The organism is Gordonia jacobaea, assembly GCF_965344965.1.
GTDB classification, from domain to species: Bacteria; Actinomycetota; Actinomycetes; order Mycobacteriales; family Mycobacteriaceae; genus Gordonia; species Gordonia jacobaea.
In genome coordinates this window covers 517,073-574,743 of the sequence record NZ_CBDRLS010000003.1, presented here as the reverse complement: position 1 = coordinate 574,743, position 57,671 = coordinate 517,073, and the positions used below count along the sequence as shown (strand labels likewise).

At 64.3% G+C, this 57,671-nt stretch carries 50 protein-coding genes (1 of these 50 cut by a window edge); 25 read left to right on the top strand and 25 right to left on the bottom strand.

All coding sequences use genetic code 11. The features are described 5' to 3' along the window. Positions 1 to 34 precede the first annotated feature (34 nt). Positions 35 to 313, top strand: coding sequence for a hypothetical protein (locus ACRVY7_RS13245; protein WP_431817363.1), 279 nt, complete (start codon positions 35 to 37; stop codon positions 311 to 313). 175 nt (positions 314 to 488) lie between these two features. On the opposite strand, the gene ACRVY7_RS13240 is transcribed toward ACRVY7_RS13245, so the two are convergent. From ACRVY7_RS13240 to ACRVY7_RS13210, 7 genes are all read right to left on the bottom strand, one after another. Then, entirely contained in the window at positions 489 to 1,577 is a 1,089-nt protein-coding gene (locus ACRVY7_RS13240) for a hypothetical protein (RefSeq protein WP_431817362.1), read from the bottom strand. 86 nt (positions 1,578 to 1,663) lie between these two features. Next, positions 1,664 to 2,308 (bottom strand): dihydrofolate reductase family protein, encoded by a 645-nt coding sequence (locus tag ACRVY7_RS13235; RefSeq protein ID WP_431817361.1) that lies wholly within the window; start codon positions 2,306 to 2,308, stop codon positions 1,664 to 1,666. A gap of 102 nt (positions 2,309 to 2,410) precedes the next feature. Further along, positions 2,411 to 2,875: an SRPBCC family protein gene (locus tag ACRVY7_RS13230; protein WP_005203059.1), complete on the bottom strand. Its 465-nt coding sequence runs from the start codon at positions 2,873 to 2,875 to the stop codon at positions 2,411 to 2,413. A 117-nt stretch (positions 2,876 to 2,992) separates the two neighbouring features. Beyond that, positions 2,993 to 4,342 (bottom strand): NADP-specific glutamate dehydrogenase, encoded by a 1,350-nt coding sequence (gdhA, locus tag ACRVY7_RS13225; RefSeq protein ID WP_431817360.1) that lies wholly within the window; start codon positions 4,340 to 4,342, stop codon positions 2,993 to 2,995. 116 nt (positions 4,343 to 4,458) lie between these two features. After that, positions 4,459 to 4,887 carry a type II toxin-antitoxin system Rv0910 family toxin gene (locus tag ACRVY7_RS13220; RefSeq protein ID WP_049697430.1) on the bottom strand — a complete coding sequence of 143 codons (429 nt, stop codon included), beginning with the start codon at positions 4,885 to 4,887 and terminating at the stop codon, positions 4,459 to 4,461. Between the two features lie 54 nt (positions 4,888 to 4,941). Continuing rightward, positions 4,942 to 5,826 (bottom strand): enoyl-CoA hydratase-related protein, encoded by an 885-nt coding sequence (locus tag ACRVY7_RS13215; protein ID WP_431817359.1) that lies wholly within the window; start codon positions 5,824 to 5,826, stop codon positions 4,942 to 4,944. Between the two features lie 92 nt (positions 5,827 to 5,918). After that, a complete protein-coding gene (locus ACRVY7_RS13210; protein ID WP_431817358.1) occupies positions 5,919 to 7,694 on the bottom strand; it encodes an oleate hydratase in 1,776 nt (591 codons plus the stop codon). A gap of 592 nt (positions 7,695 to 8,286) precedes the next feature. Between ACRVY7_RS13210 and ACRVY7_RS13205 the strand changes: the two genes are divergently transcribed. From ACRVY7_RS13205 to ACRVY7_RS13165, 9 genes are all read left to right on the top strand, one after another. Continuing rightward, positions 8,287 to 8,913: an LGFP repeat-containing protein gene (locus ACRVY7_RS13205; protein ID WP_431817357.1), complete on the top strand. Its 627-nt coding sequence runs from the start codon at positions 8,287 to 8,289 to the stop codon at positions 8,911 to 8,913. 263 nt (positions 8,914 to 9,176) lie between these two features. Further along, positions 9,177 to 10,193, top strand: a complete 1,017-nt coding sequence (locus tag ACRVY7_RS13200; protein WP_431817522.1) for a YihY/virulence factor BrkB family protein — start codon at positions 9,177 to 9,179, stop codon at positions 10,191 to 10,193. Between the two features lie 118 nt (positions 10,194 to 10,311). Further along, complete coding sequence (locus ACRVY7_RS13195; protein ID WP_431817356.1) at positions 10,312 to 10,839, top strand: methylated-DNA--[protein]-cysteine S-methyltransferase; 528 nt, start codon at positions 10,312 to 10,314, stop codon at positions 10,837 to 10,839. A 58-nt stretch (positions 10,840 to 10,897) separates the two neighbouring features. After that, positions 10,898 to 11,395 carry an RNA polymerase sigma factor gene (locus tag ACRVY7_RS13190; protein ID WP_431817355.1) on the top strand — a complete coding sequence of 166 codons (498 nt, stop codon included), beginning with the start codon at positions 10,898 to 10,900 and terminating at the stop codon, positions 11,393 to 11,395. After that, positions 11,392 to 12,000 carry a methylated-DNA--[protein]-cysteine S-methyltransferase gene (locus ACRVY7_RS13185; RefSeq protein WP_431817354.1) on the top strand — a complete coding sequence of 203 codons (609 nt, stop codon included), beginning with the start codon at positions 11,392 to 11,394 and terminating at the stop codon, positions 11,998 to 12,000. Before ACRVY7_RS13190 ends, ACRVY7_RS13185 begins: the two co-directional genes overlap by 4 nt. A 101-nt stretch (positions 12,001 to 12,101) precedes the next feature. Further along, positions 12,102 to 12,878, top strand: a complete 777-nt coding sequence (locus ACRVY7_RS13180; protein ID WP_431817353.1) for a glycosyltransferase family 2 protein — start codon at positions 12,102 to 12,104, stop codon at positions 12,876 to 12,878. After that, entirely contained in the window at positions 12,875 to 13,855 is a 981-nt protein-coding gene (locus ACRVY7_RS13175) for an acyl-CoA dehydrogenase family protein (protein WP_431817352.1), read from the top strand. The genes ACRVY7_RS13180 and ACRVY7_RS13175 overlap by 4 nt, the downstream gene beginning before the upstream one ends. 105 nt (positions 13,856 to 13,960) lie before the next feature. Continuing rightward, positions 13,961 to 16,327 (top strand): lysylphosphatidylglycerol synthase domain-containing protein, encoded by a 2,367-nt coding sequence (locus tag ACRVY7_RS13170; protein ID WP_431817351.1) that lies wholly within the window; start codon positions 13,961 to 13,963, stop codon positions 16,325 to 16,327. A 119-nt stretch (positions 16,328 to 16,446) separates the two neighbouring features. Then, the gene (locus tag ACRVY7_RS13165) at positions 16,447 to 17,298 is read left to right on the top strand and encodes a 3-hydroxybutyryl-CoA dehydrogenase (protein ID WP_049697421.1); all 852 of its coding nucleotides are present in this window, start codon (positions 16,447 to 16,449) and stop codon (positions 17,296 to 17,298) included. A gap of 80 nt (positions 17,299 to 17,378) precedes the next feature. Here ACRVY7_RS13165 and ACRVY7_RS13160 read toward each other — a convergent pair whose 3' ends face one another. From ACRVY7_RS13160 to ACRVY7_RS13150, 3 genes are read right to left on the bottom strand one after another with little or no spacing between them, the layout of a single operon-like run. Then, positions 17,379 to 20,768, bottom strand: a complete 3,390-nt coding sequence (locus tag ACRVY7_RS13160) for an ATP-binding protein (RefSeq protein WP_431817350.1) — start codon at positions 20,766 to 20,768, stop codon at positions 17,379 to 17,381. Continuing rightward, complete coding sequence (locus ACRVY7_RS13155; protein WP_431817349.1) at positions 20,762 to 21,613, bottom strand: DUF4194 domain-containing protein; 852 nt, start codon at positions 21,611 to 21,613, stop codon at positions 20,762 to 20,764. Before ACRVY7_RS13155 ends, ACRVY7_RS13160 begins: the two co-directional genes overlap by 7 nt. After that, a complete protein-coding gene (locus ACRVY7_RS13150; RefSeq protein WP_431817348.1) occupies positions 21,613 to 23,142 on the bottom strand; it encodes a DUF3375 domain-containing protein in 1,530 nt (509 codons plus the stop codon). The genes ACRVY7_RS13155 and ACRVY7_RS13150 overlap by 1 nt, the downstream gene beginning before the upstream one ends. A 257-nt stretch (positions 23,143 to 23,399) precedes the next feature. On the opposite strand from ACRVY7_RS13150, the gene ACRVY7_RS13145 reads away from it, so the two are divergent. The 4 genes from ACRVY7_RS13145 (at position 23,400) to ACRVY7_RS13130 (ending at position 28,481) form a co-directional block, all read left to right on the top strand. Continuing rightward, positions 23,400 to 25,637 carry an NADP-dependent isocitrate dehydrogenase gene (locus ACRVY7_RS13145; RefSeq protein WP_431817347.1) on the top strand — a complete coding sequence of 746 codons (2,238 nt, stop codon included), beginning with the start codon at positions 23,400 to 23,402 and terminating at the stop codon, positions 25,635 to 25,637. Between the two features lie 216 nt (positions 25,638 to 25,853). Continuing rightward, positions 25,854 to 26,207, top strand: coding sequence for a VOC family protein (locus ACRVY7_RS13140; protein WP_005203020.1), 354 nt, complete (start codon positions 25,854 to 25,856; stop codon positions 26,205 to 26,207). Positions 26,208 to 26,333: 126 nt separating this feature from the next. Next, positions 26,334 to 27,836, top strand: coding sequence for an alkaline phosphatase (phoA, locus tag ACRVY7_RS13135; protein ID WP_431817346.1), 1,503 nt, complete (start codon positions 26,334 to 26,336; stop codon positions 27,834 to 27,836). 111 nt (positions 27,837 to 27,947) lie between these two features. Continuing rightward, positions 27,948 to 28,481: an FKBP-type peptidyl-prolyl cis-trans isomerase gene (locus ACRVY7_RS13130; RefSeq protein WP_431817521.1), complete on the top strand. Its 534-nt coding sequence runs from the start codon at positions 27,948 to 27,950 to the stop codon at positions 28,479 to 28,481. Here ACRVY7_RS13130 and ACRVY7_RS13125 read toward each other — a convergent pair whose 3' ends face one another. Next, positions 28,482 to 29,225: a hypothetical protein gene (locus tag ACRVY7_RS13125; RefSeq protein WP_431817345.1), complete on the bottom strand. Its 744-nt coding sequence runs from the start codon at positions 29,223 to 29,225 to the stop codon at positions 28,482 to 28,484. It abuts the gene before it with no gap. 170 nt (positions 29,226 to 29,395) lie between these two features. Between ACRVY7_RS13125 and ACRVY7_RS13120 the strand changes: the two genes are divergently transcribed. Genes ACRVY7_RS13120 through ACRVY7_RS13110 form a run of 3 tightly spaced genes read left to right on the top strand, consistent with a single transcriptional unit; the run spans position 29,396 to position 35,071 of the window. Then, positions 29,396 to 31,279: a peroxidase family protein gene (locus ACRVY7_RS13120; RefSeq protein ID WP_431817344.1), complete on the top strand. Its 1,884-nt coding sequence runs from the start codon at positions 29,396 to 29,398 to the stop codon at positions 31,277 to 31,279. Between the two features lie 21 nt (positions 31,280 to 31,300). Next, complete coding sequence (locus ACRVY7_RS13115) at positions 31,301 to 32,407, top strand: catalase family protein (protein WP_431817343.1); 1,107 nt, start codon at positions 31,301 to 31,303, stop codon at positions 32,405 to 32,407. Positions 32,408 to 32,467: 60 nt separating this feature from the next. Beyond that, positions 32,468 to 35,071, top strand: a complete 2,604-nt coding sequence (locus tag ACRVY7_RS13110) for a LuxR C-terminal-related transcriptional regulator (RefSeq protein ID WP_049697415.1) — start codon at positions 32,468 to 32,470, stop codon at positions 35,069 to 35,071. Positions 35,072 to 35,101: 30 nt separating this feature from the next. Here the strand turns inward: ACRVY7_RS13110 and ACRVY7_RS13105 are convergent, their stop codons facing one another. Next, the gene (locus tag ACRVY7_RS13105; protein ID WP_431817342.1) at positions 35,102 to 37,471 is read right to left on the bottom strand and encodes an ATP-binding cassette domain-containing protein; all 2,370 of its coding nucleotides are present in this window, start codon (positions 37,469 to 37,471) and stop codon (positions 35,102 to 35,104) included. After that, a complete protein-coding gene (locus ACRVY7_RS13100; RefSeq protein WP_431817341.1) occupies positions 37,468 to 38,103 on the bottom strand; it encodes a TetR/AcrR family transcriptional regulator in 636 nt (211 codons plus the stop codon). Before ACRVY7_RS13100 ends, ACRVY7_RS13105 begins: the two co-directional genes overlap by 4 nt. An 86-nt stretch (positions 38,104 to 38,189) precedes the next feature. Between ACRVY7_RS13100 and ACRVY7_RS13095 the strand changes: the two genes are divergently transcribed. The 4 genes from ACRVY7_RS13095 to ACRVY7_RS13080 all read left to right on the top strand — a co-directional run bounded on the left by ACRVY7_RS13095 (position 38,190) and on the right by ACRVY7_RS13080 (position 42,717). Further along, positions 38,190 to 39,263, top strand: coding sequence for a hypothetical protein (locus tag ACRVY7_RS13095; protein ID WP_431817340.1), 1,074 nt, complete (start codon positions 38,190 to 38,192; stop codon positions 39,261 to 39,263). Positions 39,264 to 39,336: 73 nt separating this feature from the next. After that, positions 39,337 to 40,611, top strand: coding sequence for an esterase/lipase family protein (locus tag ACRVY7_RS13090; protein WP_431817339.1), 1,275 nt, complete (start codon positions 39,337 to 39,339; stop codon positions 40,609 to 40,611). A 13-nt stretch (positions 40,612 to 40,624) separates the two neighbouring features. Continuing rightward, on the top strand, positions 40,625 to 41,542 hold the full coding sequence (locus ACRVY7_RS13085; protein WP_431817338.1) for a DUF1295 domain-containing protein: 918 nt from the start codon (positions 40,625 to 40,627) through the stop codon (positions 41,540 to 41,542). Continuing rightward, on the top strand, positions 41,539 to 42,717 hold the full coding sequence (locus tag ACRVY7_RS13080) for an FAD-dependent oxidoreductase (RefSeq protein ID WP_431817337.1): 1,179 nt from the start codon (positions 41,539 to 41,541) through the stop codon (positions 42,715 to 42,717). Before ACRVY7_RS13085 ends, ACRVY7_RS13080 begins: the two co-directional genes overlap by 4 nt. Here the strand turns inward: ACRVY7_RS13080 and ACRVY7_RS13075 are convergent. From ACRVY7_RS13075 to ACRVY7_RS13060, 4 genes are read right to left on the bottom strand one after another with little or no spacing between them, the layout of a single operon-like run. After that, positions 42,683 to 43,066, bottom strand: a complete 384-nt coding sequence (locus tag ACRVY7_RS13075; protein WP_431817336.1) for a hypothetical protein — start codon at positions 43,064 to 43,066, stop codon at positions 42,683 to 42,685. The two genes, ACRVY7_RS13080 and ACRVY7_RS13075, sit on opposite strands and share 35 nt — an antisense overlap. After that, positions 43,063 to 43,770, bottom strand: coding sequence for a VOC family protein (locus ACRVY7_RS13070; protein ID WP_431817335.1), 708 nt, complete (start codon positions 43,768 to 43,770; stop codon positions 43,063 to 43,065). The genes ACRVY7_RS13075 and ACRVY7_RS13070 overlap by 4 nt, the downstream gene beginning before the upstream one ends. After that, on the bottom strand, positions 43,767 to 44,075 hold the full coding sequence (locus ACRVY7_RS13065; protein ID WP_049697544.1) for a hypothetical protein: 309 nt from the start codon (positions 44,073 to 44,075) through the stop codon (positions 43,767 to 43,769). The genes ACRVY7_RS13070 and ACRVY7_RS13065 overlap by 4 nt, the downstream gene beginning before the upstream one ends. 54 nt (positions 44,076 to 44,129) lie before the next feature. Continuing rightward, on the bottom strand, positions 44,130 to 44,351 hold the full coding sequence (locus tag ACRVY7_RS13060) for a DUF3263 domain-containing protein (protein WP_005202988.1): 222 nt from the start codon (positions 44,349 to 44,351) through the stop codon (positions 44,130 to 44,132). Between the two features lie 268 nt (positions 44,352 to 44,619). Between ACRVY7_RS13060 and ACRVY7_RS13055 the strand changes: the two genes are divergently transcribed. After that, complete coding sequence (locus ACRVY7_RS13055) at positions 44,620 to 45,255, top strand: hypothetical protein (protein WP_431817334.1); 636 nt, start codon at positions 44,620 to 44,622, stop codon at positions 45,253 to 45,255. Here the strand turns inward: ACRVY7_RS13055 and ACRVY7_RS13050 are convergent, their stop codons facing one another. After that, positions 45,256 to 46,341 carry a DUF475 domain-containing protein gene (locus ACRVY7_RS13050; protein WP_431817333.1) on the bottom strand — a complete coding sequence of 362 codons (1,086 nt, stop codon included), beginning with the start codon at positions 46,339 to 46,341 and terminating at the stop codon, positions 45,256 to 45,258. It lies immediately after the preceding gene. Then, complete coding sequence (locus tag ACRVY7_RS13045) at positions 46,338 to 46,697, bottom strand: hypothetical protein (protein ID WP_197494493.1); 360 nt, start codon at positions 46,695 to 46,697, stop codon at positions 46,338 to 46,340. Before ACRVY7_RS13045 ends, ACRVY7_RS13050 begins: the two co-directional genes overlap by 4 nt. Before the next feature lie 143 nt (positions 46,698 to 46,840). Between ACRVY7_RS13045 and ACRVY7_RS13040 the strand changes: the two genes are divergently transcribed. Continuing rightward, positions 46,841 to 47,185 (top strand): RNA polymerase-binding protein RbpA, encoded by a 345-nt coding sequence (locus ACRVY7_RS13040; protein ID WP_005173696.1) that lies wholly within the window; start codon positions 46,841 to 46,843, stop codon positions 47,183 to 47,185. Between the two features lie 100 nt (positions 47,186 to 47,285). Here ACRVY7_RS13040 and ACRVY7_RS13035 read toward each other — a convergent pair whose 3' ends face one another. The 5 genes from ACRVY7_RS13035 to ACRVY7_RS13015 form a co-directional block, all read right to left on the bottom strand. Further along, positions 47,286 to 48,092 carry a polyprenol monophosphomannose synthase gene (locus tag ACRVY7_RS13035; protein WP_431817332.1) on the bottom strand — a complete coding sequence of 269 codons (807 nt, stop codon included), beginning with the start codon at positions 48,090 to 48,092 and terminating at the stop codon, positions 47,286 to 47,288. Continuing rightward, positions 48,076 to 49,773 (bottom strand): apolipoprotein N-acyltransferase, encoded by a 1,698-nt coding sequence (gene lnt / locus ACRVY7_RS13030; protein WP_431817520.1) that lies wholly within the window; start codon positions 49,771 to 49,773, stop codon positions 48,076 to 48,078. Before lnt ends, ACRVY7_RS13035 begins: the two co-directional genes overlap by 17 nt. Positions 49,774 to 49,860: 87 nt before the next feature. Then, on the bottom strand, positions 49,861 to 51,486 hold the full coding sequence (locus ACRVY7_RS13025) for an amidohydrolase (protein WP_431817331.1): 1,626 nt from the start codon (positions 51,484 to 51,486) through the stop codon (positions 49,861 to 49,863). 36 nt (positions 51,487 to 51,522) lie between these two features. Then, positions 51,523 to 52,023 (bottom strand): FxsA family protein, encoded by a 501-nt coding sequence (locus ACRVY7_RS13020; protein ID WP_005202976.1) that lies wholly within the window; start codon positions 52,021 to 52,023, stop codon positions 51,523 to 51,525. A gap of 152 nt (positions 52,024 to 52,175) precedes the next feature. Further along, positions 52,176 to 52,667 carry a MarR family winged helix-turn-helix transcriptional regulator gene (locus ACRVY7_RS13015; RefSeq protein WP_431817330.1) on the bottom strand — a complete coding sequence of 164 codons (492 nt, stop codon included), beginning with the start codon at positions 52,665 to 52,667 and terminating at the stop codon, positions 52,176 to 52,178. Between the two features lie 66 nt (positions 52,668 to 52,733). Here ACRVY7_RS13015 and ACRVY7_RS13010 point away from each other — a divergent pair, with 66 nt between their 5' ends. Next, positions 52,734 to 53,600, top strand: a complete 867-nt coding sequence (locus ACRVY7_RS13010) for an alpha/beta fold hydrolase (protein WP_431817329.1) — start codon at positions 52,734 to 52,736, stop codon at positions 53,598 to 53,600. Positions 53,601 to 53,619: 19 nt separating this feature from the next. Here ACRVY7_RS13010 and cobN read toward each other — a convergent pair whose 3' ends face one another. Then, positions 53,620 to 57,249 (bottom strand): cobaltochelatase subunit CobN, encoded by a 3,630-nt coding sequence (gene cobN / locus ACRVY7_RS13005; protein WP_431817328.1) that lies wholly within the window; start codon positions 57,247 to 57,249, stop codon positions 53,620 to 53,622. Between the two features lie 241 nt (positions 57,250 to 57,490). Between cobN and cobG the strand changes: the two genes are divergently transcribed. Next, on the top strand, positions 57,491 to 57,671 hold the beginning of the coding sequence (gene cobG / locus ACRVY7_RS13000; protein ID WP_431817327.1) for a precorrin-3B synthase. 1,031 nt of this gene lie beyond the right edge of the window; 181 of the gene's 1,212 nt are visible here — the first part of the coding sequence; its start codon is at positions 57,491 to 57,493; its stop codon lies off the right edge, out of view.

The window sequence follows — 57,671 nt, the reverse complement described above, 5'->3', positions numbered from 1 at the left end:
GAGTCAGACCCAGACATACGAGGGGACAGATCCCATGGCACGCACAACCAAGCGCTCGATCTTCTCCGACAAGGCACAACCCACGTTGAGCGCCATTGAGGTCGACCGAGGCCGCCGAGCCGCACGAGCCGCTGCCAGCGCGGCACGAGGATCGCTGTGGCTCACCAAGAAACGGCTCTACCGGCGGTACCGCGACGACGCAGGCGATCGCTTCCTCGACTGGTCGCGCTGGAAAGCCGCGTATGTCGGTGAGTACGGATCGTCGACACCAGGGGTAGGCAACTCAGCCACCGATTTCAGCGGCTACGTCTGACACGGCGTGGGCCAACCCGACCTCTGTCGGCAAAGGTTGCAGAACTCTCCCGTTTTCAGTCAATTTCGGAGCTGCCCGACAGCAAAAGGCCAGGTCGGCTCGCCGGGACTGTTCAGAAATGACTGAAAACGGGAAGGCCGAGGCGTCCTGGTGCGACAACCGAGCGGTGTCGCACCTATTTGGCCAACACCGTCGCGGTGATCTTTGGCTGCCAGTCGTTGGTGAGCAGCGCACCAAAGTTGTCTTCCCGATTATTCGACGACGTTCCCTGGTCCCGAACCGAGTAGATGAACGCGGGGCCGCAATAGCCCGACTGTCCGGCCGCCCGCAGAACGTCGACGATCTGCGTCGCCTGCTCCTGCTGGGTCACCATGTCGGTGGCCCCGAATCCCAGTGAGCCAAGACCGAAGTCGCTGGAGCCCGATGTCCCCGCTGCCGGTCGGGTCGGAGCACCCATCTCCGTCAGCCAGATCTTCTTTCCGGCGTCACCATTCGACGTCATCACCGAGCGGATTTGCTGAGTCTCGCTCCAGCCGTTCGGCTTTGAGTTGATGCCCTTCGGAAACACGTACGCATGCATGGCAGTGGCGTTGAAGTAGTTCTTGGCACCCGCGGCGTACATCTTGGTGACGAAGTCGACCGCCCCGGCGCCAGGGCTCATGCCCGCGGCAACAACAGTCGACGACGGCTGCACCGCTTTGATCGCGGTATATGACGCCTTCAGCAGCGCCGTGTACTCGGTGGGATTCGCCGGATACAAGCCCCAGAAGGCCGGCAGGTTCGGCTCGTTCCAGATCTCGTGACGCGTCACGTCGGGGTAGCGCTTGATGAAAGCTTTCAGGAAAGGGGCAATGCTCGCGGCGTTTGACGGGGGTGCGTACATCCCCGCCAACGCACCCCCGCGTCGCGCCCATGCCGGAGTCGACAACACCAACGACAGCACTTTCAGTTTGTGAGCACGCGCCGCCTTGATCACCCGGTCCGTCACCGCCCAGTTGTACGTGCCCTTCGTACTCTCGATTTCCGACCAGTTGATGAGTACGCGCAACCACTCGCCGCGCGTCTTCGATACAGCGTCGAGTTCGCGATTCAGATCGGCCGCACTCATAGTCAATTGCGGGGCACCTTGAGCGAAGCCGTAGCCGGCGGCGGGTGCGATCACATCGGCACGGGCGGCCGACGACCCGACCAGAACCGACCCAACGAACAAGGCGATCGTCGCGGCGACGACCAACGCCCGCGTTGCTGCACACTTCACTCGCATAGTCTGTACCTCGCAGGTCATCGACGCTGATCGAATGAGTCTAGCCAGCGAGAAGCAGACTGGGCCTTGCTTACGATTCCTGGTCCCTATTTGCGATTCCAGAACTGATGGATCAGCCCGGTTGACGTCGGGACGGACTCGATGTCGAAGCGTGTGTGAATCCCGCCGAGTCCTGACCACAGCGACACTCCCCCGCCGAGCACGATCGGGTTGATGGAGAGGTGCATGAAGTCGACGAGATCGTCGCGGAGGAACTGATTCACGGTCGACGGTCCTCCGCCGATTCGCACGTCGCGCCCCTCGGCGAGGTCGAGGGCGAGTTCGAGCGCTTTCGAAGGAGAGGCGTCGACAAAGTGGAAGACGGTTCCGTTGTCGAACGTGATGGGTTCGCGCTCATGGTGGGTCAACACGATCACCGGAGTCTGAAACGGGGGCTCGTCTTCCCACCATCCGCGCCACCCGTCGTCGGGCCACTCGCCCTGTTGTGGCCCGAACTTGCCGCGGCCCATGATCTCCACGCCGACACCCTGACCCCACACGCTGGAGAAGACGCGGTCAGCACTGATCGGTGCGTCCGCATTCTGGACACCGGCGATCACGCGTCCGTCGAAGTTGCCGAACAGTTCCCCGGCGCCGCCGATCGGTTCGTCCAGCGTGATGTGGTCGCCTGCGGCGTAGCCGTCGAGTGAGACGTTCATCAGGTCGACCCGTACCTGCGCCTTGCGTGCCATCGTCAGACTCCTTGTCCTCGTCGTCAGCGACTGCTGATCGCAGTCACCCTACGACTGACCATGCGCCAGCGCGGAACTCATCGGTGATGGCGCGCCTGAGTCTCAGCCGCTGACCGCCGCGGCCAAACGCCCCAGAGTGTCTTCAAGCTGTTCTTCGGTGACCAGCGGAAAGCTGACCTTCTTGAGGAGATCTTTGTCGGTGACCTTCGACCAGTCGTAGGTGTGACGCACGAGCGTCTTGTCGGGGCCCTGGGCTTCGAGCTCCCACACCCACTCCCATCCGGGAGGCTCGGTGCCGGCGGGTGCGGTCTGCCACGCCAGAAGTTTGTCCTTGGCGTAGCCGGTGACGTGGTTGTCGGTCTTGTACTCACCACCCATGTGCGCGCCCTCCATGTTCATGGTGAATACGTCGCCGACCTCCTGAATCCGATCGGCGTGGTCGACGCTGCGGACGAATCCCGAACCGTCGAGTTCCGGGTGGCGCCGAGGATTGCTGAGCACGTCGAAGACCTGGTCGGCCGGTGCGTCGATGACTCGTTCTACCGTGACACTCGTGTGTTCGCTCATACCTCCACCGTGCCGAAGGCGTCGACTCTTGGCAACCATGCGGACGAATCAGCAACCGCGGTGGACGGTCCGCGAGAGGCTTGCCGATCAGCCGCGATCGCGCTGATGGGCGCCGCCTCAGATCACCCCGAGCGCGAGCATCGCATCGGCGACGTGGGTGAAACCTGCGATGTTTGCGCCGAGCACGTAGTCACCGGGCGCTCCGTACTCGTCGGCGGTGCTCAGGCAATTCTCGTGGATGCCGCGCATGATCTGTGCGAGTCGTAGCTCTGTGTGCTCGAAGCTCCACGAGTCGCGAGAAGCGTTCTGCTGCATCTCGAGTGCGCTCGTCGCGACACCGCCGGCGTTGGCGGCCTTGCCGGGAGCGAACAGGACGCCCGACGACGAAAAGGCTTTGATCGCCTCCGGCGTGGATGGCATGTTGGCGCCCTCGGCGACGATGGTGCAGCCGTGCGCGATGAGGCTCGCGGCGTCGTCGGAATCCAGTTCGTTCTGGGTGGCGCAGGGAATGGCGATGTCTGTCGGCACGTCCCAGATCGATCCCGAGGACACGAAATGTGCTGGTGCACCCCGCTTCTCGGCGTAGTCGGAGACACGCCCGCGATGAACACCCTTGATCTCCTTGAGGAGTTCGAGGTCGATCCCGTCTTCGTCGACGACGTAGCCACCGGAATCCGAGCAGGCGACAACTCGCCCGCCGAGCTGGTGGACCTTCTCGATCGCATAGAGCGCGACGTTGCCGGAGCCTGAGACGACGACGCGCTTGCCGTCGAGGTCTTGTCCTCTGGCGTTGAGCATCTCGCGCACGAAGAAGACGACGCCATAGCCGGTGGCCTCGGTCCGCACCTGCGAGCCGCCCCACGACAGTCCTTTGCCGGTCAGTACGCCTGACTCGTAGCGGTTGGTGATGCGCTTGTATTGCCCGAAGAGGTAGCCGATCTCGCGACCGCCGACGCCGATGTCACCTGCCGGGACGTCGGTGTGCTCACCGATATGGCGATACAGCTCGGTCATGAACGACTGGCAGAACCGCATGATCTCGCCGTCGGATCGACCCTTCGGATCGAAATCCGTTCCGCCCTTGCCCCCGCCGATGGGGAGGCCGGTGAGCGCGTTTTTGAAGATCTGTTCGAAGCCGAGGAACTTGATCACTCCGAGGTACACGCTCGGATGGAACCGCAGACCACCCTTGTACGGCCCGAGCGCGGAGTTGAATTCGACGCGGAAACCTCGATTGATACGAACTGCTCCGGTGTCGTCGACCCACGGAACCCGGAAGATGATCTGACGTTCGGGCTCGCAGAGGCGCTCGATGATCCCCGCGTCGGCGTAGTGCGGGTGTTTGACGAGAACGGCGCCGAGGCTGTCGAACACCTCGCGTACCGCCTGGTGGAACTCGACCTCGCCGGGGTTGCGGGCCACCACCTCGTCGTAGAGATCCTGCACCTTCTCGTCGAAGAACGACACCTCACACCTCCATGCGCTCGCCGAAACGGCCGGTCAGGCCGCCGGACACCATCATGGAGCCTATCGCCCGATAGAAAAATCTCTCATGTCGGGCATAGCGAACGTCTTCTCCTCGATCAGTGGAGCGCCGCGAGATTCTCGATGGAGCGGCGAACGTCGGAGGTGATGACCTTGGCGACGAGGCGGCCGATGGGGCCGCTCAGTAGGCCGCCGTCGAGAGTGGCATTGAGGTGGAATCGCGAACCGTTCGTCGTCTTCGTCACTGTCATTCGAAGACCGATCCTGACCCCGCCGATCCCGTGCCCCGAGAGTGAAATCGTCTCCGGCTCAGAATATTCGGTCACCGTCCAGTGGATGACGTTGCGAAATCCTTTGACTTTGATCAGCGACGAGACGTGGGTTCCGACGGTGATCTGGTCAGGCAGTTCACTGCGCCAACCGCCGAAGATCGTCATCCATTCGGGGAACCGCGAGAGGTCGGACGCCAGATTCCACGCCTGTTCGGGTGAGAGATTCGACTCGACACTTACGTCGACGTCGGCCATGGGTACCTTTCGGTCGAAGAGGTGGGATTCACTGGTGGGTGGGTTTCGTCGAGATCAGAAGATCTCGGGCAGATCGCTCGACACCTTGTCGGTGAACACGGCTCGACGCTTCTCCAGGAACGCGGTCACGCCCTCGGCGACGTCGGGCATCGAACCCCTGACGAAGATCGCTTTCGAGTCAGCCTCGTGCGCGTCGCGAGGACTCGGCGCACCGGCCATTCGCCAGATCAACTGACGTGTGAGAGCAACCGACACGGGGGCGCTGTCGGCGGTCATCTCGCGTGCCACGGCGATCGCGGTGTCGACGACGTGATCCTTGGGGACGACCTCTTGGACCAGGCCGGCGTCCAATGCCTCTGTGGCGCTGACCATCTGGCCGCCGTACGTCCATTTGAGCGCTGTCGGGATACCGACGAGGCGTGGCAGGAACCACGACGAGCACGCCTCGGGCACCAAGCCGCGACGGGTGAACACGAAGCCGAACTTCGCGTCGTCGGACGCGATGCGGGCGTCGGCGGGCAGCGTCATCGTCACACGGACACCCGCCGCGGGGCCGTTGATCGCCGCCACCACGGGCTTCAAAGAATCGAAGATTCGGAGCGCGGTCTGCCCCCCGGAGTCGGGCGGAACGACCCCGGGGGTGGTCTCGCCGTGGACGAACGTGTCGACACCGGCCTCGAGGTCGGCGCCCGCGCAGAATGCCCGGCCGGTCCCGGTGATCACGACGGCGCGCACGGAATCGTCGGCGTCGGTGGCGGCGAGTGCGGCCTTGATCTCCTCGCCCATCTCATGTGTGAAGGCGTTGAGCCGATCCGGCCGGTTGAGTCGCAGGATGACGATCTCGTCATCGCGATCGATCTGCACGGTTGTGGACGGACCAGCGGGGTGAGACGGACCAGCAGGTTCAGACGGACCAGCGGAGTCCTTCGACGACGGCATTCCGTCAATCTACGCGGATCATGGCAGACGCAGACAAGCCGACGCCGCGACCTGGTGGGTCGCGGCGTCGGCGTGCTCGTCCTCGCGTGCCGTCAGACCAGTTTGGCGTCCTGGAGCAACTGCTCGATGTAGGTGCCTTCGATCTTCTTCAGCGCGGCCTTGCCGATCAGCTTCTCGATGAGCGGGAACTTGATCTCGCTCAACGGCTTTCGGTCGTTGAGGTAGTAGATCGACGAAAGCAACACGCGGATGTCGAACGACGAGTCGAAGACCTCGGGAACGCCACGGTCGACGTTGAGATGTGTGTACACGGCCTCCATGGCGGTGCGCACCGAGTACTCCGTCGTGAAGACCGTGTCACGCTCGGTCTCGGAGAAGTTGCCGATGAACGAGAGGTTCTTGTAACCCTCGGGTACGACGAGCGGACGGTCGCCGAGTGCGCGCGGCATGAAGTACGACGTGATGTAGGGCATGTTGCACGGAACCGTCGACGCCGAATTGTGGGCCAGATCGTCGATCTGATCCTCCGGAACGCCGAGGTGGTAGAGCCACTCAGCGCAGAGTTCTGCTCCCGTGCATTCCCTGATCGTCTTCTTCACGTAATCGCCCGGCTTGTCGGAGAACAGGCCGTAGATCCACGCCACGATCTCCTTTTGTGGGTCCTGCGCCTCGAAGTGCGGCTGACGACTCACGGTGAACCCGTAGAGCCAACTCGAGTCTGCGATGTTGCAGGGGCCGCCGGTCACGATCTTTCCGTTGCGCGGGTCGCGACCGGTGATCTTCTCGATGTAGGGCCAGATCTTGTCGTCGGTGAGCGTGACGGTAGCCGAGATGGACCAGTTGGCCTCGGGGATGTTCTCGCAGAACTTCTCGGGGTGACCGAGCGAGGCATCCTGGGCGGCGAGGTTCTTCCACAGCGACCATGCGCCGCCTTTGTCGGTGACGACGGGTGCGGGTGTGTCGTTGTCGCCGTAGGTCGACGACTCGGTGATCGACCCGTTGGTGACGAACACGATGTCGTTCTCGGACAGGTCGATGGTCTTGGATTCGCCGTTCTCGGTGAGCAGGATTCGCTTGGCGAGTTTGCTGCTGCCGGAGCTGTCGAGCTCGATGTTGTCGACCTGCGTGTTGTACACGAAGGTGACCCCGTTGCCCTCGAGGTAGGCGACCAACGGCTTGATGAGCGACTCGTACTGGTTGTAGCGGGTGAAGCGCAACGACGTGAGGTCGGCCAGCGTGGAGATGTGGTGGATGAAACGCAGGGTGTAGCGCCGCATTTCGAGTGCGCTCGCCCACGGTTCGAACGCGAACATCGTCGCCCAGTAGAGCCAGAAGTGCGATTCGAAGAACTCCTTGCCGAAGACCTCGTCGATGCGCTTGTCCTGCAAGTCTTCTTCGCGCGTGAGGACCAGCTTCATGAGTTCCTCAGCGGCACCCCGCGTCAGGGTGAGGTCTTTCATCTGGTCGATCTTCTCGCCCCGATTATGGATCGCGCGTGCCGGGTTGGAGCTGGGATTGTCCTTGTGCAGCCAGTACATTTCGTCGAGCACCGACGCGTTTTCCACGGCGAGCGACGGGATCGATTTGAAGAGATCCCAGAGGGCCTCGAAGTGCGCCTCCATCTCGCGGCCACCGCGGATGATGAAGCCCTTGTGCTCGTCGAGGATTCCATCCATGCTGCCGCCGGGAAGTCCGAGCTCCTCGAAGATCGTTATCTTGTTGCCCGGCAACTGTGCATCACGAATCAGGAACGCCGCGCCGGCCAGGGACGCGAGTCCGGAACCGACAAAGTAGGCACTCTTGCCGTCGACATCTGCAGGCTTCTCCGGCCGTCCGAATGCCTCGAAATTTCCGTTACTTCGGTACACGTGCGTCTCGCCTTTCGTCGTCGGACATCATGCGCCCGCGTCAGGATCGAACTCGAACAACTTCGACGCTAGTCGGCTGGTTGCGGACAGTGTTCCGGATCGAGATGAATTGTTGTGGTTCCCGGACAGTGTGACCTGTCATTCCCTCCGCACAGCGCGGACAGGTGCGCCACAGTACGACGGCAGGTCACCGAAAATCGTGGGCCGGCATCCACAGCCCGACAGACAAGAAACCACCGACCGGTGCGGTCGGTGGTTTCTGGATGGACGGTGTCGGTCAATGCGCCTCTCGGCGAATAATCCGCTCGAAGCGGTGAAGGTTGGGACCTGGGGCAATGAATCCGGCACCGTCGACTCCTTCAACTATCGATTGTCCCGACATATTCCGCAGCCCTATAGCGGGGTTGCTTCGACGTGGAACTCACGATTGGGACACGATCGATGTCCGCTACGTCGGCCTTGCCAGGCTGATGTTGCAACACTGCACCAGTCCCCGATTTCTGGTCGATCGCTGCCGCCAGTGTGCTTACGGTCCTGAATGCGGTCTTGAGAACCGTGTAGTGCTCGAGAGTCTCGAACCGAAGGGGAACCAATGAAGCAGACCACTCGTCGTATCGCCGGTGTCGTTGCAGCGGCGTCGGCAGTCGCGCTCGTCGCTGCCGGTTGTAGCGACGACAACGATTCGGGTTCGGCGGCGTCGTCGTCGGTGTCGGCAAGCGAATCCGGCATGGCGGGAATGTCGGGGATGTCAGGATCGGCGGCTGCCGGTGCATCCGTGGAGCTCAAAGCTGCCGACGGCAGCACGGTCACGTTGAGTGGACCGATCGCAGCGAAGTATCAGGCGGCGACCGAACAGCAAAAGACCGATCTGGGCGCACCGAGCACCGGGGCAGACGCATCGGGCACTGGCTCGAACGGCGTCGTGTTCCAGCAGTTCGCCGGCGGTGTCATCACTGCAAAGAACGGCGAAGAGGCAACCCCGGCGTACATCACCTGGGGCAAGATCCGCGACGCGTGGAACGTCAAGCGTGATGCCGAGGGCAACCCGTCCGCTGACGGTAAGGGCGGATCGCAGGGTCCGCTCGGCACGGCAACCAGCGACGAGACCACTGAAGGCGGCGTCAAGACCTCGACGTTCGAGCACGGGAAGATCACCTGGAACTCGTCGACCAACACCGTCGAGGTCACGGTGAATGGCAAGGTCGTTCCGACCCAGTAGTCGCGTCGGAGCAGCTTCAACGATCAACGACGACCCTTACCAGCACTCGGTGCGGTAAGGGTCGTCGGCTGTCTTTGTCAGGGTTTGGCGCTCGTCGCCCCGGCGAGCCGCACTGACTGAATGGGACGCTTCGGAATAGGATTCAACAAGGCCAGACGGCGGAAATCGCGGCCAGTCGCATTCGCTGGTGGGCGGGTTGCGGCCAGTTCGGAACGTCGCCACTCGGAGGCGAGAGAGGCGAGCGGTTGTCACGATCTGAACGGTTGTCGATTCCCGAACGAATCGACAACTTTCAACACCGGCATCCAAGGACCGGATACCCGCTCGCTGTGCTCTACAAGTTCTTCGACGACCAGGGCGGATACCTTGCAGCACTGATCGCCTACTACGGCTTCGTCTCGCTGTTTCCGCTGCTCCTTGTTTTCACATCGATTCTGGGAATTGTTCTGCGGGACAACCCGGAACTAGAGCAACGAATCCTTGACTCCGCGTTGTCGCAAATACCTGTCATCGGGTCGCAACTGCGCGAGACAGGCACGATCAGCGGCAGCGGTGTGGCGGTCGCCATCGGCGTCATCGGCGCGATCTACGGCGGACTCGGGGTGGCCGTGGCAATTCAGAATGCGATGAACATCATCTGGAATGTCCCGAGAAATGAGAGGCCGAATCCGATACAGGCGCGTCTCAAAGGGGCTGTGCTCCTGCTGACGATCGGGGGCTCGATCATCGGTCTGACCGTCTTGAACGGCGTAATCGCCGCGGTCGACCTCGGCTCGGTGGGTAGGCCCCTCGCCATTATCGCGTCGGTGGTCCTGTACGCGACAGTCTTCACCATCGCGTTCGTCATCGGAACTGCGCGTTCGGTGAGCGTGCGCGACGTACTGCCCGGAGCGATCGCGGCAGCGCTGTGCTGGCAGGCTCTGCAAACGTTCGGCAGTGTCTACGTTCAGCGAGTGATCGTGCGATCGAGTGCGACCAACGGTGTGTTCGCTGTGGTGCTGGGGCTGCTGGCCTTCCTCTACGTCGCGGCGGTGCTGGTCATCTTCTGCGTGGAAAGCAACGCGGTCCGCGTCGACAAGCTTTATCCTCGTTCACTTTTGACGCCATTCACCGACAACGTGGTCCTGACCCCCGGTGACGAGGCCGCATACACCGCGCAGGCGCAGGCGCAGCGCAGCAAGGGATTCGAGGAGATCGAGGTTTCCTTCGACAATCCGGCCGCTGCCGAGATCGACCCTGACGCAAGCGGCGCGAGCAGACAACACGACAAAGACCCGTGACGACTCACCGGTGGCACGTCCACCGGTCGCGGACGCCACACGCGAGCCTCACGTTTGTCCCCACTTGTGCGACTGCAGGGCAAGAACAGCACGGTGCGGTGACACAAGGAGTACGGAAATGACAAATGCACACACGACGAGCACGGCGAGATACGACCTGGTCACGACCTCCCTGGGTGCGGTGACCATCGTCGCGACGGGTGATGCGATCACCGGGATCTACTTCTCCGATCAGCGACGTCGCCCCGACGACGCGGAGTTCGGCCGCCACGTCGACGACGATGCGCTGCTCGACGCCGCGGCATCGCAACTTCTCGAGTACCTCGAGGGTGACCGAACTGACTTCGATCTCCCGGTGCGTACTCACGGCGACAAGTTCCACCAAGCGGTATGGGATGCGTTGCGCGCCATCCCATATGGCACCACCACGACCTACGGGCAGGTGGCCGCAGAGATCGGAATGCCGCGGCAGGCTCAGCGGGTCGGACAGGCCGTCGGAAGCAATCCTGTTGGCATGGTGATCCCTTGCCATCGGGTGATCGGAGCCGACGGTTCATTGACCGGCTACGCAGGCGGGCTGGAGCGTAAGCGGCATCTCCTCGAACTGGAGGAGCCGACAGAGGTCCGGGCATCGATGTTGTTCTGACAGCCGCGGGACCCGATCTCACGTTCTGACGTTCCGCGGCGTTTACCGTGTGATGGACATGAAAGAACCTTTCGAACGTGCTGTGGCAACGCATGGCGCAACGGTGTTACGGGTCTGCCGGGCCAGCCTCGGTGTCGGACCCGACGCCGATGACGCCTGGTCAGAGACGTTTCTGGCCGCGCTGCGCGCCTGGCCGGACCTCGCCGACGACATCAATGTCGAGGCGTGGTTGGTGCGAGTCGCCCAACGCAAGGCCATCGACATCATCCGAGGTCGACAGCGTCGTCCGTTCCCCACCGATGCCATCCCGGAGACGCCGGACCCGCGTGCTGTGCCCTCCGATCGTTCGGGAGTGTGGGATGCGGTTGCCCGACTCCCCGACCGTCAACGATTCGCCATTGCCTACCACTACATCGGCGGGTTGCCCCACGCCGAGACCGCTGAACTGCTCGGCAGCACACCCGATGCCGTCCGGCGAGCTGCTGCCGACGGTATGAAAACACTGCGACGCGTGTACATCGATGCCGACGACCAACGAGGACACGAAACACCATGAACGACAACACAACTGATCTCGGCATGGACGACTTTCCGGTCTCCGTCGGAGATCTCACCGCCCTACACGCACGACTGGAAATCGGTGCAGTGCAACAAGGACTCCTCGACGTGGGCTACCGGACCGTCGACACCCCCATCGGGACACTGCTGTTGGCGGCGACAGACACAGGACTCGTGCGCGTCGCGTTCGAGAACGAGGGGTTCGACACCGTGCTCGAAGATCTGGCAGACAAGATCGGACCACGAATTCTGCGAGTGCCGGCAATGCTCGACGACGCCGCCGCCCAGCTCGACGAGTACTTCGACGGACGCCGACAGGAGTTCGGACTGGCTCTCGATCATCGCTTGTCGTCGGGTTTCCGGGAGCAAGTGCAGCGCTACCTGCCGCGGATCGGGTACGGACAGACCACGACGTACAAGCAACTCGCTCAGCGGGTGGGCAATCCTGCCGCGATCCGCGCCGTCGGAACGGCCTGCGCAACCAATCCGTTGCCCGTTGTCGTTCCCTGTCACCGGGTGTTGCGCACCGACGGGACGCTCGGCGGCTACCTCGGTGGGCTGGAGGTCAAGTCGGCTCTGCTCGCACTCGAAAGTGCCGCGTGACCTCACTGAACATGACCGTTCGAGCGCGTGCGGGCTAGAGTTGGGTAACCACGCCTTCAGCCAATGGGCATCACGATAGTCCGACCCATCCTGGGGGCCATGTGCGTGCTTCTACTCTCCCTGTCTCGACGGTCGTCAACCGGATTGCAGTAGTCGTGCCGGCACACAATGAGGAAGATCTCGTCGCCGACTGTGTGACCAGTGTCCTCGTCGCGGCACGCCACACGCCGCACGAAGTGGCAGTGACGGTAGTCCTCGACAACTGCACGGACGCGACCGCGCGTCGCATACCCCTTGGCGTGCAAGTGATCTCGTGTTCGTTCGGCTCCGTGGGGGCTGCACGACGAGAAGGCTTCGCGCGACATGGCGCCGTCGACGACGCTGCGACGTGGTTTGCCAGCACCGACGCCGACAGCCGAGTTCCGCCACACTGGTTCCAACAGCAACTTCACTTCGCCGACCAGGGCGCCGACTGCTTCCTCGGCACCGTGACGCCCGACGGGTGGACGGGATGGACGCGAGACGTCGAGCGTCGATACACCGAGTCGTATCGAAACGAAGAGGGCCACAGTCACATCCACGGCGCGAACCTCGGAATGCGCGCCGCGACTTATCACGCGGTGGGCGGGTTCTCGCCGCTACCGCACGGAGAGGACGTCGAATTGATTCATCGTGTCCGCGCTTTCGGTGCGCGGGTCGTGGCGTCGCATCACGCGCCTGTGATCACATCGACCCGTGCTCGTGGTCGAGCAGAGCACGGATTCGCCGCTCACCTTCGCTCGCTCGATTCCGCATCGCGCCCCGCCGCACCCTCCCCCGCCGCACCTTTCCCCGACCCGCCTCAGCTCGCCCCTTCTCCGACGGGCGGCTTCGCATGATCGACGACGCCTCAGCGCGAGCACGCCATCTCCTCGGCGATGGCGTCTGCGTCCCGCTTCCCGGCGCGGGCGACACGGGGACGCGATGGGAAGCCCTGCGGGAGCTCTGTCACATCGACATCGCCGTCGGGCGGCTGGTGGAAGCACACCTCGACGCCGATGCCATCCTCTGGGAGCTGACCGGCCGTGGCACCGAACCCGGCGAGTTCTGGGGTGTGTGGGCCGCGGAGCCTCCCGCACCGCGCGTGACCGCTGAGCTTCGTCGCGGAGGCGGGTGGCTTCTCACAGGAGCAAAGCCGTGGTGCTCGGGGGTCCTGTCGTGTGATCACGCACTGATCACCGCGGACGTCGTCGACGGCGGATGTGCGTCCGGCGAGCGTCGACTCTTCGCCGTCGAACTCGACGCGGCGGGTGTCCGCAGAGAATCGGCCGACTGGACCAACGCGGGCATGGACCGCACGGAGACCGGAACCGTTGTCCTCGACGGCGTCGTCGGACGACCGGTCGGCGAGCCAGGCGCCTACCTTGATCGCGCCGGATTCTGGCACGGAGGAATCGGTGTCGCAGCGTGCTGGGTCGGCGGTACGCAGAAGGTTGCCGACGCGCTGTACGCCAAGGCGGCGTCGGCGCACAGCGGACTTTCCGACATCGTGCTGATGCACCTGGGCGCCGTGGAGGCCGAGATCGCGACGGCTGTCGCACTGCTCGACGCCGCTGCACGGGAGGTCGATGCCTGCCCGTCGGACATCGACTCGGCCAGGAGGCGCGCTTTCAGCGTTCGTTGGTCGGCCGAACAGCGGGCGAGCTCCGTGATCGACCGGGTTGGGCGCGCGCTGGGACCCGGTCCGCTGGTGCACGACGCCGAGCACGCGCAGGCCGTCGCCGACCTCCAGATCTACGTGAGGCAATCCCACGCCGACGCCGATCTCGCGAGCCTCGGTGCGCTGGTTGTCGAGAGAGCGCGTGCGGCTCGGTAACCCGTCGCCTCCCGGGTTGTAAGCACATCTCCGGATATGTTGGGGTCTTACTACGCGCCCGGCAGACCGCTGGCGTGCCAAAACGTGGGAAGACACGAACAGCCGATGGATGTCGACGGACGCGAGATCACCGTATCCGGTGATCTGCTGCAACCGCTGACGCGGCGCACGTCGGACATCCTTCGTCTCATCACCGCGGCCATCGTTCTGATCGTCGTCATCGTCAGTTCTCTGATCACCCGTGGTGACTGGGTGGCATTGGAGAAGTCGATCTCCGACATCGTCGGAGTGTTGACCCCCACCCAGGCCGGGCTGGTCTATCTGGCTTACGGCCTGGCGATTCTGGCACTGCCGTTCATGGTCCTCGTCGGCTTGCTTGCCGCCCGCCAATGGCGCCTGCTCTGGGCATACGCGACGGCAGCGGCGATCAGCTTCCTCGCATTGTCGGTCAGCGAGAACGGCATCGCCGCGCCGACGTGGCATTTCGATCGCAACGAACGACTCGATTCGCTCCTGTCGCAGTTCCTCGACGATCCGCGGTGGATCGCGATGCTCGCCGCGGTGCTGACGGTGTCGGGACCGTGGCTACCTGCGCGCTGGCGACGCTGGTGGTGGATCCTGCTCCTGGCCTTCGTCCCCATCCACCTCGTGGTCAGCGCCGTCGTACCAGCGCGCGCGGTCTTGGGACTCGCGACCGGATGGTTCGTCGGCTCACTCGTCGTGTGGGTTGCGGGCACGCCCGCGCTGGTCGTGCCGCTCGAAGATGCGGTACGGATGCTGGAGCAACGGGGTGTGCGCGTGACCGCGCTCCGTGTGGTCCGCCCGGCCAGTCGCGGTCCGCTCGAACTCGTCGCCCACGCGGACGAGGACATCATCGTCGATCTGTATGGACCCAATCAGCGCAGTGCAGGTCTGCTGCGAGAGTTCTGGCGCAAGATCCGGTTGCGCTCGGAAGAGACCGCGCCCCTGCAGCTTTCCGTGCATCGGATGGTCGAGCACCGTGGACTCATGACGGTCGTCGTCAACGACCTCGATCTGGCGAATAGCTGCACGGTAGCCGTTGCGCCCCTCGATCTGGATTGGACGATGTACGCGGGCACACCGCCCCGCGGGACCCCGCTCGACAGGTGCAGCGACGACGTCGCGGTGGCCGATATCTGGTCCGCGTTGCACACACTGCATTCGGAGCGGATCTCGCACGGAGACCTTCGAGCTACGCAGATCACCGTGATTGACGGCCACATCGTGTTCGGTGGTTTTCACTTCTCGGAGTTCGGTGCCACCGACGTCCAGCTTCAGTCCGACATTGCTCAATTGCTCGCCACTACAACCGATCTCTACGGTCCCGAGCCGGCCGTTACCGCGGCGATCAATGCATTTGGCGCCGACGCGGTCCTGATCGCATCGCGTCGGTTGAGCTCGTCGGCATTGCCGAGGCGGATTCGTGATCAGTTGAGCGACGCGAAGAAGGTGCTGTCGTCGGCGCGCGACGAGATCCGGTCGCAGACAGGCGCGGACGAGATCCGTGCCGAGACCATCACGAGGTTCAGTCGCTCCCAGATCATCCAGTTGGTCCTGCTGGTGGCGCTGGTCTACGTGGCCTACCCGTTCATCAGTACGGTGCCGACCTTCTTCAGTGAGCTGCGCACCCTCGACTGGGCCTGGGCATCGGCCGGTCTGGCGGCGTCGCTGCTCACCTACGTCGGTGCGGCGGCTGCACTATGGGCGTGCGCCGACGGTCTCACCAGTATGTGGAAGCTCACCGTCATGCAGTTCGCCAACACATTCGCCGCGACGACAACTCCGGCCGGCGTCGGCGGGCTCGCGCTGAGCACGCGGTTTCTGCAGAAGGCGGGCCTCGGGGGTGTTCGGGCGACAACGGCTGTCGCGCTGCAGCAGAGCGTGCAGGTCATCGTGCACGTGGTGCTGCTGTTGTTCTTCACTGCGATCGCGGGGACGTCGGCCAACCTGTCGCATTTCGTTCCATCGGCGACGGTGCTCTACCTCGTCGCGGGCATCGTGCTCGGTGCGATTGGTCTGTTCCTGTTCATCCCGACGCTTCGCCATTGGCTCGGCACCTCGCTGCGGCCGCGATTGATCGAGGTATTCGCGGATCTGCGGGCGGTGGCGCGTGAACCCAAACGGCTCGCGATCATCACACTGGGTTGCGGTGCAACGACTCTCGGCGGTGCGCTCGCGCTCTGGGCGAGCGTGCACGCGTTCGGCGGACACGTCTCGTTCATCACGGTGACCGTGGTCACGATGGTCGGTGGGACCTTGGCGTCTGCGGCACCGACCCCGGGTGGTGTCGGTGCCGTCGAGGCGGCACTGATCGGTGGCTTGGCTGCGTTCGGCGTCCCTTCGGCGGTCGCTGTCCCCGGTGTGCTCCTCTACCGCGTACTGACCTGCTGGCTTCCGGTGTTCATCGGCTGGCCGGTGATGCACTGGCTCACCAGGAAGAACATGATCTGACGCCGTCGCATCGTGGTGAGGTGCGCCGGGTTCGATAAGTGGCGGACTCTGGATCCGGGTGTCAGGGACCCGCGCAGTAGGCTGACCTGCGACCACGTTTCACAATCTGGAGGAGCTCCATGACACAGCTCGGAGTAGTCGGCGGCGGCACGATGGGTGCCGGTATCGCCGAGATCGCGATCCGCGCGGGTGACGACGTACTCGTGCTCGAGCGCGACCAGGCTGCCGCCGACGCGGCCCGCGCACGCATCGAGAAGTCGATCAACCGTGCGGTCTCGAAGTCGAAGATCAGCGCCGACGACGCCGAACAGGCGCTCGCGCGTCTTTCGCTGACCACGTCGGTCTCCGACTTCGCCGACCGTGAGCTCGTGATCGAGGCGCTGCCCGAGATCGAGGCACTCAAAGTGGGCTTCTTCGCCGAGCTCGACAAGATCACCGCCCCCACAGCGATTCTCGCGACGAACACGTCGTCGATCCCGATCATCCGGATCGCCAAGGACGTCGCCGATCCCAGCCGCGTTGTCGGTGTGCACTTCTTCAATCCGGTGCCGGTCATGCCGCTCGTGGAGATCATCTCCAGCCTGGCAACCTCGCCGGAAGCAGTGGCGACGGTCACCGAGTACGCACGAGATCACCTCGGCAAGAAGACGATTCAGGCAGGCGACCGCGGCGGGTTCGTCGTCAACGCCCTGCTCATCCCCTACCTCGTCGACGCGATCCGGATGTACGAGAGCGGATACGCCACCAAGGAAGACATCGACACCGGCATGGTGAACGGCTGCGGCCACCCGATGGGTCCGCTGACGCTCAGCGACACCGTCGGACTCGACGTCGTTCTCGACGTCGCGGAATCGCTGTACGACGAGTTCCGTCAGCCCCACTACGCGCCGCCGCCGCTGCTGCGTCGCATGGTCGAGGCCGGCTACCTGGGCAAGAAGTCGGGCAAGGGCTTCTACGACTACGCGTCCTGACGCGACACGCGATCTGACTTACGAGAGCCTCGGCTGGCGCCTGCCAGCCGAGGCTCTCTCGTCGGTGGTCGCCCGACCACTCACACCGGCAGGCGGCTCGAACTGGTTCGGCGCAGATCCGAGAACGTCTGAATCGACGTCGAAATCGCGGTGGCGATGGGACGGCTGTTGACGTCCTCGGTCTTCGACACCATGACGACGTTGTCGATATAGGGCTGGATGGTGCTGGTGTTCTGCACCGTCGCGACGATGATCAACTGGAAGCCGAACTTGCGGAATGCCGCAAGAGCCTGCTGCGCGAACTGGGGATCCGACTTCGAGAACGCCTCGTCGAGCATCAGCTGCGCGAAGATGGGGCGGTTTCCCTTGCCGTGCGGACTCGCCAGGTTGAAGCTCAACGCCCCGGCGAGACAGAACGCCATCAATTTTTCCTGCTCACCACCGGAGTTGTCACCCGCGTTGCTGTATGTGCGGATGGTCTCGCCGGTCTCGGCGTCGCGTTCCTCGCAGTAGAAGTCGAATCGGTTACGCACGTCGAGTGCGTCTCGCGTCCATTGACGGTCCTCGGGCGTTGCGCCGGCGAGTCGTTCACGGAGAAGCAGGATGTCGGCGTACTGCTCGAGGATCGCCTCCTCGTCGCCGAATCCGACGGCGGCGGTGCGCGACGAGATCTGCCGCGCCTTGTCGGTCAGTTCGGCAACCGCTGCGAGCGTTTTGCGGCCCGGGCAGAGCCGCAGGCGGGTCCCGCGGTTGAAGGCGACCGAGCCGAGTCCGGAGTTGACTCGCTCGATCTGTTCGACGATGCGGCGCTCCTCGGCTTCGGCCGCCATGTGCAGGCTCAGGATTGCGCCCGGTGCCTGCTCGGTGATGAGTCGTCGCATCCGTTCGTAGGCGGCAGGCAACTCGCGTTCGTCGATGCGGCGACACAGCGCGACGTAGTCGTGGACACGCTCGTCGAAATCGTCGCTGTCGTTGGGGATCGCGTCGGGGAACTCCTTGTCGTAGGCGTCGAGGATTCGCCCCAACTCGTCGCGCGAGCGGCGAGTGTCTGCGCGCATCCGATCACGCTCGCGCCCAACGGCTTTGAGTAGATCCTGGCGGAACGGATCCGGTGCGAGTACGTCGAGCACCGCCGCGGACTCCTCACGGAAGCGATCGAGTGTCGCCTCTGCGTGGGCAGACACGGGTTCGATCTTCAACCGGTCGACCAGATCGAGTAGCTGAGTACGACGCTTGTCGTGCGTGGCGATCTTGTCACGCACAAGTGCCGCCTGCGAGATGGCGGCGCGGACCTGCTCCCAGATGTCCTCGGCCTTGCGTTGCAGTGCCTCGGTGTCGGGATTCTCCTCCATGAGGAGCTCGTACTGTTCGGTGAGCGCGTCGACGCGATCGTCCGCGGTGTCGAGGTCGATCTCGTTCCACCCGGCGAACTGCTCACAGACTCGTCGGTACGCGTCGCGTCGCTGTTCCTTGGCGGTGCGCTCCCGATCGAGTTCGGCGCTGCGAGCTCGCGCCTGTTCGTACAGCTCGTTTTCGAGTTCGAGTTCTTCTTGCAGCGCAGCAATTTTCGCGCTCACGTTTCCGACGAAGATGTACTGGGACGGACGCAACTGCTGGCGGTCGTCCTTGATGGCGAGTTTGGCCGAATCCTTGCGGAGACCCCGGTCGGTGACGGCCTTGGTGTGCTCGACGAAGTCGGCGGTGGAATCGACGCACACGTAGTTGCCGAGTTTGGCGAGGATCGTGAGCGCCTCGTTGGTGCACGGGTGGTCGGGCTCGGCCGCCTGTAGCGTTGCCCCGAGCGTGCCCGGCTCCACCATCGGCGCGGGACGCGTCTCTGCGTGGTGGAGTTGAATCCGTCCGCGCATGTCGTGCTCGTTGACGAATTTGAGCGCGGCCGCAAAGTGCTTGTCCGGCACCAGGAGTCGCAGCCCGGCGTTACGCAGGACCTTCTCGACGGCCAGTCGCCACCGCTCGGCGGAAGGTTCGAGCTCGACGAGTTCGGCGACATACCGCAGTTCGGACTCGTCGAGTTGGAGTGCGCTGGCGATGATTCGACGCATCTCGTGCTCGGCGCGGGGCAGCGCGGAACCGGCGTGGCGCACACGTTCGAGCTCGTCACGGGCAGCGTCGCGTTGGGATCGCGCGGCCACCTCGGTGGCGAGCGTCTCGGCGAAATGTGGCTTGCCGGCCTCGAGTTGACCGTCGAGTCGGGTGGCCTCCTCCATCAGGTGCTCACGCAGCTCCCAGAACGCTTCGCCGTCTTCAGGAATGTCGAATCCGAGCGCGGAGATCTTGTGTTCGTACGTGGCGCGCCGGATCGATGCCTCGTTGCTTGCCTTCTGCGCCGTCGAGAGTTGTTCTTGCAGCGGCGCGAGATCGCCCGTCGACGTCGCGATCCGACCGAGTAGGTGGCTGTGATCCTGGCGGAGTTGATCGTGTTGGGAGTTGAGTGCGGCGAGGTCGGAATCGAGCCGGGCGATCTGATCGTCGAGGTCGGCAATCTCGGGTTCGGCATTGTGCAGCCGCAGGTTGGTGACGTACGAGCGGACGACTTCTGGCTCGATGGTGTCGAGCACGGTGAACGTCGCCGACTCCGCCGCGTAGCGTTCCTGCATCGCCTCGACGTTGTCGAGAATGGTGCGCTTACGCCGGGACACATCGAGGAGTTCACGCGCCTCGACAAGTGGATCGATCTGCTCGAGAGCGTCGGAGATGCCCGCGATACTCGTGGGTTCGTCGAGCATGAACTCACGGACGAACTGCGCAAGTCCGCCGACGCTCTTGAGCGACTTGGCCTTTCCGAGCAACTGCTGTGCGGCATCGGAGCCGCGGATGCCGATCAACGAGTACAGCGTCGACAGGTACTTGCCCTCTCCCGGACCGCCCTGCCAACCGCGATCGCGGAACCGCGCAGCGCTGTAACCATTGGCGGCCCACTCGTTGCAGGCGTCCACGATGTCGATGTCACCGTCGTGGATGAAGTACGCGCTGTGCGCATCGGTGAGTTTGCCCGCGCCAAGCCATTTCAGAACAAGCCCGGTGATGGCCGTGCCCGACGTCGAGGTGTAGGTAACCGCGATTGCGGCCCACGCGGGGCCGCTTCCGCGGAGGTACATGATCTCGCGGTGCGCTCCCGTTGCGTCGCGACGCTCGCCCCACGCGCCGCGCACGTATTTGCCGACGGTGCGTCGACCGCCGGACGAGCCGGCCGCGGTGGTATCGCCCGAGGCATTGAAGTTGCGGCGGTGATCGGGCAGGAAGGCCAGCGAGATCGCGTCCAGCAGTGACGATTTGCCACTTCCCGACGAACCCGTGATGAGCGCGCCGCCCGGGCTGAACCCGATGGAGTGGTAGCCGTCGAAGACGCCCCAGTTGATGAGCTGCAACCGCGACAGGTAGTACTGCTCGTCCCCCTCGCCGCGATCGGGTGTGCTCCGCTGATCGAGCTTGTCGAGATCACTCACCACTCGTCTCCTTCGTCGTCGGAGTATTCGTCGGTGGAGTCCGACTGGCCGGTCGGCGCCGAGTTGCCCTCTGCGCCTAGCGAATCGGCGTCGACCGCGAGATCGTCACCGGTGTCGCCGGCGCCGATGAACTGCTCGAACTGATGCTGCAGGTCGGTGATCACCGAGGCGGTCATGACAGCGGTGATCACTGGGCTGACGGTGAAGGTATCGGGATCGTCGCGGTGTCGGCGCAAGAAGTCGAGTTCCTCGAGTTTGTCGATCGCCCGCTCGATCCGCTTGTCGAACAACGCGAGATCACGATCGATCGTGTTGGTCACGCCTGCGAACATCTCGTGGATCTCCTCACGGGTGATGATCGCTGTCTCTTCGCGCGACGAGCGCAGGAACTTGGCGAGGTGCAAGGCGAGAATCGCGTCGTAGGTCTGGATGGTCTCGCGCTTGAGAATCTTTCTACCCCAACGTGACTCGTATCCAGCCTGCTCGACGAACGCGACTTGGAGCTCGTCGACGAGGCGCAGTCGAAGGTCGAGCTCTGACAGCCGACTACGGAGCAGGTCCTGATACTCGGTGACCCACGCCCACAATTGCGGGTTGCGGTCGCCGCTGACGTGCCTGCGCGTGAGGAGATTCTGCAACGCCCAGCATGCGCGATCGGGCATGGCCGAGACATCGCCGTCGAATCGAGGAGCGCGTGGTCCGTCGATTCTTCCGTGCGTCGCCGCGGTCGGCAGATCGTCGTATCCGGCGAACTCGTCGGCGGGCACGGAGGAGACCGAGGTGTCCGTCGTTGCCCCGGGCGTGTTCGGGCCGGTGGTGTCAGTGTTCGTGTTGTCGGTGCTCGTCATCAGGCGTCGGCTTCCGTGCTGAGAATCGAATCGGTATCGCTGGACTGGGACGGGATGGGCTCGCTGAACATCAGCGTCGGCACTTCGATCGCGCGGTCCTCGCCCTCCAGCGACCGGAACCGTACAAACGACGACCCCGCCCCTGCCTGGCGCTGCGACTCCCGAGGCTGGCGCTGTGGTTCCCGAGGCTGGCGCAGGGCCCACGACCACAGCACGATGACGTGCGCGAGGTACGGCTCGTCGAGCGCGGCGATCGCGTCGCTCAACGACAGCGGTCCCGATGTCAGCTTGTCGTTCACGACGTCGGCGAGTTCCACCGTGTCGACCTGCCCCGCGAGCGACGCGAACGATGCCAGGTTGGTGCGTCCGTCTGCGGGACGTGCCTGCTCCGGCGGTGCCGGATTGCGGATTTCGAACGCGAGCCGACCGATCGACGTCACCTGCGGCGTTGCGACAGGCAACTCGTAGCCGAGTCGACGGTCGGCGAGCGAATCCTTGAGTAGCTCATTCGCTGTCGCCAGCGCGTCGTTGAGCTGTCGGGCGACGCCACGGCTCTGCTCGAGTGTTCCCGATGCGACGAACCGTCGGATTCGACGGGCACAGCGCTGCCTGATCCGCCCGACCTCGGCCATCTGCTCACTGACCAACGGGAAGAAATTCTCCATCACTGCCCGCAGACCGGTATCGATGCTCGGCAGCCTGTCGACGACGAGCTCGATGTCGGAGATGAGGCGTGCGCGCTGCATCGGATCCTGAATCATCTGCGTGAAGGCGTGATACGAGGCGCTTTGCGACGACTCGAGGAGCGACTCATAGTCGTCGAACATCTGACGCTGCCGATCGCGATAGGCGAGGTCGGAGTCGTGCGGGTCGTCGAGCAGCGCTGTGGTGATCCGATCGAGCATCGCGCCGTATTGGCCGATGTCGGTGATGATCTGTTCCATTTGATACGCGATCGCCCGAGCCTCATCCTCGGCACCCCGCAGGTCGAATGGTCGACGGCGGCCCTCATTGAGTTCGACGAGTTCGGCGTCGAGTTCGTCGATCTGGTTCTCGATGTCTTCGCGGATTCGTTCGGGATCGTCGGTCACCTGCGTGGCAACCCGGTGCAGACCGGCGGCCACGCCCATGATCGACCCTCCGGTCGCGACGCTGTCCTCGCGCCGCAACCGACGCATGTACGCGATCACCGAACGCGCCTCGGTGCTCAGGAAGCACACATTGGGCGCCGACGGCGACGCGACGTCGGTCACACGGTGTAGCCACCCCTGCTTAGCCCACGACTTGATGAGATCGAGCCCGGCGGGCTGGTCTGACGTGCCGAGTGCGGCGATGTCGCGGTCTAGGCGAATAGCGAGCTCCGACTCGGTGTGGCGAGTTCCGAAGTCGAGGTGGCGTTCCATCAGCGTGACGTACAGGGCCGAGTTCGAGGCCGCGAACAGTCGGACGGCGGCAGAGCGCTGGATCGAGCGGTTTGCCTCGAACGTGTCGGTCAGCGTCAGAGCCCCATCCACGGCAGAGTTCACCATCGTCACCTCACGGTTGCACCTCGTTCACGGACCGCGGTCGAGTCTGCCATGGCCCTGCGGCGTCGTCGCGAGCGCACCACAGTGGGCGAGGACACCCTGCGATCACGACGCGACCCAGCTCATTTCGCGAGCACATGCGGCACGGGTTTCGCCGACCGAATAGGGTTGACGCTGGACGTGCACACCCGCGCGTGGCCAGCGGTTGAGACACACGACCCATTGTGTCGGGCGACCGCACTCGAGAGCGAAGGCAGGTTATGAGCGACAAGCAACCGACCATCATCTACACCCTGACCGACGAGGCGCCGATGTTGGCGACCTACTCCTTTCTGCCCGTCATCCGGGCGTTCGCCGATGCCGCAGACATCAACGTCGAGACGTCCGACATCTCCGTTGCGTCGCGCATCCTGTCCGAGTTCCCCGATTACCTGACCGACGAGCAGAAGGTCGGCGATCACCTGGGCGAGCTCGGGCGCCTGACCCAGGAACCCGACACCAACATCATCAAACTCCCCAACATCAGCGCCTCGGTGCCGCAGTTGCTCGCAGCGATCAAGGAGCTGCAGGCCAAGGGGTTCAACATCCCCGACTATCCCGGCAATCCGAAGACCGAAGAGGAGAAGGAGATTCGCGACCGCTACACCAAGTGTCTCGGTAGCGCCGTGAACCCCGTTCTGCGTGAGGGTAATTCGGATCGTCGCGCGCCCAGGGCCGTCAAGGAGTACGCACAGAAGCACCCCCATTCGATGGGTGACTGGTCGATGGCATCGCGTACCCACGTCGCACACATGCGGGAGGGCGATTTCTACCACGGCGAGAAGTCGATCACCGTGCAGGGCGACCGCAAGGTCAAGATGGAACTCGTCACCGACAGCGGCGAGACGATCGTGCTGAAGCCGGAAGTGAAGCTGCTCGACGGCGACGTCATCGACAGCATGTACATGAGCAAGAAGGCGTTGATCGAGTTCTACGAGAACGAGATGGAAGACGCCTACAAGACGGGTGTCATGTTCTCGCTGCACGTGAAGGCGACGATGATGCGGGTCAGCCACCCGATCGTGTTCGGCCACGCGGTGCGCACCTTCTACAAGGAAGCCTTCGCCAAGCACGGTGATCTGTTCGACGAGCTCGGTGTCAACGTGAACAACGGCTTGTCTGATCTTTACGCGAAGATCGAATCGCTGCCGGCGTCGAAGAAGGAAGAGATCATCGACGACCTGCACAAATGCCACGAGCACCGGCCAGAACTCGCGATGGTCGACTCCGCGCGCGGCATCTCGAACTTCCACTCCCCCAGCGATGTCATCGTCGACGCCTCGATGCCCGCGATGATCCGTGCGGGCGGCAAGATGTACGGCGCCGACGGCCGACCCAAGGACACGAAGGCCGTCAACCCCGAGTCGACGTTCTCGCGGATCTACCAGGAGATGGTCAACTTCTGTAAGACCAACGGACAGTTCGATCCCACCACGATGGGCACGGTGCCCAACGTCGGACTCATGGCACAGAAGGCCGAAGAATACGGATCACACGACAAGACCTTCGAGATCCCGGCCGACGGTGTCGCGAACTTCGTCGACCTCGAGTCCGGCGAAATCCTGCTGTCGCAGGACGTCGAAGAGGGCGACATCTGGCGTATGTGCATCGTGCGCGACGCTCCGATCCGCGACTGGGTGAAGCTCGCCGTTACACGTGCGCGTGAATCGGGAATGCCGGTGGTCTTCTGGCTCGATCCCTACCGCCCGCACGAGAACGAGCTGATCAAGAAGGTCAACACCTACCTGAAGGATCACGACACCGAGGGCCTCGACATCCAGATCATGTCGCAGGTTCGTGCCATCCGCTACACGATGGAACGTCTGATCCGCGGCCTCGACACGATCTCGGCAACGGGCAACATCCTGCGCGACTATCTGACCGACCTCTTCCCGATCCTCGAACTCGGGACCAGCGCCAAGATGTTGTCGATCGTCCCGCTGATGGCCGGCGGCGGCCTGTATGAGACCGGCGCGGGAGGGTCGGCGCCCAAGCACGTCAAGCAGCTTCTCGAGGAAAACCACCTCCGGTGGGATTCGCTCGGTGAGTTCCTCGCCCTCGCGGTCAGTCTCGAGGACCTCGGTAAGAAGAACGACAACCCCAAGGCCGTGGTGCTGGCCAAGACGCTCGACGCCGCGACCGGCCGGTTGCTGGAGAACAACAAGGGGCCGTCGCGCAAAACCGGCGAGCTCGACAACCGGGGTAGCCAGTTCTATCTCGCGATGTACTGGGCTGAGGAACTGGCCAAGCAGACCGACGACGAGGAACTGGCCAAGCATTTCGCGCCGCTCGCGAAGACGCTTGCCGACAACGAGGATGCGATCGTGGCCGAGCTGAACAAGGCGCAGGGCCAGGCGGTCGACATCGGCGGCTACTACGCTCCCGACTCGGACAAGCTGGCTGCGGTCATGCGACCGAGCGCGACGTTCAACGAGGCGCTCGACTCCGTTCGCAGCTGACGCGCGGTCAGACGACACCGGCTCCCGACCTGAATCAGGTCGGGAGCCGCCCGTATTTCCGGGGTCTGCCTGTATTTCCGGCGTCTGTGATTGTCCGGTGCGCAGCCCTCGGGTGCGGACCGAAAGTCCCATTCGTCTGGCTGTCGGTTGCACTAGCGTCGAATACGGGGTTGGGGCCCACGCTGAGCAAGCTGGATTCGGCCAAAGGAGGCCAACGTGAGTGACCACGAAGTCCGCATGATCGTTCTGTCGACCGACGATCTCGACGATTCCATCAAGTTCTACAGCGAGACGTTGGGCATGGCGCTCAAGTTTCGGGACGGGGCGCATTTCGCCGCCCTCGACGGCGGATCGCTGACACTTGCGCTCGCAACCGACGTCGACCATCCCATACCGGGCAAGGTGGTGGTCGGTATCAAGACCGACGACGTCGACGGCGACGCGAAGGCCGTCGAGGAAAGCGGTGGCGCCATCATCAAGGGCCCGTACGACGACGCACACGAGCGTCGCGCGGTCGTCTACGACAACAAAGGAAACGGACTGGTTTTCTACAGCCCGCTCAAGCGCTGAGGTGGTGCGGTCACCCGACTCGTGGTCGGGTGGCCGCATCAGCGTCGATCCCGCGACAACTTTTGTTCACATATCGCAACGACCATGTCCGAGTTCAGTAAAACGGCGGATATGGGGAGAATGCGGATGCGACGACATCGGTACATGGCGGTCACGGCTTTGGTGTGTGCGACGACAGTGATGGCGGCGTGCGGCGGTGACGGAAGCAACGATGCGGCCGGACCGCTGTTGAATCCCGTTGCCAAGGGCAAGCTTTCGGAACACGGCGGGGCGACGAGGGCGGGCGATGACCGCAGTTCGCTCATCGCCGACTCCATCCGAAACTCCGGCGCCAAGAACGTCATCCTGCTGATCGGTGACGGCATGGGAGATTCCGAGATCACCGTTGCTCGCGACTACGCGCAGGGCGCGGGCGGCGCATTCAGTGGTCTCGACGCCTTGCCGCTGACGGGCCAGTACACGCACTACTCGCTCGACAAGGACGGCAAGCCGACCTTCGTCACCGATTCGGCCGCGAGCGGTTCGGCCTGGTCGACGGGCACGAAGACCTACAACGGCGCAATCTCCGTCGACATCGAGGGCCGATCTCAGCAGACGCTGCTCGAACTGGCGAAGAAGTCGGGCAAGGCGACCGGTGATGTCACCACCGCTGAGATCCAGGACGCCACACCCGCGGTACAGGTCGCGCACGTCACCAATCGCAAATGCTATGGGCCCGAGGAAACATCCGAGAAGTGTCCGACAGACGCCCTGGAAAAGGGTGGCAAGGGGTCGATCACCGAGCAGTTGCTGGGAACGCGACCTGACGTCGTGCTCGGTGGTGGCGCCAAGTCGTTCCAGCAAACCGCTACTGCGGGCGAATACCAGGGCAAGACGCTCGAGGTGCAGGCGAAGGAACGGGGCTACAACATGGTGCGCAGCGCCGACGAGCTCAACGGCGTCACAACGGCCAACCAGGACTCCCCGGTCCTCGGACTCTTCGCCGACGGCAACATGCCTGTCCGCTGGAACGGACCCGTCGCGACCAAGGGTGGTTACCTCGAACCAGCCGCAACGTGCACCGACAACCCCGAACGTGGCGCATCCACGCCGAAGCTCGCCGACATGACGAAGAAGTCCATCGACCTCCTCAAGGGCAACGACAAGGGCTTCTTCCTGCAGGTGGAAGGCGCGTCGATCGACAAGCAGGATCACGCCGCAAACCCGTGCGGTCAGATCGGCGAGACCGTCGACCTCGACGAAGCGACGAAGGTGGCGCTCGACTACGCCAAGGACAACCGCGACACGCTGGTGATCGTGACCGCCGATCACGCGCACAGCAGCCAGATCGTCGAGTCGATGACTGCCGAGGACGTACAGAAGGCCGCCGACGACGCGAAGCTGCCCCTCCAGGTGGAGGAGGACGCCATCTACCCCGGACTGACCCGCGTGTTGACCGGCAAGGACGGCCAGCCGCTCACGGTGTCATACGGAACGTCGGACAATTTGGACGCGATGGATCAGGGCCACACGGGTACGCAGGTGCGGATCGCCGCATACGGCCCCAGCGCGGCGAATGTCGTCGGCTTGACCGATCAGACGGACCTGTTCTTCACCATCTCCCGCGCACTGGGACTCCAGGGTTCGTGACGTCGGCGATGTGGTTCGATGCGGTTCACGGTCCGGGGTAAGCCGTTCGGTAGCGTGACGCCCGTGAACATCCGCCGTGTCGTACTTCCCGTAGCCGTTGCCTCGCTGACGATCGGACTCGCCGCGTGCGGCTCCGATTCCGGATCCGACGCTGCCGCGTCGTCATCGACTTCCGCGGCGTCGCCCTCCTGCCCGTCTGCGGCACCGGCAGCGGATGCCAAGCCGGACTGGACCCTTCGTGGCACGACGGGAAGTGTCGACGTCGTCGCCTCGACCTCGACGACGGCGCCGGCAGTCACGGTGACCACTCCGTTCGCGGTCGAGCAGACTCAGGTTCACACCCTGCGGGAGGGCAGCGGCGAGGTTGTCCCCGACACGGCGACCGTCAGCGTCTGTTACGTCGGCGTCGATGGCCGTGACGGTAAGACCTTCGACAGCAGCTACTCGGGGGGTACTCCCGTTCAGTTCCCGCTCGACCGGGTCGTGGTCGGTTTCAAGAAGGCCATCGCGGGTCAGAAGCTGGGTTCGTCGGTTGCTGTCGCGATGAACCCTGAGGACGGATACCCGAATGGCAATCCTGCCGCGGGCATCAACAAGGGTGACAGTCTGGTCTTCGAGCTGACGATCGTCTCCGTCGACGGGTAATCACGGGGTCGCCCCTGCGAGCACACGAAGCGCCAGAACGGTTTTGCTCGTCAGCGGGCTGGTCTGACACCCGGCGTCGTGGAGGCTGTCGCGGAGATCGCTCGCGACCGCCGAGGCCCGCGCCGCGAGGTCGTGCGACGACTCGCCGGGGCGGACACCGATGCACGTGGAGACCCCGACGACGTCGATGTCATCGGACAGCCACCTCGCCACCCGAACCTGTCGGACGTCGCGCACCGACGTATCCCAGACCTGCGACGTGATCGGCCCACGCAGTACGAGGTGGTCGATCGGCGGCCCCGACGACGCGCACGCGACCAGAAAGCGTCGTTGCGCAGTGTCGAGGAGGTGGGTGGGGTCGGCGCCGTCCTCGATCGCCTCGGACATGCTCCCGGACGGATGACGGGTACGTGCCGACGCCCTGAGCCTTCGATCGCCACCACACCACTGATCTGAAATGCGATATTCGAACTGGTCACGGTCGAACGAGTTGGCCCAATCACCGGTCAGCCACTCGCTTCGCTCGGGATGCATGGTGACCGTGAGGTCGTCGAAGGAACCCGTGCGCAATCTGATCGCCACTCTGTTGTCGTAGAGGGGTGTCGGGGTGTCGATCGATGCGTGACGTGCCTCCGCGAACCAGAATCGACTGTGCCGCGCGTCGCCCACGCGGCACCCCAGCGCCGACACCGCGTCGTCGAGTTCCGTCTCGATGTTGAGCGTGATGCCGATCGGGACGATCACGAATCACCTGCCATTCTCCCGTAGTGCACGACATCGTTGATCGTGCCGATTGACCCTGCGTCGGACATGCGCGAACCGACTGGGTTTCCAGCCTTCGCGACATGGATGGCGGTCGCACGAGTACCGGGGTACTCGAATCAGCGTTATCCCGATGAGGTAGTCCGGTACGCATGCACCCGAACGCCGCCGTCGGGGATACTGATCGCGTCACATCGGTCAGGGCGGGCGACACGGGTACGGAAGAGGAATCGGTGGTCGATCAGAGAAGTACCGTTGAGCGGGTCCTCGCAGTGACCGCGGAGCAGCTCGACCGGGTGGTCGGCTGGTCGCGACTACCGAAACCGTTGGGGCTGGCGGTGCTTGTCGGCATCCGCAGCCAGCTTCGGGCGCTCAACCTCGTCGACACCGATCCCGATCCCGCCCCGCCCCTCGACCCACCGTTACCGGCGTCGGACCATCGCAAGCGCACGATCGACGGGCGCTTCGACAACCTCGCGCACCCCGACATGGGGTCCGTCGGCACTCGATTCGGTCGCAACGTGCCACTCGACGCGACATGGCCAGAGCTCGGAGACAGATTTCATGAGCCGAGTCCGCGCGTCGTCAGCGAGAAGCTGCTCGCGCGCACCGAGTTTCAGCCCGCTGAGACGCTCAATCTGCTCGCCGCCGCATGGATCCAGTTTCAGGTGCATGACTGGGTGAGTCATCTCACTCCTCCCGATCCCGAGCCGTGGCTCATCGAGCTCGACGCCGACGACCAATGGCCGCACTCCCGGCCGATGCAGGTTCCACGAACGCCGACACTCGACGGCCCGGCCGACACCCCGCCGACGTACGCCAACCGTGACACGCACTGGTGGGACGCGTCGCAGATCTACGGCGACACCGAGGAGTACGCGGCCGCGATCCGCGACCGAGATGCCGACGGCAATCTGCTCGCCACCATCGAACTCGCTGATGACGGACTCCCCACGTTGGCAGCGGAACAATTGCTGGACAAGAACGGACCCAAGGCGAATTCGTGGCTGGGACTCGCGCTGATGCAGTCGTTGTTCCTGCGGGAACACAACGCGATATGTCGACGACTCACGGTCGCACACCCTGAATTCACAGCTGATCAAGAGCGGCTGTACAACGTTGCGCGACTGGTCAACTCGGCACTGATGGCAAAGATCCACACCGTCGACTGGACACCTGCGATCATCGCGCACCCCACAACCGTGACCGGCATGCACGCGAACTGGTTCGGACTACTCGGTGAGAAGTTCACCTCGAAGTTCGGGCGGCTTGTCGACAGCGAGATACTCTTCGGGATTCCAGGTGGCGGAACTCATCTCGACGGGGTGCCGTTCTCGTTGACCGAAGAATTCGTGGCCGTGTATCGCATGCATCCCCTGCTACCCGACCAACTCGATGTACGGAGCCTGGCGACGGGCCAGACCAGGCGTACTCACCCGCTCGGAGAGCTTCTGGCCGACGAGGTGCACCAGCGAATGGCGGAATGGTCGATGGACGATTTGCTGTATTCGTTCGGAAGGGCATTTCCGGGAGCTTTGACGCTCCACAATTTCCCGGAAGCTCTCCGTGATCTCCCGCGGCCGGACGCTGAGTCGATTGACCTCGCCACTATCGATGTCCTCCGAAGCCGAGAGCGTGGCGTGCCACGCTACAACGAATTCCGGCGACATTTCCGACTCCCGCCCGCCAAGAGCTTCGCAGATTTGACGAACAACGCCGAGTGGGCGAAGCAGCTCGAGCAGATGTACCGCGACATCGATGACGTTGATCTCATGATCGGTCTCTACGCAGAACGCAAACCTCGCGGATTCGGATTCTCCGACACCGCGTTTCGGGTGTTCATCTTGATGGCATCACGCAGGATCGCCGCTGATCGATTCTTGACGACGGACTTCACCGCGGACGTTTACACCGAAGCGGGCATGGCGTGGATCCGCGACAACACGATGCGCACAGTGTTGCTCCGCCACTTCCCCACGCTCACCCCGGTGCTCGCACATGCCACCAACCCTTTCGCACCCTGGCCCGCACCCTGATGCGCCGAGAGGACCGTGACGATGAGTCGTGAGTACGTGTTGTGGGAGCCGGAGATGGAGGACACCCCGCCTGGTGAGGCGGAGGTGGTGGCGAAGATGGTGCAGATCCTGCACACGAACAACGAGCACGCGTACGCCAAGTACAAGCGCGGCATCCGAGACGCCCACGCCAAGAGTCACGCTGTCCTACGCGGTGAACTCGAGGTGCACGCCGGCCTGCCGGAAGAACTCGCCCAGGGGCTGTTCGCGGAACCACGGACCTACCCGATCATCGCCCGCTTATCGAGCACGTCGGGAGCCATACGTACCGATCAGATGCGAGGCGTGCGCGGCCTCGGGATCAAGGTCGTCGGCGTCGATCCGACCGCCGACCGTGCCCTGCCCGACGACACCGCGGTCACCCAGGACTTCATCATGGTGACCCATCGGGAGTTCCTGTTCGCGGACGCGAAGGAGTATCTCCTCAAGGGCATGCCGACGGCGGTGCTGCTCGCCCGTGTTTCCGATCCCGTTCTCGGGTTCGGCGAACGCTTGTTGGCCGCAGTCGACGCCAGGATTCTGACAAAGATCGGGCGCCCGCTTCCGGACACCCTGAGAGTTTTCATCAGGGAGAACACGCATATTCTCGGGGACACCTTCTATACGTCAGCGCCGCTGCGCTACGGCAAATATGTCGCGAAGATGCTGTACGCGCCGTCGTCGGCGGAGGTTCGTGCGCTCGCCGGTCAACCGACACCCGACTATCGCGGAGTAAATGCGCTGCAAGACATGACCGTCGATTTCTTCGAGTCGCATCCGGCCGAATATGAACTGCGGGTGCAACTGTGCACGAATGTCGACCGGATGCCGATCGACGATGCGACAAAGGCGTGGTCGGAGGAGGAGTCACCGCACCGGACAGTTGCCACGATCAGATTCCCGACGCAGAATCCCTACACACCGGAGCGACGCGCATACGGCGACGACGTCCTGTCGTTCAATTCCTGGCGTGGCCTGAAGGTACATACCCCGCTCGGATCGATTAACCGCCTCAAGCGCGACGTGTACGATGCGTCGAGTCGATTCCGGCATCAAAAGAACAATGCGCCGATGTGTGAGCCGACGAGCGTGGACGAACTCCCCGAGTGAGTTTCCCTGCTCGAACCTTCACAACTCAATTTCTGGCAATTCGCCCTATACTGCTCAACCATGGAAGGGCGCTGGCAACTCCTCGGCCGGCCCGCCGAGCAACAGTTCATCCGCTCCGCGCTCTTGCGACCAAGCGATCGCTGTGGAGTGGTACTTGTCGGGCCCGCGGGCGTCGGCAAAACCACGCTCGCCCGGATGGTCACCGATTCTCTCGGTAGGCCTGTCCGATGGGCTGCATGTACCGAGTCGTCGCGCGCCATACCGCTCGGAGCCTTCGCCCCGTGGGTAGCTCCTACCGCGTCGCGCGATCCGATAGCGGCGTTGGTGTCCGCGCGCGAGACCCTCGTCGCCGAGCCCGGAACGGTCATCGGGATAGACGACGCCCATATGCTCGATCAGCTGTCGGCGACGCTGTTGCATCAGATCGCGATTGATCGCAGCGCGCGAATCATCGCCACAGTTCGCACGGGCGAGCCTGTGCCCGATGCGGTGACCTCGTTGTGGAAGGACGGCTACCTCCACCGACTCGAACTGCAGAACCTCACGAAAGAACAGTGCGCTGAACTGGTCGAACGTGTTCTCGGCGGATCGTTGGAGGGGTTGAGCGCCGACGTCATCTGGGATTCGTCCGGCGGAAATCCACTGTTCCTACGAAACATGATCGAGGGGGCCGTCGAATCGGGTGCGTTGTCGGAGGTGTCGGGCGTCTGGCAATTGCGGGGCGCGACGGCGGTTCCGTCCGGCCTGGTGTCACTGCTCGACGACCGTCTCGACCGTGCTGGTCCGCACGTTGTCGATGCGCTCAAGGTGTTGTCGCTGTATGAGCCTATCGACATCGATCTCCTGATCGGGCTGATCGGCGAGGAACCGGTCGACGACGCCGAGACTCTGGGTTTCATCACGACAACTCGCGACGGCGACACGACCAACGTCCGATTCACCCACCCGCTCTACGGAGACGTGGTTCGCCGACGTATCAGCACCGTCGCGGCCCGACGGCTACGCGCCGAACTCGTCGACGCATTGCGCGACCACGCAACCGACACCGCCGCCGAGCGTATCCGCCTCGCACAGTTGAGCGTCGACGCGCACCGTGACGTCGACGTCGCGCTGCTCATCGCAGCGGCCAAGGATGCGATCTTCCTGGCCAATCTCCCGCTCGGTGAGCGGCTCGCCCGCGTCGCCTTCGAGCACGACGGCAGTCTGACCGCGGGAGAGCTGCTCTCCCGCGCGATCATGTGGCAGGGGCGAGTCGTCGAGGCCGACGCTGTATTCACCGAGTTCGAGCCCGAGTCGTTCAATGAGTTCGAGCTCGTGGTGTGGGCGGTATCGCGCATGAGCCTGATCTTCTGGATGCTCGGCGACGTCGATGAGAGTTATCGCATGCTCGAACTGCTCAACGAGAAGGTCGAGCATCCGTCGCTACGACTTGTCGTCGACGCGGTTGCCGCGGCGATGGCCGTTCACGAGAACCGGCTCGACGAGGGAATCGCGCTCGCCGAGCACGTTCTCGAGAGTCCGAACGCGCCGTCGCAGGCCATCGATTTCGCGGCCTTCGGTGCAGGGCTGGCCATGTCGATTGCCGGACGCGGACGCGACTACGCCCCCTACGCAGAGCGCACCCGTGCGAAGAAAAAGGCGACCGACGGGATGATCAGCGTCATGGTGCGCTACTGCGACGTCCTGGCGCTCACGATGGTCGGCGACCTCAAGGAGGCGCGAAACCGCGCCACCGAGTACACGCAGTTCTCCTCCTCGGGTCAGTTCCTCGGATGGGCGATCGCCAAGATCGCGGCAGGTGTTGCGGCGACGTACAGCGGCTCGTTTCGCGAGGCGATCAGCGAGTTCGAACAGGCACTCGCCGCTCTCAACGCCAAGCAGCCACTCCCGTGGCGTTTGCCCGGCCGGTTGATTCTGGTACGGGCGTACGCGGCGCTCAACGACGTCGACGAAGCCGAACGGGTGCTACGAGACGCAGATGAGCACCGGGGTCCGCACCTGGCGATCCACGACTCGCAGCGGGTGCTCGCGCAAGCCTGGATCTGCGCTGCACAGGGCGCCGAACGCGCGGCAATCGATCACGCGCATCGCGCGGCCGCAATCGCTCACGACTCCGGGCAACTCGCACTCGAGGCCGAGTCCCTGCATCACGCGACTCGCTTCGGCGACAAGACCACGGCTCCGCGCCTCGCGGAGCTCGCAGGACTCATCCAAGGCGAGCTCGGCCACGTCTACGCACGCCACGCAGCGGCCTACGCAGCGGGCGATCCGGACGAATTGGCAGCGGCATCACATGATTTCGAGGATGCGGGAGTGCTGCTGTCGGCCGCCGACGCTGCGGCGCAGGCGGCACAGTTGTACGAGCGTGCCGGCCGGCGTGGAGACGCCACCGCATGCTCTGCGAGAGTTCTCGCGTTGTCGAAAGCGTGCGATGGAGCGACAACTCCCGCGATCCGGGCGACAGCACGACCGCTGCCGATCACGGCCAGGGAGCGGGAGATCGCGGTTCTCATCGGTCGCGGCCTGACCAACCGCGAGATCGCCGAACGCCTGACCGTCTCGGTACGGACTGTCGAGGGTCACATCTATCGCGCCTGCATCAAACTCGACGTCGCCGACCGCGACTCGTTGGCCGGAGTCGTCAACGACGCCCCGGGCGGATGAGACACCGTGGCGCCGGGTGAGTCGAGCGGTTCAGTTCTTCACGTAGTCGGCGAGATGCTGTGCGGTCAGCGTCGAACGTGCTGAGACGAGATCGGCCGGTGTGCCCTCGAATACCACTCGCCCGCCGTCGTGACCGGCGCCCGGACCGAGGTCGACGATCCAATCGGCATGAGCCATCACCGCCTGGTGATGCTCGATCACGATCACCGATCTACCACCGTCGACGAGGCCGTCGAGGAGCCCCAGCAGTTGCTCGACGTCGGCAAGATGCAGACCTGACGTCGGCTCGTCGAGGACGAAGATCCCGCCCTTGTCCCCGAGGTGTGTCGCGAGTTTCAGCCGTTGCCTCTCCCCGCCGGAGAGCGTCGTGAGCGGTTGTCCAATCGTGAGATAGCCGAGTCCGACGTCGGCGAGCCTTTCCAGGATCTTCTGTGCCGCAGCCACTTTCGATTCACCTGCGGAGAAGAATTCGAGCGCCGCGTCGACCGACATGTGGAGGACCTCGGAGATGTCGCGACCGCCGAACGTGTAGTCGAGTACCCCGGGCTGGAATCGCTTACCCTCGCACACCTCGCACGTGACGGCGACTCCCGCCATGATCGCGAGATCGGTGTAGATGACACCCGCTCCCTTGCAGTTCGGACACGCACCCTCCGAATTGGGGCTGAACAGAGCGGGTTTCACTCCGTTTGCCTTCGCGAACGCCTTCCGGATCGGCTCGAGGAGGCCCGTGTACGTCGCCGGGCTGCTGCGCCGCGAACCCTTGATGGCGGATTGGTCGACGGTGATCACGTCGTCTCGGCCCGATAGCGATCCGTCGACAAGAGAGCTCTTCCCGGAGCCGGCGACGCCCGTGACCACACACAGCACCCCGAGCGGGAAGTCGACGTCGACGTCCTTCAGGTTGTGCGAACGCGCGCCGCGAATCTCCAACGCTCCATTGGGCTCTCGCACCTGCGGTTTGAGGGTGGCGCGGTCGTCGAGGTGGCGTCCGGTCAACGTGTCGCTCGCGCGCAGGTCGTCGACGCCGCCTTCGAAGACGACGTTGCCCCCACCGGTCCCGGCGCGTGGTCCGAGGTCGACGATGTGGTCGGCGATGGCGATTACCTCGGGTTTGTGTTCGACGACCAGCACCGTATTGCCCTTGTCCCGCAGTTGCAGGAGAAGCCGATTCATACGGTCGATGTCGTGTGGATGCAGCCCGACCGTCGGCTCGTCGAAGACGTAGGTGATGTCGGTCAGCGCCGACCCGAGATGGCGAATCATCTTGGTACGCTGCGCCTCTCCACCCGACAGCGTCCCGGACGGGCGGTCGAGCGAGAGGTATCCGAGACCGATGTCGACAAACGAATCGAGCGTGGCGCGCAGGGATTCGAGCAGCGGTGCGAGTGTCGGCTCGTCGAGCGAGCCGACCCAGTCGGCGAGATCGGTGATCTGCATCGCGCACGCATCGGCGATGCTGACGCCACCAATCGTCGAACTTCGTGCCTTCTCCGACAGCCGCGTCCCCTGGCAGTCCGGACAGATCGAGAAGGTGATCGCCCTGTCGACGAATGCCCGGATGTGGGGTTGCAGCGCGTCTTTGTCCTTGGCCAGGAACGACTTTCCGATCTTGGTGATGAGGCCCTCGTAGGTGACGTTGATGCCGTCGATCTTGATGCGTGTCGGTTCCTTGTACAGCAGGGCGTCGAGTTGGCGGGCAGTGAACTCGTCGATCGGTGTGTCCGGATCGAAGAAGCCGCAGCCGCGGAAGATGCGCCCGTACCACCCATCCATGCTGTAGCCGGGGATCGTGATCGCGCCTTCGTTGATGGACTTGGAGGCGTCGTAGAGGGCAGTCAGGTCGAAATCCGAGATCGATCCCCTGCCCTCACATCGAGGGCACATTCCGCCGACGACCTCGAAAGTCCGTTGCTCCTTGACTTTTCGGCCCGCCTTCTCTGTCGTGACGGAGCCCCCGCCACTGACAGAAGCGACGTTGAAGGAGAACGCCTGCGCCGAACCGATGTGTGGAGTCCCGAGTCGGCTGAAGAGGATGCGGAGCATCGCGTTCGCGTCCGTCGCCGTTCCGACAGTCGAGCGCGGGTCGGTACCGAGACGCTCCTGGTCGACGATGATTGCGGTCGTCAATCCGTCGAGGACGTCGACATCCGGCCGATTCAACGAAGGCATGAATCCCTGAACGAATGCGCTGTAGGTCTCGTTGATCAATCTTTGCGACTCGGCGGCCACCGTGCCGAAGACGAGTGAACTCTTGCCGGAACCGGAGACGCCGGTGAAGACGGTGAGGCGTCGCTTGGGAAGGACGACGGTCACGTCGTTGAGATTGTTGACCCGTGCGCCCACGACACGGATCTCGTCGTGACGATCGGCGGCGGCTGGCGGTGCTGACGAACTCATGTGTGCGTCATCCCTCTCGACGAAGTCATGTGGCGGTCGGTCTCGGGAGTATCGGACTCGGGAGTATTTGTCCAGGTCGTCCAGAGCGGGATCACGCACACCGAGATGATCTGGTCGATGGTGTCCTCGGACATGTTGCCGGTGATGAAGACCTCGTGCCGGGCGAGATCGAAAGGGAGAGACGCGGCGCGAGGGGGAAGCGGGTGCGGACCGAGTTCGCCCCGTCGGCGAGCGCGCTCGAGCACGGGAGCCATGACCTCGTCGACATGCGTGGTGATGAGTCCGATGACAGAACCCGTGGAACCCTCGGGCAGATCCGCGAGCAGCGAGCGGATCGTCCGGGGACCCACCTCGGCCAACCGCACCCGCATGCGTGCAAGGACCATCCGGAGGTCGTCGGCGAGCGACCCGGTGTCCGGGACGGTCAGAACCTCGCGGGCGACGTCGACCATTGCCGCCATGACCATCTCGACCTTGGTGTCCCAGCGTCGGTACAGGACGGTCTTGCTCGTTCCGGCGGCAGCCGCGACCCCCTCATAGGTGAGGCCGGCGTATCCGCGTTCGGTGATCTCGGCACGGACGGCCTCGAAGATGTCTGCTTCGAGTTCTGTGCCACGGCGACGTCTGGTCACATAATCTCCTTCCGATACGTTGCGTATCTTATCGTATCGTCCTACTCTGCTAAGAAACGAACCGTATCTAATTCGAGGGAGGCGCCATGAGTGCCGATGAAACCACCACGACGTCCGGTGCGACGAGTGCGACCGACATCCCCGTGACCGATACCCCTGCGAAGAAGGGTCCACCGGCGCCCGTCAAAGTGATTGCGGTCGTGCTCGGAACCGCAGTCCTGTTGTCGGTGATGGTCACGATGTTCGCGCTTCCCGCTGCGCGGTCGGCGCCTCATCACGTTCCGATCGGGGTCGTCGGGTCTGAGCAGGTGGTCAGTCAGGTCGATCGCCTCACCGGTGACTCGTTCGACGTCACGGCATACTCCGACGAGGTGGCTGCGCGCGACGCGATCGAGACGCGCGCAATTTACGGCGCGTTGGTAGTCAAGCCCGGCGCAGACCTCACTGTGCTCGTCGCCTCTGCGGCGAGTCCAACGGTGGCAACGATGATCGAAACGATGGGACAAGGTGTCGCCGACGCCACTCACGCACAGACTCAGGTCGTCGATGTGCGTAGTTTCCCGGCGAAGGACCCGCGCGGTGCCGGATTGGCGGCAGGCGCTCTTCCCCTGGCTCTCGGGGGCTGGATCAGTGCGATGGTGATCATGCTCGTGATCAGCTCGGCGGGTGGTCGGATCATCGCGGCGCTGGGTGTGTCGGTCGTCGGCGGCTTCGCGCTGATCGCGATTCTGCAGTTCCTCGTCGGGACGTTCGACGGAAACTACTGGCTGACGTCGCTGGCGGCGATGCTCGGAATCGCGGCCACGTGCTTCGCGGTGCTCGGCCTTCGCGAAGCGCTCGGGGGTCCGGGTCTGGTCGTCGCGGCCATTGCACTGATACTCCTGGGCAACCCGCTGTCCGGACTCTCGAGCGCCCCTGAACTACTGCCCACGCCGTGGGGCGCGATCGGCCAGCTCCTGCCGCCGGGCGCAACGGGATCGCTCCTGCGGGATGTCGTGTTCTTCAACGGCAACGCCATTGCGCATCCGCTCATCGTGCTCGGGTGCTGGCTTCTCGGTGGCCTGGTGCTCTACGGCCTCGGCCTGAGGCGTGAGCGCCGCAAGCACGTCTCTGACGTCGATGTCGTCGAGTTCGGCTACCGCGAGACCGTCGACGCGTGAGTTGCCTGTGTGCTCGGGTGGCAGTTGCTGCGAGGGCTCCCGCAAGTGAGTGAACAGTTGTACTCTGTGGGTTGTGACCACAGCCGAGAAAGTCGCCCCCACCGAACTGGCGGCGCTGGCGCAATTGGGGTGCAGTGAACTCGCAGGAGCTATCCGCGGTGTCGCGAAAGTGCATCGCGCGGTATCCGATCGTGTGTTCGCGGTGACCGATCGACTCGGCGGATCGTCGAGTCGATCGGCACATCTGGTCCACGACGCAGTAGCCGACACGACCTACGAGTCGTTGTCCGCGATGTTGGAAGCCATCGCCGAGGTGGGTGCCACACTTCCGGAACCACGCCACTCGCCATCGGAGGGTTCACGGGGCGCGCTGGTGCTCGCCATTCTCGACGGGCTGATTGGCGACTCGCTCGCCGATCAGCGCTCGCCGCTCGCGCAGCCGATGTCGATCCGTGTCGACGGTATGCCGGTGGCGGTCGAGGCCGAAGCGCTCCGCGCGGCTTTTCCGGAGGCTACCGGGCACATCGTCGTGTTTCTGCACGGCCTCATGGAGTCCGAGCACGCGTGGCGCAGAGGTAACCGCCCGACGTATGGCGAGCGGCTCGCTACCGATATCGGCGCGACCGAGGTGCGGCTGCGATTCAACACCGGACGCCACATCAGCGACAACGGGCGCGAACTCGCCGCACTACTCAATGACCTGACGCTCCAATGGCCGGTGCCTGTGTCGCGACTGACCCTGATCGGGCATTCGATGGGCGGGTTGATCATCCGAAGCGCCTGCCACAGTGCCGCCACCCAGGACGCGTACTGGTGCGGATTGGTCACGGAGACAGTGGGTTTGGGGACGCCGCATTTCGGGGCTCCGCTGGCTCGGACTGTGCACTTTGCCGCCGGAGCGCTCAGGTCGGTTTCGGTGACCGCCCCGTTCGGCAACCTGCTCGGACGACGCAGCGCAGGAGTGCGCGACCTTTTTCACGGAAGTCTTGTCGACGACGACTGGAGTGGGAGGGATCCGGATGCCTTCCGGCAGCATCCCGCCACCGCGGTACCGCTGCTGCCACAGGCGCGACATTTGTTCGTCACCGCATCGTTGACGCGCGATCCCAACCATCCCCTGGGCAGGTTCATCGGCGACGGATTGGTGCTGACGCCCAGCGGTCGCGGCGAAAGTCGCGCTCGCAGCGTCGGATTCACTACCGAGCACGGACTGCATCTGGGTGGGGCGAGCCATTTCACCCTCCTCAACGACGACGACGTCTACCGCTGGCTGCTGGAGCATCTGCGACCCCGACGCGCGCTGCCGCCCGGTCGCAGCCAAAACGCCGCGAAGTGGGGCGTCGCCTGACACCATCCCTCTTATGGGGAGACGAGCGTCGTTGGTGGTGATCACCGCCGCGTACGTCGTTGCCCTGGCGGTGGCGTTGCTGTGGTTGACATGGGGACCCAGCGTCGGGCAACTGTGGGCGGACACGCTCATTGCCGATGTACTCGCCACGCTCGTCATCTTCGTGGTGAGCCGGGCGGTCGGTAATTCGAGTTGCTACGACGCCTACTGGAGTGTCGTCCCGGTATTTCTGGCCCTGTACTGGTGGTTCGCGGGCGACGCCATACATGGTGGCTCCCAAGCGAAGTGGCGTTGCGCCCTCCTCGGCATCGTTCTCGTGATCTGGGCGGTGCGGCTGACGGCGAACTGGGTACGGTCGTTTCCCGGGCTGGTCCACGAGGATTGGCGCTACGAGTTGCTGCGGCGACGTGCCGGAAGGTTCTCGTTCGTCGCCGACCTCTTCGCCATTCACCTCATCCCCACGTTGCAGGTGCTTCTCGCGATGATCCCGGCGTACGTCGCGCTCACCAGGGCCGACGCCGGGCTGATGTGGTTGAGCGTTGTCGCGTTCGTCGTCGGTCTCGCGGCGATCGCACTCGAGTCGATCGCCGACCGACAGTTGCGACTGTTCCGGCGGTCGAGCGAGCCCGGTCAGACCGTCGACGTCGGTCTCTGGGCGTGGTCGCGGCACCCGAACTACTTTGGCGAGTTCATGTTCTGGGTGTCGATCCTGCTGTTCGGTATTGCCGCTGCGCCCGCGGACGCGTGGTGGCTGTGGGTGGGTGCGGGCGCGATGCTCGCCATGTTCCTCGGGGCGAGCATTCCGATGATGGAAGAGCGCAGTCTTGAACGACGTCCGTCCTACGCCGACGTCATCGATCGTGTGCCAAAATTTCTGCCGCTTCCCCGGCTCAGTTCCCGGACCACCGACGGTGCGGGGCGACCCGGGTGAGTGCAGCAGTGCCGCTCGTCCACGAGCGGGGGACGCGGAGCGTCGTCGTCGCAGGCATGGGCGATTCCGGTGTGCTCACCGCGATGCACCTCGCCCGCCGCAGCAGCGTCGTCGGAGTCTCGATGCGGCCCGCGCTGGTGAGCGGCCAGGAAGTCGGGCTGCGGATCGCCTACCCGGAGCGGTGGGCTCGCGACTATCGCGTCGAGTTCGGTCGGATGCGTCGACTCGATCCGGTGGACATCCGTCATGGTGAGATCCTCGACCTCGATCACGATCGTCGAACGCTGCGCCTGCGCACGCCGTCGGGAACGGTTGAGGCAGTCACCTACGACGCGCTCGTCATCGCGACGGGCGTTGCCAACGGATTCTGGCGCCAGCCCGTACTCGAAGGCAGCGACGACGTCGACATCGGTTTACACGGCGTGCACGAGCGCCTGTCGCACTCTCAGACCATAGCGGTAGTCGGTGGGGGTGCGGCAGCATGCAGTTCGGCCGCCCAACTGCGTCGACGCTGGCCGGAGAAGCAGATCGCGCTCTACCATCCCGGCGAGCTGCCACTCCCCCGACACCACGACCGCACGCGCCACAAGGTGGCCAGACGACTGGAGTCCCTGGGTGTCGACAGACACGGTGGACACAGGGCGGTCCTGCCAACCGGTGCCGATCTCGGGGAGATCGGCACCGGTTCGATCAACTGGCTCACCGGACAACCGGCGGTCGAGGCGGATGCGATCGTGTGGGCCGTCGGCCGAGTGTCACCGAATACAGCCTGGCTGCCTTCGGACATGCTGACCGACCGGGGATTCGTCCGCGTCGACGCCGACCTCGGAGTGCCCGGGTACCGGGGAGTGTTCGCCGTCGGGGATGTCGCCGATACGGATCCGCTGCGTGGCTCGGCTCGCAACCGCGCCGACCGTCTGGTGGCGCGCAACGTTCTCGCTCATCTCGACGGCCGCGAGACTCGCCGATATCACCCGGCCGAGCACCGGTGGGGATCAGTCTTAGGGCCAAGTGACAACGGATTGGACGTGTTCTCCCCCAACGGAATTCGCTTCCGATTTCCGCGATGGACCGTCGACACACTGTTACAGCCGCTCATCGTGAGGCGCGGCATTTACGGTGGCGTGCGGCGGAGCCGACTCAGTGCGAATCGTTGTGGTCGAGGGAGACCTTGACCCGCACCGATCCGTTGCTGTCCTTTGACGCGACGGCGTGCCCCGTTCGGTGCTCGCCGTCGAGGGTCAGCGTGATCGGTGCGCCGTCGCCGGTGAAGTTGCGCCACCAGGTCTTTTTGTCGGGCATGGCGACGCCGATCGTGCCCGAGTCGCCGGATCGGACGTAGTTCACCGGAAAGGTGACGTGCTTGCCCGTCTTGCGGCCCGTGTACGACACCTCGGTGAACGCACGACCGAGCAGACCATTGAGTAGTGGAATCTGCAGGAGTGGGAGGACGACCGTCCTGTTGACCACGCCGGCCACCCGTTGAAACCGGTTTGGCCCGTCTGGTCGGCTCGTCTGGCTCACGACGACTCCTTAGCTGCGACTGATCGAGTGGGTTCGATGATCAAGGTGCGCGTGGCGAGAGCCGGAGACCGCACCGTCGCGACCCGCGTATTGGGTTTGCGTCCCGTGCGAACCTGCGACACGGTGAAACCCGCGCCGCTGAGTCGGGCTTGCGTTGCTTCGATATCGGTTGTCGCCCAGGCGATCCCCCACAGTGAGAGGGGCGGGGACGTTCTCGGAACGCCATCGGGCGTGACGAGAACTTCGACGATCAGGTCGTCCGCGCGAAAGAACAGCTGCCGAAGGCCATCGGCGACGGGTCTGTCGAGACGGAAGTCGAGGCCGAGAGTCGAGCCGAACAAGGCCACCGCGTGGTCGCGGCCCGCGGCCTGGAACACGATGTGGTCGATGCCCTCGATGTCGCATGCGTTCGGTGCGGCCTCGGCTCCGGAAGCGCGGTGCTCGGTCACCCCGACCGGAAGGCCATCGACTTGGACAGCGGTGGCGTCGTTGCGGGTGGCCAGACCGCGTCGCTCCAGCAGCGTCTGCCACGACGACACGTCTGCGACGTCGAACAGTACGCGGTGCCCGAGGTGTCTGCGGTCGAGTCGCAGCGTGGCGTTCGACGTGGCGTACTCGGCTGCGCTGTCGTTGCGAGCCAGAAGGCGCCGGTATGCGTCGGTGGTTGCGGTGAGATCGTCCACCGCCAGTTCGACGAGGGTCACGACCGTTTCCGCTTACGCCGTGTGTCCGGAATGTCCACTGCTCTGCTTGTGAGATGCCAAGAGCCGCAGATGCATTCGTAGGACCGCAGCACCGGGGCCGTGCGTCCGGCCGCACGGATGCGGCTCACCGCGGCGTCGACCTCGTGGACGTCACGGTAGGCGTCCTTCTCCGGTGTGGGACAGGCGGGCGTCCTCGATGTCCGAGAAGACCGAGTGGGCGACGAACGCTTACGGCTGGGCTGCTGGGTGCCCGCCTCGATACGCCGGTAGAACTCGTCGAGTTCGTCGTCGGCGAACGGCGGCACCACAACTCCTTTCGTCGGACGTGACTCCACGAATGCGTAAGGGGGCCGTCGACCTCAGCGAGCCATCCAGATTCTGCTGCGGACGACCTCGCGCATCCGAGCGAGTTGACCCTTCGAAAGGGTAGCCGGTGGTTCGGCATTCAGCAGGTGCTGGACCTGCGTGAAGAAGTCACGGTCGGACAGCCCGAACTGCGAGCTGATCTCGCGCGACGAACCCCCACCGAGTGCGTACCAATTCTGCTCGAAGTCGAGCATCTGACGCTGCGTCGGATCCATAAAAGTACTCACTCTTGTGCTGTGACCTGTGTCGATCATTGGATGTGAAGGATGCGGAACGGCTTCGGTGAATTACCGTTGTCCCTGATCTGGAAAGCGAGCCCACCGCTGTCAACGTCCTTTGTACACTCGGCCCGCCGCGATGGACACCCATTTCGCCATCCGGCGCAAAAACGCTGGGCCACCGCAAGGTAACGAGTTGTAATCGGACGCGCCAGAGGGTCGAGACCCCCTCGGATCCGAGTGTCGTCGCCCTATGCTGAGAACCATGGCTGAGCACTCGGCAAACAAAGCTTCTGTCTCGTCGACGCCCGAACCGGGGCGCGACACAGACGTGACCGTCAGTTCGACGTCGGCGCAGACTCAGCCGACATTCTCCGACCGTCTCGCCAAGGGGGCGCGCAAGTTCCTCTTCGTCGCGATCGCCATAGCCATCGCGGTGGTCATCTACTTCATACTCGCGGCGTTCCTGCCGCGCTGGTGGGCTGAGCAGATCGGCAGCAACGTCGACGGATCGATGGGGCGCGGAATCGGCAGCGGGCTGTCGATCGGGTTCGTCTGCACGTTCATCCCGATATCGATGCTCGTGCTTGCGGTCTCGTTGCGGGGCCGGATGAAGAACCTCCTCTCGATCCTGTGCGTGGTGATCGGCGTCGTGGTCGCGATCCCCAATCTGCTGACGCTGAGCATCCATCTCGGCAACAACAACGCGGCGGAAGTGGGCAAACAGATCCTCAATGTCCGGGCGCCGGGATTCCGCGCGGCCAGCGCGTGGGGTGTCGTCATCGCCGTGGTCGTGGCCATCCTGCTCACCATTTTCGTCGTGATGTACCAACGCCGAGGAAAGAAGCTGCGCGCGGCAAAGGGCGACGACGTCTCACAAGGCGGCAAGAAGAAAAAGTGATCAGCGACGTGCGGCAATTGCACGGCGTTGGTCGCGGCGGTTCGCGACGACGCTGCTGAACAATGCGGCACCGATGAACACGACGCCGATGAGTCCGGTCACGACGTCGTTGATGTGGAACTCGATGCTCAGCAGCAGGATGACGGCCAAAGCGCCGATAGCCCAGTGGGCGCCGTGCTCGAGATAGCGATACGAGGCCAGCGTTCCGGTACGGACCAGGTAGATCGTGATCGACCGCACGAATAGCGCGCCGATGAATCCGAGTCCCAAGGCAATGATGATCGGATCCGCGGTGATCGCGAACGCTCCGATGACACCGTCGAACGAAAACGATGCGTCGAGGACCTCGAGGTAGAGAAAGAGGAAGAATCCCGCCTTGCCCGTCGCCTTCGCCGCGCCGGACGGACCACTGTCGCGCAGGTCGGGATCGGATTGGAAGAGTGCGCTCAACCCGTCGACCATCAGATACGTGACCATGCCGAGGATTCCGGCGATGAGGACGGTGGAGCGGATCTCGGCGGGCGCGAGGAACTCGGCGACCAGCACAAGGGTCACACTGGCGAGGACGACCGGGAGCGCGCTGAGTCGACCGATCTTCGACAGCGGACGCTCAAGCCACGTCAACCACGTCAGATCGCGATTGCTCAGGATGAAGTTGAGGAAGAGCATGAACAGGAACATTCCGCCGAACGCGGCGATCTGTGGATGTGCGTCGGTGAGGATCGTTTCGTAACTCGGACTTCCGTCGGCGAACTGCTCGGCGCCATCGGGTGGTGGGTTCATCGCGAGTCGGAACGCCTCGACAGGGTTGAGGCCCGCCGTCACCCAGACGATCAAGAGTGGGAAGAGCAGGCGCATCCCGAATACGGCGATGATCATGCCGACGGTGAGAAACATGCGCTGCCAGAACGCACTCATCCGTTCCAACACGGTCGCGTTGATAACTGCGTTGTCGAAGGACAGGGAGATCTCGAGAACACCGAGTATCGCGGCGAGCGCCACCGCCTCCCACCCGCCGTAGACGAACGCGACGACGAGCGCGAGGACCGTGACGACTATCGACAGCCCGAAGATGCGACCTATCAACGCAGTCGCTCGGCGTCCTTGGCCAGGGTCACGACTTCTTCCGCCAACTCGGCGACGGTACTCGTGTCAGCGTTCTCGTCCACCGCCGTCGCGAGGTCCTCCGCAGCGCAGCGCAGCGCGAAGAGTCGATCACCGAAGTCGCTCACCTCGGCCTGAGTCAGAATCACGGCGTCGGAGGGAATAGAAGTGCCCTCGGTGAGCGCTCTTTGTTCGTAGGCGCGTTGACGGCACGACCGCTTGCAGTACTTGCGCCGACGTCCATGCTCCGAGTCGACCATCGACTGGCCGCACCAGGCACAGGCGTACGGGCGACGCCGTGATCGGGTGGTACCGCTCGTCGTGTGCTCCACGCTCATGACCGTACCCAAGTCTGGTCGTCGAGGTTCAGGTGGCGGCACGCGGCCGGGAGTCACCGGTGGTGCGGATGTGGCGCCGTCGGCGCGTAGAATAGGAGTGTTGAGCGTTCGACAACGCTCGAGAAACGAGAGGACACCGCCAAATGGCAGATCGAGTACTTCGGGGCAGCCGCCTCGGCGCGGTGAGCTATGAGACCGATCGTGATCACGATCTTGCTCCGCGACGAATCGTCCAGTACCGGACCGACAACGGAGAGATCTTCGACGTCCCCTTCGCCGACGACGCCGAGGTTCCGTCGAAGTGGCCGTGCAAGAACGGCATGGAGGGCACGATCCTCGAGGGTGCAGAGCCCGAGGAGAAGAAGGTCAAGCCCCCGCGCACGCACTGGGACATGCTGCTCGAGCGCCGCAGCGAAGAGGAGCTCGAAGTGCTGCTCAATGAGCGGCTCGACCTTCTCAAGCAGCGTCGTCGCGGAGTCACCAACTGACGTTCGCGTCCTGAACCAGACATCAGCCGGGTGGAGTCACATGACTCCACCCGGCTGATGTGTTTCGTGCTTCAGTTGTCGCGGCGCACCGTTGGGGCCATCAGGCTCGCTTGCGCAGCCCGATCTTCTGCAGGCGGTTCTCGATGCCCCAGCGCGCGACGCTGGTGAATGCCTCGGCCATCACACCACCGCTCATCTTCGACGAACCGACTTCGCGCTCGGTGAAGGTGATCGGAACCTCACGAACGTCGTATCCGGCCTGGATCGTGCGCCACGCCAGGTCGATCTGGAAGCAGTAGCCCGCCGACTCGACCGTATCGAGGTCGATGGTCTCGAGCACTTTGCGGCGGTACGCGCGATAGCCGGCGGTGATGTCGTGCACGTTGGCGCCGAGCGCCAGGCGCGCATACGTGTTGGCACCTCGTGAGAGGACTTCGCGATACTTGGGCCAGTTCACGAGTTTGCCGCCGGGAACGTAGCGCGACCCGATCGCGAGGTCGGCGCCCTCGTTCACCGCGTCGAACAAGCGATACAGCTGCTCGGGTGCGTGGCTGCCGTCGGCATCCATCTCGACGATGACCGCGTAATCGCGGTGCAGGCCCCATGCGAAACCTGCGAGATAAGCCTTGCCGAGGCCGTCCTTCTCCACGCGGTGCATCACATGGATACGGCCGCTGTCGTCGCCGGAGGCGAGTTCGTCTGCGACATCGCCGGTGCCGTCGGGACTGGAATCATCGACGACCAGCACGTGGACGCCAGGCATGGCTGCCTGGACCCTCGACACGATTCGGGGAAGGTTCTCGCGCTCGTTGTACGTGGGGATCACGACCAGTGCGCGTGAGCCGTCGGATGCGACGATTCCGCCCTCGTCTTGGCTGGTCGCACCTTCGCTACCCGTTGTCACCACGCTCCTCCGACTCCCTTACATCACCCTGTGCTGCCGGTGTGCCACCGACGCCGACCTTGCGAGGCCCGAGAGTGAACCTATAACGACGCGACAGCACGACCAAAAGCCCACCCACCGTCACCACGACGATGATCCACTGTGGCCACGCCCCGAGAACGGTCGCGACGGTCTTGGCCGAGTGCAACGGTAAGCGATCTGAGAGCACCGCCGGGGTGAACACGCCCGACTCGTGAGAGATGGATCCGTCGGGTTCGATGATCGCGCTCACGCCGCTGGTCGCTGCGACGACGACCGCCCTGCCGTGTTCGACGGCTCGGAACTGCGACATCGCGAGTTGCTGGTAGGTCATGTCCGTCCTGCCGAAGGTGGCGTTGTTGGTCGGGACGTAGAGAATGCGCGCGCCGTCGTCGACGGCGGCCCGAGCCGACCTGTCGAATGCGATCTCCCAGCAGGTGGAGACACCGACCTCTACGTTCCCGGAGCGTCCGGGGACGGTGATCGCCGACGGGCCGGTGCCCGGACGGAAGTTGCCCGCCATGGACGCGTACGACGAGAACATGCTGAAGAACGATCGCCAGGGCAGATACTCACCGAACGGCTGAACGATGTGCTTGTCGTAGCGCGCGACGGGACCTTTTGCGCCGTCCCACACCAGAACGGAGTTCGTGGGCCGACCGTCGGAGTTCATGACGAGAGTCCCGACGAGAATCGGCGCACCAACGGATATGGATGCGTCGGTGATCTCCTGTGCCGCGTCGGCGTTGGTGAGTGGCGAGATGTCAGACGCATTCTCGGGCCACGCAACGAAATCGGGTTGTTCGGCGGTTCCGGCGCGCACCGCGTCGGCAAGCCGCATGGTCTCCCGAACGTGATTGTCGAGGACAGCTCTGCGCTGAGCGTTGAAGTCGAGGCCGAGTCGGGGCACGTTCCCCTGCACCGCCGCCACCTGAACCGACGACGACGCGACGTTGCGGTCGAGGGTGTCGGGTGTCAGGGCAATCGCGGCGATCGGCCCGACAAGGGCCAGCACCACCGCCAACGCCGCGGCGCGCGCCACCGATCCGCTGCCGTTGACGACTCGGGTGACGAGAACAACGACAAGCCAGGCGATCGACGCGCCGAGCAATGCGACGGCGGCCGACACTCCCGGCGCCCCGAGGATCGACGCGAGCGGGAGCAGCGGACCGTCGACCTGACTGAACGCGGCTCTCCCCCAAGGAAATCCGCCAAACGGAACAGACGAACGCAGAGCTTCGACGCTGACCCACGACAGCGCAAACCACAACGGCGGGCACGGGAGTCTCATGGTCCACACAGCGCACACACCGAAGAGTGCCGAGAACACCGCAAGCACGACGGACAAGGCGATCCACGGAAGAGGGCCGACGTACACCCCGATCCACGGCAGCAGCGGGATGTAGAACGCCAGCCCATAGATGAATCCGACGAGTGCACCGACGCGGGCGCGGATGGGCCCGGAGAGCGCGAGGAACAGCAAGCCCATCGAGACGACGGCCATGAACCACCAGTTGCGCGGCGGGAACGCCGACCACATTGCCACGCCCGCCACGACGGCCAGGGCCGCACGCACGAGAAATGGGGTCCAGCCGCCACCGGCCAGCCTCGACCATCGTCGATTCGAGTGCTCGGGCGCGTCTGCCCGGGTGTCGGATGAATCCATGGGAGTCGCCGAGTCGTGGAGGCGCGTCGCGGTGTCGTCTACCGCCGTGTTGTCTACTGGGTTGTCGGCTACTGGGTCGCTCACTGGTCAGTGACCCTCGGCGCGGTAGATGTCACGACCTCGGTGCACAGTCCGCACACACCGTGGCAGCGGGCTGCCCGGCGAGACGTCGGGAAGTGCGGGCACACGGGACCGAGGGTCCAGCGACCAGCGCTGAACGCTCTCGTGCGATCCGGCAACGACGAGTTCGTCGACCTCCCAGACCGCGTAGCTCGCCGGTGCGCCGACCGCCAGTGTGCCGGTGAGTCCGTCATTCGTTCCTCCCGCGCGCCAGCCTCCTCGCGTCGAGGCTGCGAACGCACCGCGAGCCGAGATCGCGTTCCGTTGCTGATGGTGGTGGACGGCCGCACGTATCGTCGCCCACGGATCCATCGCGGTGACGGGTGAATCCGACGAAAATGCCAGTGCGACGCCAGCTTTGGCGAGCGTGGCGAAATCGTTCATCCGGGAGGCACGTTCGTCGCCGAGGCGCTGCGCGTAGAGGCCGCCCGGTGCGCCCCACCCTGCGTCGAACTGCGGTTGCATACTCGCGACGACACCACACGCCGCCAAGGTCTGAGCCTGGGCGGCGTCGACCATCTCCGCATGCTCGACGCGGTGAGCGCGCGACGCGAGCGCAGGCGTTCCGAACTCCGCCGCGAGTGCGTCGAGTGCGTCAACCACTGTCGCCGTCGCCGCGTCGCCGATCACGTGAAAGCCGGCTTGCAGCCCGGCCTCGGTGCATGCGCGTAGGTGGTCGAGAACCGTGTCCGGCGAAAGGTAGTCGATACCGGTGACGTCGGGGGCGTCGTGGTAGGGCTCGAGGAGCCATGCCGTCCGTGAGCCGATCGCACCGTCGATGAAGAGATCGCCGCCGAGCGCGTCGGCGCCCGTGATCGCAACGAGTTCGCGCGCGTGGTCGGCGTTCTCGGCCGCCTGCCCCCAATAGCGTCGGACCTCGACGGGATGATCGAGTCCGCCGATGGCGAGAAAGTCGTCGAGACCGCTGATATCCGGCCCGCCGTTCTCGTGGATGGCCACGATCCCCATCGATGCGACCGCGTCGAGTGCGCGCAGCTGTGCGCGGGTGCGCGACGCGGGGCTCACCAACGATCGTGCGGCTCCTCGCACGAGGTGGTGCGCCTCGGCGATCAGCGGCTCGTCGGGGTGATAGCCCTGTGCGTCCTCCAAGCCGACGACCAGGCGGCGCAGCGCCGTCGAGGCCACGGCGGAGTGTTCGTCGACTCGAGCCAGATAGACCGGGCGGTTGCCGACGATCGCGTCGAGGTCGGCAGTTGTCGGGAACCGGCCGTCGAGGGCCTCGGCGCCCGACCATGTCGAGCTGTCCCAGCCGCGGCCCCAGATCAGGTCGCCCTCGCCGGCGGTCGATACCGCGTCCGCGATCATGCGAAGACAATCGGTGCGCGACACGGCATCGTTGAGAGTGAGCCCGGTGAGCGCGAGTCCGGTCGACGTCAGATGCACATGTGAGTCGACGAATGCGGGTGCGACGAAAAGCCCATCCAGCTCGGTCACGGAAGCATCGGGGTGCAGTGCCTTCCCCACGTCGTCGGTACCCACCCAGGTCACTACGCCGTCGGTGACCGCAAGGGCAGTCGCGTCAGGAATAGCGGAGGAATAGACGGTCCCACCAAGGAGCAGTTCGGTTGCCACGATTGTTCAGTGTGCCCCTGTGGGGACCCTGGTGTATCAGTGGCCCCGCGGGAGCTGCGGCTGCTCGGCCGATGTCGAGGAGTTCGGTGTTGAGTAGGTCGGATCGTCGACGACGGTGCCGTCGATGACCGTTCCTCGCCTGACCCCGGCTTGGCCGTAGGCGCCTGCCCGGTCCATTGCCGACATCATCGTGCGCGCGCCGACTGCAGCCAGCACCGGACGCAGGGCACGTCGCGTCGGTGGAAGGAGTGCGACGGTTCCGACAACCGTGGACACCAGGCCGGGCGCGATCAGCAGGATCGACGAGGCGCCGACCACGGCGGTGTCGGCGAGCGGGGCTCGTGCGTCGACTTCGTTGCGTGAGGCGCGGCGGAGTTCACCGAACACCTTGCGGCCCTGCCAACGGAGGATGACGAATCCGACGAAGGAAGCCAGCAGTGTGATCAAAACCGCCCAGGCGAAGCCGAGTGTCATGACCATGGCCACGAACACGGCGATCTCGATCACCAGGTAGACGAGGAAGTACGGGAAGCGCATGGGTGTGCCTTTCTGGTCCGATGCAGGTGGGTTTCGACACCCGACGCCGCCCCGGAAATATGCCTTTCACTCCGTCCAACGAACGAGCACCCTATTTTGCTCCCGTGCCGGGGCCACGTAACCGCTTGCGTTCGGGGCCCAACCCTGACCGGCTACGTATTGCCCTGTTCGTCGTCCGTGTTCCGGTCGGACGCACTGCGCATTGCTTCGAGGAACCGTCCGATGACGTCGAGTTCGTGGGAGTCGAACTCGCTGAGTGCTGTCATCGCGTCGTCGATGAGTGTCCCGAAGAACTCTCGACCCGTGTCACGTGCGCGCTCGGTAACGGAGAGCAGAACTTTGCGTCTATCCCCGGGGTCGCCGGTGCGCTCGACGAGACCGGCTCGTTCGAGTCGGTCGAGCAACGACGTGATGGTTGCCGAGTTCACTCCCCCGAGCTTCCTTCCCAGCCAGGCGGGGGTCGCAGGCACTGCGTCGCGTTCGGCGTCGAGGAGCGCAATAAGCGCGCGCAGATCGGTTGGATGAAGATCCACCGTTCTCGCGAACCGCGCTCCTCGAATGTCCAGCTCGGTCATGAGTGTGCGCAACTGGCGGATCAGCAGATAGCGCGGTCCGCTCTCATCCGCGCGCTCACGGGAAGTCACGGTTCTCGACCTTAGCGCCGGCTTGATATAGCTTGATGAGCAAGTAACTAGATTATCGAGGTAAATATGAGCGAGACCGCTACCTTCCTTGCCTCTCCCATAGGCCGACGATTCTCCGAGGCCTACGACGCGCTGGTGAATCGTTGGCCGCCGGGCACCCGGCGGTTCGATCTCGCGTCGCCTTACGGCAACACGCACGTCGTCGCCTCGGGACCTGACTCAGGTCGACCACTCGTCCTGCTTTCGGGTTCAGGGGCAACGCTGACGGAGTGGTACTCGGTGATCGGACAACTCAGTCGGCGACACCGTGTCTACGCAGTCGACATTCCAGGCCAGGTCGGTGCGTCAACACCTTCGAGCACGCCGATCTCGTCGGTCCCCGAACTCCTGGATTGGCTTGCCGTCACGCTGTCGACGCTCGGTGTCGACGAACCGACGTTGATCGGCCACTCGTATGGGGCGATGATCGCTCTCGCATTCGCCGGTGGTGGGTTCCCGACGGACGGGCTGATCCTGGTTGAACCCAACTCGGTCTTCGGTGGCATGCGCCCCGAGTACCTCGCCCATGCATTGCCTATTCTCTTGTCTCCCAACGAGAACCGTGAACGCAGGTTTCTCGAATGGGAAACCGGATGTAGACCGCTCGACGAGCAGTGGTCAGATGTCGCCGCACTCGGCGCGACGATGCCGACGACGAAGCTCGTCATACCTCGGCGTCTGCGGTCCGTGCGACCGGAGGTCAAGCGCCGCACTGTGATCCTCGCCGAGCAGAGTCGCGTGCACGATGTCGCTCGAATCGCTGAGAACGTCCACTCCACGTGGCCGGGTACGCAGGTCGAGATCGTTGCCGATGCAACACACCACAGCCTGCCGATGTACCCGGACGTCTTCGGCGACGTGCTCGAGGCCGCACTCGACGAATCCGGGCGCTAGCACAGGTCCCGGCCGGCGGCTATTCCGACCGGCCCTCGATCTCGCCCTCGGCCTGCAGGTACACCGCCCGCAACTGGTCGAGCATGTCGGCGGGCGGCGCCTCCCACATGTCGCGATCGACCGCTTCGAGGAGACGCTCAGCGATGCCGTGCAGTGCCCACGGATTCGACTGATTCATGAACTCCTGATTGCGTTCGTCGAGCACGTAGGACTCGGTGAGCTTCTCGTACATCCAGTCGGCGACGACGCCGGTCGTGGCGTCGTACCCGAAGAGGTAGTCAACGGTGGCCGCCATCTCGAAGGCGCCCTTGTATCCGTGTCGCTGCATCGCGGAGATCCACCGGGGATTGACGACCCGTGCACGGAAAACCCGACTGGTCTCCTCGGAGAGCGTGCGCGTTCGGACCGCGTCGGGCCGCGTCGAGTCGCCGATGTATGCCTCCGGGGACTTCCCGGTCAGCGCTCGGACCGTTGCCACCATTCCACCGTGGTACTGGAAGTAGTCGTCAGAGTCGGCGATGTCGTGCTCGCGGGTGTCGGTGTTCTTCGCGGCCACCTTGATCCTGCGATACGCCGAGCGCATATCGTCGACTGCGGCGATGCCGTCGAGTTCGCGTCCGTACGCGTAGCCGCCCCATTCGGTGTAGACCCGCGCGAGGTCCTCGTCGCTTCGCCAGTCACGAGAATCGATGAGTTGCAACAGCCCCGCACCGTAGGTTCCGGGTTTGGAGCCGAAGATCCTGGTCGTCGCCCGACGTTGGTCGCCGTGCTCGGCCAGCGCCGCACGGGCGTGCGCCGCGACGAAGTTCTGGTCATCGGGTTCGTCGGCCGACGCAGCGAGTGCGACGGCGTCGTCGAGCATGGTCACGACGTGTGGGAACGCGTCCCGGAAGAATCCGGAGATCCTGACGGTGACGTCGATGCGTGGGCGACCGAGTTCGTCGAGGTCGATCAGTTCGAGATCGCGGACCCGCCGCGACGCCTCGTCCCAGATCGGCATGACGCCGAGCAGTGCGAGGATCTCGGCGACGTCGTCACCCGAGGTACGCATGGCGCTGGTGCCCCACGCCGAAAGTCCTACGGACGCAGGGTATTCACCGTGATCGGTCAGGTACCGTTCCAGCAGGCTGTCGGCCATCGCTCGTCCGGTCTCCCACGCGAGCCGGGAAGGAACTGCCTTGGGGTCGACGGAGTAGAAGTTGCGGCCCGTCGGCAACACGTTGATCAGTCCGCGTAGCGGCGAACCGCTCGGGCCCGCGGGAATGAAGCCACCGTCGAGTGCGTGCAGAATTCGCGGGATCTCTCCAGCGGTCTGCCGCAACCGTGGGACCACTTCTGTTGCGGCAAAGCGCAATACGTCGCCGACAGCGACGGGGTGGCCTGCCGCCGCGTCCTCGACTGCCGACGCCGACCACTCCCCTTTGGCGCACCTTGCCACGAGATCGCGGGCGGTGGCTTCGACGGTGTCGACGTCGGTACGCACGGAGTCTGCGCCTTCGTCGAGTCCGAGGGCTTCGCGCAAACCGGGCAAAGCCTCTGTGCCGCCCCATAGTTGGCGTGCACGCAGCATCGCGAGAACGAGATCGACCTCGGCGTCGTCTACGGGTGGTTCACCGAGGACATGCAGACCGTCGCGGATCTGAACATCCTTGATCTCGCACAGCCAGCCGTCGACGTGCAACAGCATGTCGTCGAAGACCTCTTCGTCGGGCCGTTCGGTGAGGCCGAGGTCGTGGTCCATCTTCGCGGCGGTCAGCAGCGTCCAGATCTGTTGGCGAATCGCGGGGAGTTTCGCGGGATCCAGAGTCGAGATGTTCGCGTGCTCGTCGAGGAGCTGTTCGAGTCGCGCGATGTCGCCGTAGGATTCGGCCCGCGCCATCGGGGGGATCAGGTGGTCGACGAGTACCGCGTGTGCTCGACGCTTGGCCTGGGTGCCCTCGCCCGGATCGTTGACCAGGAACGGATAGATCAGCGGGACGTCGCCGAGTGCGGCATCGGTGCCGCACTGTGCCGACATTCCCAGTGTCTTGCCCGGTAGCCACTCGAGGTTGCCGTGTTTGCCGATGTGCACGATCGCATCGGCACCGAAGCCCGGGATGTCCTGTGCGGCACCGGCCCTACCCGCGAGCCAGCGATAGGAGGCGAGGTAGTGATGCGATGGCGGAAGGTCGGGGTCGTGATAGATCGCGACAGGATTCTCGCCGAATCCTCGCGGCGGTTGCACCATGATCGCCACGTTGCCGAATGTCAGTGCTGCGACCACGATCTCGCCGTCGGAGCTCTGCGATCGATCGACGAAGAGGTCGCCTGGCGCAGGCCCCCAGTGCTGTTCGACGCCGTGCCGGAGTTCATCCGGCAGCGTCGCGAACCACCGCTCGTAGTCGGCGGCGCTGACGCGAATCGGGTTGGCAGTGAAGGCCTCCTCGGTCAGCCAGTCGGAGTCCTGGCCGCCCCGGTCGATGACCGCGTGAATCAGTGCGTCCGAGTCATTCTCGGCCAGACCGGGAATCGCGTCCGGACCCGATTCCGGGCCGATGTCGTAGCCCGCGGCGCGCAGGGCGTGCAGCAGGCGTACGAGGCTGCGTGGTGTGTCGAGGCCGACGGCGTTACCGATACGTGCGTGCTTGGTCGGGTACGCCGACAACATCAGTGCAATCCGACGATCCGCAGGTGAGATATGCCGTAAACGGGCGTGTGACACCGCGATTCCGGCCACCCGAGCGCATCGCTCACTGTCTGGCTGGTACCAGGGCAGCCCGTTCTCGTCGAACTCTTTGAAGGAGAACGGCACAGTGATGATGCGGCCGTCGAACTCCGGAACGGCCACCTGCGTGGCGACATCGAGCGGCGAGAGTCCGTCGTCGTTGGCCTCCCAGTCGGCTCGTGGCCCGGTGAGGCACAGCCCCTGCAGGATGGGGATGTCGAGTGCGGCGAGGCGCTCGATGTTCCACGCTTCGTCGTCTCCGCCGGCCGACGCCGTGGCGGGCGTCGCACCACCGGCAGCGAGGACGGTGACCACCAGTGCGTCTGCGGTGGCGAGCAACTCGATGAGGTCGTCGGGTGCGGTACGCAATGAAGCGCAGAAGATCGGAATCGGCCGCGCGCCCTGTTCCTCGATTGCTGTGCACAGTGCTTCGACGTACCGCGTGTTCCCCGCCAGGTGCTGCGCACGGTAGTAGAGGACGCCTATCGCCGGCGCGGTGTCGGGAACGGCTCTGGTCGGCTGCCGCTCGAGAACTCCCCAGCCGGGAGTCTGTTCGGGGGGTTCGAACCCGTACCCGGACAGCAACACCGTGTCGGACAGAAAGTTGTGGAGGTTGGTGATGTTGGGCACGCCGCCGAAGGCGAGATAGTTGTGGGCGTCTGCGGCCACACCGGCGGGCACCGTCGATAGCGCCATCAGGTCGGGATCGGGTTGCTGTTCTCCGGAGAGGACGACCACCGGCTTCCCGACCGCGAGGACGGCATCGAGTCCCTCCTCCCAGGCGCGACGCCCACCGAGGATGCGTACGACGGTGAGGTCGGCGTCGGCGACCATGCCGGGAACGTCGTCGAGCAGAATCCGCGACGGATTCGCGACGCGATACTCCGCGTCGCTCGCGTCAGCGGTGATGAGGTCGGTGTCCGACGTGGACAGCAGCAGGATCATCGCAACTCCTCGGACTCCGACTCGCGCGGAGACAGGTGGGACAGGGCCGAGACAGGTCCGAGGTCGCAGGTCTGGCATCGCGGCAGCCCGTTGGCTCTCGCGTCACAGTGGCGCGACCGCGCCGGAATCGCACCGGCTTCCGCGCACCTCGTGCGGCTCAGCCTAGTGCAGTGCGTTCCGACACAGCCGCACACGTCCCGCGTGCGGCCGCTGTGTACCGCCGACGCCTACGCTGGATACCGTGCGTGACCCCGACTCTTCTTCTGCAGACGGCCAGTCCCGTGAGCTCACTGGTGAGTTGCCGTCGGGGCGACCAGCGTCTGATCGATGCCCTGGAGTCTTCACCCCGCATCCGGCGGCCGACGGCGCACTGGCGCGTGTTCGCCTGCTCGGAGGTTCGATCACGCCGGAGCAACTAGCTG

Excerpts from the sequence above, each read along its gene's own strand:
- ACRVY7_RS13245 (WP_431817363.1), top strand. The coding sequence starts at position 35 with ATGGCACGCACAACCAAGCGCTCGATCTTCTCCGACAAGGCACAACCC.
- ACRVY7_RS13240 (WP_431817362.1), bottom strand. The coding sequence starts at position 1,577 with ATGCGAGTGAAGTGTGCAGCAACGCGGGCGTTGGTCGTCGCCGCGACG.
- ACRVY7_RS13235 (WP_431817361.1), bottom strand. The coding sequence starts at position 2,308 with ATGGCACGCAAGGCGCAGGTACGGGTCGACCTGATGAACGTCTCACTC.
- ACRVY7_RS13230 (WP_005203059.1), bottom strand. The coding sequence starts at position 2,875 with ATGAGCGAACACACGAGTGTCACGGTAGAACGAGTCATCGACGCACCG.
- ACRVY7_RS13220 (WP_049697430.1), bottom strand. The coding sequence starts at position 4,887 with ATGGCCGACGTCGACGTAAGTGTCGAGTCGAATCTCTCACCCGAACAG.
- ACRVY7_RS13215 (WP_431817359.1), bottom strand. The coding sequence starts at position 5,826 with ATGCCGTCGTCGAAGGACTCCGCTGGTCCGTCTGAACCTGCTGGTCCG.
- ACRVY7_RS13205 (WP_431817357.1), top strand. The coding sequence starts at position 8,287 with ATGAAGCAGACCACTCGTCGTATCGCCGGTGTCGTTGCAGCGGCGTCG.
- ACRVY7_RS13195 (WP_431817356.1), top strand. The coding sequence starts at position 10,312 with ATGACAAATGCACACACGACGAGCACGGCGAGATACGACCTGGTCACG.
- ACRVY7_RS13190 (WP_431817355.1), top strand. The coding sequence starts at position 10,898 with ATGAAAGAACCTTTCGAACGTGCTGTGGCAACGCATGGCGCAACGGTG.
- ACRVY7_RS13185 (WP_431817354.1), top strand. The coding sequence starts at position 11,392 with ATGAACGACAACACAACTGATCTCGGCATGGACGACTTTCCGGTCTCC.
- ACRVY7_RS13175 (WP_431817352.1), top strand. The coding sequence starts at position 12,875 with ATGATCGACGACGCCTCAGCGCGAGCACGCCATCTCCTCGGCGATGGC.
- ACRVY7_RS13170 (WP_431817351.1), top strand. The coding sequence starts at position 13,961 with ATGGATGTCGACGGACGCGAGATCACCGTATCCGGTGATCTGCTGCAA.
- ACRVY7_RS13165 (WP_049697421.1), top strand. The coding sequence starts at position 16,447 with ATGACACAGCTCGGAGTAGTCGGCGGCGGCACGATGGGTGCCGGTATC.
- ACRVY7_RS13155 (WP_431817349.1), bottom strand. The coding sequence starts at position 21,613 with ATGACGAGCACCGACAACACGAACACTGACACCACCGGCCCGAACACG.
- ACRVY7_RS13150 (WP_431817348.1), bottom strand. The coding sequence starts at position 23,142 with ATGGTGAACTCTGCCGTGGATGGGGCTCTGACGCTGACCGACACGTTC.
- ACRVY7_RS13145 (WP_431817347.1), top strand. The coding sequence starts at position 23,400 with ATGAGCGACAAGCAACCGACCATCATCTACACCCTGACCGACGAGGCG.
- phoA (WP_431817346.1), top strand. The coding sequence starts at position 26,334 with ATGCGACGACATCGGTACATGGCGGTCACGGCTTTGGTGTGTGCGACG.
- ACRVY7_RS13120 (WP_431817344.1), top strand. The coding sequence starts at position 29,396 with ATGCACCCGAACGCCGCCGTCGGGGATACTGATCGCGTCACATCGGTC.
- ACRVY7_RS13115 (WP_431817343.1), top strand. The coding sequence starts at position 31,301 with ATGAGTCGTGAGTACGTGTTGTGGGAGCCGGAGATGGAGGACACCCCG.
- ACRVY7_RS13110 (WP_049697415.1), top strand. The coding sequence starts at position 32,468 with ATGGAAGGGCGCTGGCAACTCCTCGGCCGGCCCGCCGAGCAACAGTTC.
- ACRVY7_RS13105 (WP_431817342.1), bottom strand. The coding sequence starts at position 37,471 with ATGAGTTCGTCAGCACCGCCAGCCGCCGCCGATCGTCACGACGAGATC.
- ACRVY7_RS13095 (WP_431817340.1), top strand. The coding sequence starts at position 38,190 with ATGAGTGCCGATGAAACCACCACGACGTCCGGTGCGACGAGTGCGACC.
- ACRVY7_RS13085 (WP_431817338.1), top strand. The coding sequence starts at position 40,625 with ATGGGGAGACGAGCGTCGTTGGTGGTGATCACCGCCGCGTACGTCGTT.
- ACRVY7_RS13060 (WP_005202988.1), bottom strand. The coding sequence starts at position 44,351 with ATGGATCCGACGCAGCGTCAGATGCTCGACTTCGAGCAGAATTGGTAC.
- ACRVY7_RS13055 (WP_431817334.1), top strand. The coding sequence starts at position 44,620 with ATGGCTGAGCACTCGGCAAACAAAGCTTCTGTCTCGTCGACGCCCGAA.
- ACRVY7_RS13045 (WP_197494493.1), bottom strand. The coding sequence starts at position 46,697 with ATGAGCGTGGAGCACACGACGAGCGGTACCACCCGATCACGGCGTCGC.
- ACRVY7_RS13040 (WP_005173696.1), top strand. The coding sequence starts at position 46,841 with ATGGCAGATCGAGTACTTCGGGGCAGCCGCCTCGGCGCGGTGAGCTAT.
- lnt (WP_431817520.1), bottom strand. The coding sequence starts at position 49,773 with ATGGATTCATCCGACACCCGGGCAGACGCGCCCGAGCACTCGAATCGA.
- ACRVY7_RS13020 (WP_005202976.1), bottom strand. The coding sequence starts at position 52,023 with ATGCGCTTCCCGTACTTCCTCGTCTACCTGGTGATCGAGATCGCCGTG.
- ACRVY7_RS13010 (WP_431817329.1), top strand. The coding sequence starts at position 52,734 with ATGAGCGAGACCGCTACCTTCCTTGCCTCTCCCATAGGCCGACGATTC.
- cobN (WP_431817328.1), bottom strand. The coding sequence starts at position 57,249 with ATGATCCTGCTGCTGTCCACGTCGGACACCGACCTCATCACCGCTGAC.